We start from the raw sequence: 44,182 nt of genomic DNA on the forward strand, positions 1-44,182 counted from the left end.
CAGGACGGAGCGCTCCGGCGCGCGCGGATACTCCTCAGGACCGTAGGGCGCATAACGCCTACGGCGTTATCCGCCGTTGCCGTCAACTCCGGCGCTCGGGCCTACGGCTCTGGTTTCCCGCGTTCGCGGGAATGACGGGGTGGCGAGGTGCTTTTCGTAGGATGGGTTGAGCTTGCGATACCCATGCGGCGGTGTTGACGGGTATCGCTTCGCTCAACCCATCCTACGACGCTACTCATCCTGTAGGAGCGGGCCACGCCCGCGAATCGCGCGCATGGCGCGCTCCTACGGGGAACCCTCAGGCACACGCTTCGCGCCCTCCCCAATGCCATTCGCTGCGCCCATAAAAAAGCCCGCTCGAAAGCGGGCTTGAAGAGAGGCACGACGCTTCACGTCGCCGCACCTAACCGGAGAACCGGGAAATCAGGCGACCTGGGCTTCCTTGGTCTCGAGGGCGGACGGGCCGGCGGCCAGTTCGCGGTCGAGCTGGGCGTGGTCCAACTGCTTGCACCATTTGGCCACCACCACCGTGGCCACGCCGTTGCCCACCAGGTTGGTCAGCGCGCGGGCTTCGGACATGAAGCGGTCGATGCCGAGGATCAGCGCCAGCCCGGCGACCGGCAGATGGCCGACGGCGGAGAGGGTCGCGGCCAACACGATGAAGCCCGAGCCGGTGACGCCAGCGGCACCCTTGGAAGCGATCAGCAGCACCAGCAGCAGGGTCAGCTGGTGAGTGATGTCCATCGGGGTGTCAGTGGCCTGGGCGATGAACACGGCGGCCATGGTCAGGTAGATCGAGGTGCCGTCGAGGTTGAACGAGTAGCCGGTGGGGATCACCAGGCCGACCACGCTCTTGTCGCAGCCCAGTTTTTCCATCTTGGCGATCATGCGCGGCAGCGCCGATTCCGAGGAGGAAGTGCCGAGCACGATCAGCAGCTCTTCGCGGATGTACTTGATGAACTTCAGGATGCTGAAGCCATGGGCGCGGGCGATGCCGCCCAGGACCACGAGCACGAACAGCAGGCAGGTGATGTAGAAGCACGCCATCAGCTGGCCCAGTTGCACCAGCGAACCCACGCCGTAGGCGCCGATGGTGAAGGCCATGGCGCCGAAGGCACCGATGGGCGCGACCTTCATGATCACGTTGATGATGTTGAACATCACCTGGGTGAAGCGCTCGATGAACTGGAAGATCGGCTGGCCGTAGCTGCCCATGCGGTGCAGGGCGTAGCCGAAGAGCACGGAGAAGAACAGCACCTGGAGGATGTCACCGTTGGCGAAGGCGCCGACCACGGTGTTGGGGATGATGTTCATCAGGAAGTCGATGGTGCTCTGCTTCTCGCCGGCGGCGGCGTAGGCAGCGATCTTGCTGGTGTCCAGGGTGTTCGGGTCGACGTGCATGCCGGCGCCCGGCTGGACCACGTTGACCACCACCAGGCCGATGATCAGCGCGAGGGTCGACACCACCTCGAAATACAGCAGCGCCATGCCACCGGTCTTGCCTACCGCCTTCATGCTCTGCATGCCGGCGATGCCGGTGACCACGGTGCAGAAGATGATCGGCGCGATAGCCATCTTGATCAGTTTGACGAAACCGTCGCCCAGGGGCTTCATCAGTACGGCGGTCTGCGGGTAGTAATGGCCCAGGGCGATGCCGATGGCGATCGCGAACAGTACCTGTACGTACAGGCTCTTGTAGAAGGGTTGCTTGGTCATTGCGGCAGCGTCCTCTTGGGCTGGCGGCCCGCCTTCCTGGCGGTGGCGCGGTACCCGAAGCGTTATCTCCCTTCAGTGGGAGAATTTGTTTTCGTCCTGCCCGTCGGCAAGCCTTGCAACCCTATTGGCAAGCCTTGTGCCATCTTTCAAAAATAAAAATAAACCTTAAATTTCAATAATTTATGAATTTTTCAATTGGCAGGGCAGGCCAGCTATTGGCGGGAACCCGCCATCGACGCGGCGGGAATCCCGCCACTTGGCGGGTATCCGCCAGGGACCTTCTGCCGTAGATTGGTCCGCGCCCGGTTCGCCGCCGGGCGACGACCCACGCAGCAGAACAAGGACAACCCATGCGTGAGCGCACCATCGCCAGCCATTTCGTTCGCGCCGCCTTGCGCGGGGCACTGCAGCAAGGCCGCGACGCCCAGCCCCTGCTGCGCGCCGCCGGCATCCAGCCGGCGCTGCTCGAGGAACCGCGCGCGCGGGTTTCGCCGGAGCAGTTCGGGCGGCTGATCCAGGTGGTCTGGGAAGACCTCGACGACGAGTACATGGGTTTCGGCGAAGTCCGCAGCAAGCGCGGCACCTTCGCCATGATGTGCCACGCCATCATCCAGTGCCGCACCCTGGAGAAGGCCCTGGGCCGGGGCGCGCTCTTCTACGACCTGTTCCCCGCCGCCCCGCGCATCGAGCTGCGGCGCAGCGGCGAGCGTGCCGAACTGATCCTCGACCACAGCCAGCTGCACGACCCGGAACACTTCCTCACCGAAAGCCTGCTGGTGATCTGGCACCGCCTGGGCAGCTGGCTGATCGGCCAGCGTATCCGCCTGGAGGAAGCCAGCTTCGCCTACCCCGAGCCGGCCCACGCCGCCGAATACGACCTGCTGTTCCCCTGCCCTCGGCGCTTCGACGCCGCCAGCACCGGGCTGAGCTTCCAGGCGCGCTACCTGGACATGCCGCTGTTGCAGGACGAGCGCAGCCTCAAGCACTTCCTCAAGGACTCCCCGGCCGACCTCCTGGCGCGCCCGGATGGCGGCGACAGCCTGACCAGCCAGATCCGCCGCCTGCTCGGCCGCGACTGCCGGCGCTGGCCGGACCTGGAAAGCGTGGCGCAGCAGCTGCACATGAGCCCGCAGACCCTGCGCCGCCACCTGCGCGAGGAAGGCCCGAACTTCCAGGAACTCAAGGACCAGCTGCGCCGCGACCTGGCCATCTACCACCTGGGCCGCGACGAGCTGTCGATCCAGGACATCGCCGAGCAGCTGGGCTTCTCCGAGCCCTCGGCGTTCCACCGCGCGTTCAAGAAATGGACCGGGGTGACGCCTGGGGCGTACCGCGCGCAGCAGGGGGAATGACCCACGCGCCCCTCCGCCGGAGTGCGAACCCGTAGGGCGCATAACGCCTATGGCGTTATCCGCCGTTCGCCTCGCGCACCGAGGTTGCGGCCGGCGGCGGATAACCGTGAACGGTTATTCGCCCTACGGTTGAGCCCAACCGCAGGCCCTACCCCGGCAAGCGAATCCGGAAACAGGCGCCGCCCAGCTCGGAATCGTCCAGCTCCAGGCTGCCGCCGTAGCTGTCGATGATGTCCATCACCACCGCCGTGCCGATGCCCTGGCCCGGGTGCTGGGCGTCCAGGCGTTCGCCGCGCTGGAGGATGCGCTGGCGCTGGTCCGGGGGGACGCCCGGGCCATCGTCTTCCACGCGCACCTCGTAGCCGCCCTTGTCCAGGCGCCGGGCGCTGATGCGCACGCGGGCCAGGCACAGGCGGTAGGCGTTTTCCAGCAGGTTGCCGAGCATCTCCAGCAGCGCGCCCTGCTCCAGCGGCAGGCTGAGGCTGGCGGGGAAGTCGCGTTCGAGGATCACCCGCTTGTCGCGGTAGACCTTGTCCAGCGCGCCGCCGAGGGTGTCGAGCAGCGGCGCCAGCTGCACGCGGTGGCGCACCAGGCCGCTCTTGCGCAGGCTGGCGCGTTGCAGCTGGTAGCCGATCTGCTGGCTCATGCGTTCGATCTGGCTCTGTAGCACCTGCACCTGCTCGCGGTTGCCCGGCGCGTTGGCGAGGTTTTCGCTCACCCCCTGCAGCACCGCCAGCGGCGTCTTCAGGCTGTGTGCCAGGTCCGCCAGGGAGTTGCGGTAGCGTTCGCGCTGGTTGCGCTCGCTCTCCAGCAGGCGGTTGAGGGAATCGGTGAGGCGCAGCATCTCGCTGGGGTGCTCGTCGCTGAGGCGTTCGCGGTCGCCGGCCTCGATCTGGTCGAGCTCCTCGCGCAGCCCGCGCATCGAACGGAACCCCCAGCCCAGGCCGAGCCAGAGCAGCCCGAGCAACAACAGCAACGCGCCACCGAGCCACACGTAGAGCTGTTCGCGGAAGCCGTGAACCAGCTCGCGGAAGGCGCTCACCGGCTGCATGGTGACGATGCTGTAGGCGGCCTGCTTGCCGCCCACCAGGTCGATCTCGATGTCGTAGACGAAGAACTCGTTGCCCCTGTCGTCGCGGGTGCGGGTGAAGAGGTCCACCTGGCCATCGTAGCTGGGGACGTAAGTGACGCTTTCGTCCTGGGTCGAGGACGAGCGCCAGACCAGCTTGCCCTGGCGGTCGTAGATGTAGCCCAGCAGCTTGGACTCCGGCAGGTTGAAGTCCTCCACCGCGAGGTGCTCGGGCATGGTCAGGCGGTCGCCCTCGATGCGCGCCGAAGACACCAGGGTCGCCACGTCCGCCGCCAGGCGCTGCTGGATGGCGTTCACCAGGGCGATGCTGAAGGCCCGCTGCAACGCCGGCAGCAGCGCCAGCATGAACAGCACCGCCAGGGCCGCGGCGCCGATCATCAGGCGGAACCGCAGCGAGCGGATCATCGGCAGCGCTCGGTGAACAGGTAGCCCTGGCCGCGCACGGTGTCGATCGGGCGGAAGCCCTCGTGCGACTCCAGCTTGCGCCGCAGGCGGCCGACCAGCACTTCGATCACGTTGGGGTCGCGCTCGTCGTCGTCCGGGTAGAGCTGCTCGATCAGCCGCTCCTTGCTCACCACCTGCTGGTGGTGGCGCATGAGGTATTCGAGGATGCGGTACTCGAAGGCGGTCAGGCCCAGGGTCTCGCCGCCCACGCTGGCCTGCTTGCGGTTCAGGTCGAGCAGCAACGGGCCGGCCTCGATGGTGGCCTGGACGAAGCCACTGGAGCGCCGCAGCAGGGCGTTCAGGCGCGCCTCCAGTTCCTCGAACTGGAACGGCTTGACCACGTAGTCGTCGGCGCCGGCGGCCAGGCCTTCGACCTTGTCCTGCCAGTTGCCGCGCGCGGTGAGGATGAGGATCGGGAAGCTCTTGCCCTGGCTGCGGAACTCGCGGATCAGGTCCAGGCCGCTCATGCCCGGCAGGCCGAGGTCGATGATCGCCAGGTCGTGATGGTATTCGGCGGCCCGGTACAGGGCCTCTTCGGCGTTGCCCACGGCGTCGACCACATGGCCCTGTTCGCCGAGGCGGGTGTACAGGTGATGACGCAGCAGCGCCTCGTCCTCCACCACCAGTAATTTCATGGGATTTCCTCCTTATGCGGAAGCCGGGCTGTGCGCCCGGCTTCCCTGCCCGTCATCAGAAGCGGTAGTTGGCACCCAGGTAGATCTGCGAGCTGCTGTGCAGGTCGAGCGATCCGGCCTTGGCCCCGCCGTGCGGGCTCATCTCCGTGCTGGCGTTGGTACGCAGGTAACGATAGCCGCCTTCCAGCGATGCGTTCTGACCGATGTTCTGCAGGATACCGGCCTGGGCGCCGACGGCGTAGCCGACATCGCTGTCACGGCTGTAGCCACGGGAGTCCTGTTCCAGCTTGGTCAGGCCGACGGTGCCGCCACCGAACAGCTTGGTGCCCTGGTCGTTCAGCGGCAGGAAGGCGTCGTAGCTGCCGAGCAGGTTCTGCTGGCGCAGCTTCATGCCACGGTAGGTGTCGGAGGTGTTCTCGTAGGTGGCGTAGTAGCGGCCCGTTTCGTTCTGCTGGCCGGCACGCACGCCCCAGGTGCTGCTGTTGTTGATCACGCTGTCCAGTTTCGGGTCGTTCAGGTTGCGGTTCAGCGCATCGGATTTCTGGATGTTGTTGCTGGTTTCACCCCAGGTCAGACCGACGAAGTTTTCCGAGGCCTGGGCGACGCCGACGGAGGCGCCGATGATGGCAGTGGCGAGAGCGAGCTTCTTCAGCATGTTCATGGTGTTTCTCCGTAAGGGATGTCTGTAAGTGGTTGACGGGATGCAGGTTAAGCGCGGGCCACTGAACGCAACCTGTCGCGCCGCTGAACCTTCCCTGAACGAACCACTTGTCCGCCTGTGCGGCGGTTGCGTATCCACCTACGGCGTTATCCGCCGTTTGACCTCGGTGTATCGGCGGGTAATCGCGAACGGTTATGCGCCCTCCGGTTTCGGGAGGGCGCGGTTTCTCGCGCCTAAAAGCACTGGTTCAGTGCGCGGCTTGCAGCGCCTTGAGAACCTTCTGCCCCGCGCGCCCGTCCGCCGGCTGCAGGCCCAGGCGCTGCTGCTCGGCCTGGATCGCGCGGCGGGTGTTGTCGCCGATCAGCCCGTCCGGCTCGCCGATCGCGTGGCCGCGCGCCAGCAGCAGTTGCTGCAATTCCTTGCGCTGGGCGCGGCTCAGGCCGGGGTCGTCGGTCGGCCAGGGGGTGCGCAGGCCCGGCTGGCCGCGCAGGCGGTCGGAGAGCAGGGCGATGGCCAGCGCGTAGCTTTCCGCCGCGTTGTACGAGTAGATCGCGTCATAGTTGCGCAGCACCAGGAACGCCGGGCCGGCCTTGCCGGTGGGCAGCAGGATCGCGGCGCGGGCGTCGCCGGCCGGCAGCGCGCCGCCGTCGGCGCGGGTCACGCCCATGGCTTTCCAGTCCGCCACCGTACGGCGCTTGGTGCGCCCGGCCTGGGCCTCGGCGAAACCGGCCGGCACCTTCACTTCGTAGCCCCAGGCCGCGCCCGGCACCCAGCCGGCCTTGCGCAGGTAGTTGGCGGTGGAAGCCAGGGCGTCCGGCACGCTGTTCACCAGGTCGCGGTGGCCGTCGCCGTCGAAGTCCTCGGCGATGCGCGCGTAGGTGCTGGGCATGAACTGCGTCTGGCCGAAGGCGCCGGCCCAGGAGCCGGTGATGCCGGCATCGCGCAGGTCGCCCTGCTGCAGCAGCTTGAGGGTGGCGAAGAACTCGCCCTGGAAGAACCCCTGGCGCCGCCCGTAGCACGACAGCGTGCCCAGCGAGACCAGCAGCGGGCGCTTGCCGGTGATGCGCCCGAAATCGCTCTCCACGCCCCACACCGCCGCCACCGTGTACTTGTCCACCTGGTACTGGCGGGCCACCCGTTCGAACAGCTCGGCATGCTGCGCCAGCATCGCCTTGCCGTCGGCCACGCGCTGCTCGTCCACCAGCCCGGCGAGGTAATCCCACAGCGGGGTGACGAACTCCGGCTGGGCGTCGAGCAGCGGGAGCACGCTGAGGTCGGCCTTGAGGTCGCCAGTGTAGCGCTGGTAGCTGGCGGCGCTCACGCCCTTGGCCGCGGCCTGCGGTTGCAGGCGCGCCAGGCAGGCGGAGAACTCGTCGGCGACGGCGCCCTGACTGAGCGGAAGGCCGAGGCCGAGCAGCAGGGCCGGCAGGATGCGGGAAGGCAGCATGGAAGGGTTCCTCAACGGTGCATGATCGACAGGGCGCTGAAGGTCGCCCGCCCGCCTTCGCTGGCGGGACCGCGATTATCCTGCAGATACAGCCCGGCCTTGAAGTACAGGCCCTGGTACGCCCAGCGCGGATCGAGCTGGCGGACCAGGCGCTGGTCGTTGACCTCGATGCTCAGCACGCCGCTGCGCGACACGCCGATGCGGTAGTCGAAGCTGCGCCCCAGGGGAATGCCGTCGAGCACCGTGTAGGTGATGGCGGTGGCGTCGCCCGGCCGTTCGCGAATCTGCGCCAGCACCCGGCCCTGGTCCAGGCGCAGCTGGTAGACCAGCTTCAGCAGTGGCGCGGCGTCGCCGCTGCCGGCGCCGTCGCTGTGGATCTGGCCGATCACCATGCGCCGCATCGACGGCACCGCGTCCACCTTCAGGGTGGCGCGCAGCAGGCTGTCGACGTTGGGGTAGCGCCAGGTATAGGGCGCGCCGTCGCTGCGCGTCTCGCGCAATTCGGTGCGCGGGAATTCGCTGTTGCGCGTGTGGCTGCCGTTGACCGGCACCCAGAATTCCACGCCGTCGGCGCTGCGGTGGAAATACGGGCTCTGGTAGTCGCGTTGCAGCGCCGGGGTGGCGATGGTGGTGGCCGGGCGGCCTTCGGGGAGGGTCAGGTTCCAGGTACTGAGGTCGAACATCCGCTGTGGGTTCCGCTGGCACGACAGGCAATGCCGGCAAGGGTAGCCGATAACCCGTCGGCCCGCCCACGTGCCGCGTGCTAGAGCGCTCGGCGCCAGCCGAACGGGAGAAATCCCGGCGAGCGGCTATCTTTTCAGGTTCCCCCTACGGAGAACCTTCCCATGCGCCTGCTCGCCACCTTGCTGCTGCTCGGCCTCAGCCTCGCCGCCCAGGCCGAGATCAAGACTCAGGAAATCCCCTACCAGGCCACCGACGGCACCAAGCTGATCGGCTACTTCGCCTACGACGACGCCCAGTCCGGCATCCGCCCCGGCGTTATCGTGGTCCACGAGTTCTGGGGCCTGAACGACTACGCCAAGCGCCGCGCCCGCGACCTCGCCGCCCTCGGCTACGCCGCGCTGTCCATCGACATGTACGGCAACGGCAAGCACACCGAGCACCCCAACGAGGCCACCGCCTTCATGCAGGAGGCGCTGAAGAACGCCGACGCCGCCAAGGCGCGCTTCCAGGCCGGGCTCGACCTGCTGAAGAAACAGCCGCAGACCGACCCGAGCAAGATCGCCGCGATCGGCTACTGCTTCGGCGGCAAGGTGGTGCTGGACATGGCCCGCCAGGGCCTGCCGCTGCTCGGCGTGGCCAGCTTCCACGGCGTGCTGGCCACCGCCACCCCGGCGCAGCCGGGGGCGGTCAAGGCCAAGGTGCTGGTCGAGCACGGCGGCGCCGACAGCCTGGTGCCGGCCGACAGCGTCGCCGCCTTCAAGCAGGAAATGGACGCCGCCAAGGCCGACTACCGCTTCGTCGTGCAGCCCGGCGCGAAGCACAGCTTCACCAACCCCGACGCCGACAAGCACAAGGGCCACGGCCTGGACGTGGGCTACGACAAGACCGCCGACCAGAAATCCTGGGCCGATCTGCAAGCCTTCCTCAAGCAGATCTTCGACCTCAAGGCCGGTTGAGGCGGGCAAAAAAAACGGGAGCCCGTCGCCGGGCTCCCGCACTCAATTCAGTGAAAAAGCCGGAGCACGCGGCTCCGACAACAACCTCACCTGCGTTCCTCGGGGGAACGCAGGGCGCAGTGTGGCAACTTCCCACCCCGGCTTCCGTAGCGCTTGCGTTACCCTTTGCAAGGGAATGTAAAGGCTTTGTGACCGGCCGGACGGGACTGTGCGGTCAGCGTCCAGGCGAATCCGCTGGCGGGACGCGCGCCCGGCGGGCAGAATCCCGGCATGCTCGATATCGACGATTTCCTCACCCCGCCGCAAGCCCACTGGCCCCTGCCCCAGCCCCTGCCGGGCGCCCTGCTGCACAGCTGCCGCTTCGACCCGCAGCGCCTCGACGCCGAGGCCTTCGCTCGGCACGCCGTGGACCTGCCGCCGACCATCGGCCGTGCGGTGGCCAAGCGCCGCGCCGAATTCCTCGCCGGGCGCCTCTGCGCCCGCGCCGGCCTGCAGGCCCTGACCGGGCTCGCGCAAACGCCGGGGCTGGCGGCCGACCGCGCGCCGATCTGGCCCGGCGCCATGGCCGGCTCCATCACCCATGGCGACCACTGGGCCGCCGCCGTGGTGGCGCGCCGTGAAGACTGGCGCAGCCTCGGCCTGGACGTCGAAACCCTGCTCGACGACGCCCGCGCCAGCCGCCTGGTCGAGGAAATCCTCACCCCCGCCGAGCGCCAGCGCCTCGACCCGCACCAGCTGGCGCTGGGCGTGACCCTGACCTTCTCGCTCAAGGAAAGCCTGTTCAAGGCCCTCTACCCGCTGGTGGGCCGGCGCTTCTACTTCGAGCATGCCGAGTTGCTGGAGTGGGACGACCAGGGCCACGCGCGCCTGCGCCTGCTGCTCGACCTCTCCGCGGAATGGCACGCCGGCCGCGAGCTGGACGCCCAGTTCGCGCGCTTCGACGGGCGCCTGCTGAGCCTGGTGGCGGTGCCGGGCTGAAGCCCGCCGGCGAACTTTATTGACTTGAAAGTCAGAATCTGGCGTCATGCACGCCGTCCCGCCGCCCGGCGGTAGCCCTCCCCTTGCCTGAAGCCGCCGCTTGCCCGGCGATCAGCGCCAGGTCTATCGCTATATAGAAAAACACATAGCGATTCGACTACCCTGGCCGGCACCGCGCCGGGTCGAGGTAGCCCGGCGCCAGGACACAACAAGAACAGACCAAGGAGCACGACAACAATGAAGCGATCCACCCTCGCCCTGGCCATCGCCGCCGGCGCCCTCGCCCAGCAGGCCAACGCCGCCGGGTTCATCGAGGACAGCAAGGCCAGCCTTGGCCTGCGCAACTTCTACATCAACACCGACAACCGCAACGGCGGCTCGCCGAACAAGCAGGAGGAATGGGGCCAGGGCTTCATGTTCAACTACGCCTCCGGCTTCACCCAGGGCACCGTCGGCGTCGGCGTCGACGCCCTCGGCCTGCTCGGCCTGCGCCTGGACGGCGGCGGCAACGCCAACAAGAAAGAGCTGGACCGCCAGCCCGGCACCATCTTCCCGCTGGACAGCGACGGCACCGCGGTGAACGAATTCAGCAGCCTGGGCCTGACCGCCAAGGCCAGGGTGTCGAAGACCGAGTTCCGCTACGGGACCCTGCAGCCCAAGCTGCCGGTGGTGGTGTACAACGACGCGCGGCTGCTGCCGATGACCTACGAGGGCGGCCAGGTCACCTCCAACGAGTTCAAGGACCTGACCCTGATCGGCGGCCAGCTGACCCACACCAAGGGCCGCAACTCCACCGACTGGCGCAGCATGTCCATCGCCGGCGCCAACGGCAGCAGCGCCAGCTCCCGCGACAGCAACAAATTCTACTTCGCCGGCGCCGACTACAAGGCCGGCAAGAACCTCACCCTGCAGTACTACTACGGCGAGCTGGACAACTTCTACCAGCAGCACTTCCTCGGCCTGGTGCACAACTGGGCGATCGGCCCCGGCGTGCTGAAGAGCGACCTGCGGGTGTTCATCAGCGATTCCGACGGCAACAACGCCAGCGCCGCCGGGCGCAAGGACGGCTATGTCAGCAGCGGCTACTACGGCAACGGCGTGACCAAGGGCGAAGTCGACAACAACGTCTACAGCGGGCTGTTCACCTACAGCCTCGGCGGCCACAGCCTGGGCGCGGGCTACCAGGTGCTCACCGGCGACAGCGACTTCCCCTACCTGAACCGCGGCGACGGAGAAGGTACCAGCACCTACCTGCACTCCGACGCCCAGCTGTTGAAATTCAACCACGCCGGCGAGCGCACCTGGATCGGCCGCTACGCCTACGACTTCGCCGACCTCGGCGTGCCGGGCCTGACCTTCAGCGTGCTCTACCTGAACGCCGACGACATCAAGACCGGCCGTGGCGACCAGGGCGAATGGGAGCGCGACATCGCGCTGGGCTATGTGATTCCGCAGGGCACCTTCAAGGGCCTGGGCTTCGCCTGGAAGAACGCCACCATGCGCAGCGGGTTGCCGGTCAGCGGATCGGGAACCGCAACGCAGCGCGACCAGGACGAGAACCGTTTGATCGTCAGCTATACGTTGCCGCTGTTCTAAGGGCATTGGGCGGTCTTTCTCTTCGTAGGAGCGAGCTGCAAACCTGTAGGAGCGGCCCATGGCCGCGATTCGCGCGCATGGCGCGCTCCTACAGGTGAATCGGCTCGTCCTTCTGGACGGGACTGAAAACCCGTAGGGCGCATAACGCCTACGGCGTTATCCGCCGGTACCGTCGGTTGCGGCGCCCTACGGTTCCAGGGAAGCACGATCGTAGGAGCGGCCCATCGCCGCGATTCGCGCGCATGGCGCGCTCCTACGGATTGATTCCGACCCTACGCCAATACCGCCACGGACTTGATCTGCGCCCACAGCGTCAGGCCTTCGCGCAGGCCCAACTGGTCGGCAGAGAAGCGGGTAATGCGCGCCAGCAATGGATTGCCGGAGACTTCCAGGCGCACCAGCAGGTGTGCCGGATTGTCGGTGGTGGCTATTTCCATCACCGTCGCCGGCAGGCGGTTGAGGACGCTGCTGTGCTCCGGGCGCTCCAGCGCCAGGCTGACATCGCGGGCCTGGACCTTGATGCGCAGCGCCTTGCCCTCCGGCAGCGCCGCGTGGGCCAGGCGGATGCGCTCGGTGCCGCCGGGCAGGCCGAGGTCGAGCAGGCCGTAGCTGGCGTCGTGGCCCAGCACGCGGCCGTCGATCACCACGCCGGCGTCTTCCAGCAGCGAGGTCGGCAGGTCGGTACGCGCCAGGGTCTCGCCCACCGGGCCGCTGGCCAGCGCGCGGCCGGCTTCCAGCAGCACCAGATGATCGGCCAGGCGCGCCACCTCGTCGGGGGAGTGGCTGACATAGAGGATCGGGATGTCCAGCTCGTCGTGCAGGCGCTCCAGGTAAGGCAGGATTTCCGCCTTGCGCTTGAGGTCCAGCGCCGCCAGCGGCTCGTCCATCAGCAGCAGGCGCGGGCTGGTCAGCAGCGCGCGGGCGATGCCCACACGCTGCCGCTCGCCGCCGGACAGGTGGCGCGGCATGCGCTCCAGCAGGTGGCCGATGCCGAGCAGTTCGCAGGCCTGCTCCAGCTGTACACGGTGCTCGCTGGCCGCCACGCGCTTCATGCCGAAGCGCAGGTTGCGCCGTACGCTCAGGTGCTCGAACAGGTTGGCGTCCTGGAACACGTAGCCCAGGGCGCGCTTGTGCGGCGGCAGGAACACGCCATTGTCGCTGTCCTGCCAGGTTTCGCCGTTGACCAGCAGGCGCGCCCGGCGCGGCCGCTCCAGGCCGGCCATGCAGCGCAGCACGGTGGTCTTGCCGGAGCCGGAGTGACCGAACAGCGCGGTTACCCCGCGGCCGGGCAGGCGCAGATCGACGTCCAGGGAGAAGTCCCGGTACTCGAGGAGGAAACGCGCTTCGATGGCTGCCGGCATCTCAACTCCAGGCCGAGCGAACGCGCCGCGTGGAGTACAGCCCCAGCAGCACGAGGAAGGAGAACACCACCATGCCGCCGGCCAGCCAGTGCGCCTGGGCGTACTCCATGGCCTCGACGTGGTCGAATATCTGCACCGAGACCACGCGGGTCCGGCCGGGGATGTTGCCGCCGATCATCAGCACCACGCCGAACTCGCCGACGGTGTGGGCGAAGCCGAGGATGGCGGCGGTGACGAAGCCCGGCCGCGCCAGCGGCAGGACCACGCTGAAGAAGGTGTCCAGGGGGCCGGCGCGCAAGGTCGCGGCGGCCTCCAGGGGGCGTTCGCCGATGGCTTCGAAGGCGTTCTGCAGCGGCTGCACCACGAACGGCAGCGAGTAGAACACCGAGCCCACCACTAGCCCGGCGAAGGTGAACGGCAGGCGCCCCAGCCCCAGGCTTTCGGTGAGCTGGCCGATGAAGCCGTGGGGCCCCATGGTGATCAGCAGGTAGAAGCCGATCACCGTCGGCGGCAGCACCAGCGGCAAGGCCACCAGCGCGCCCAGCGGGCCCTTCAGCCAGGAACAGGTGCGCGCCAGCCACCAGGCGATCGGCGTGCCGAGCAACAGGAGGATAAAGGTGCTCAGGGCCGCCAGCTCGACGGTCAGGCGGATAGCCTGGAAATCCTCCTGGGTCAGGGGCATGGGCGCCGTCCCGGTTCAGATTTCGTAGCCAAAGGACTTGATCACGGCGGAGGCCTTCGGCCCCTTCAGGTACTCGACCAGGGCCTTGGCGGCGGCGCTGTCCTTGCCCTTGTCGAGGATCACCGCGTCCTGGCGGATCGGCTCATGCAGGTTGGCCGGGACGATCCAGGCCGAACCGCTGGTGACCTTGCCGTCCTTGTAGATCTGCGACAGCGCGACGAAGCCCAGCTCGGCGTTGCCGGTGGACACGAACTGGAAGGCCTGGGTGATGTTCTGGCCCTCGACGATCTTGCCGGCGACCTGGTCCTTCAGCCCCAGCTTGTCCAGCACCTGGGTGGCGGCCAGGCCGTAGGGCGCGGCTTTCGGGTTGGCGATCGACAGGTGCTGGAACTCGTTCTTCTTCAGCACCTCGCCCTTGGCGTCGACGTAGCCGGCCTTCGGCGACCACAGCGCCAGGGTGCCGATCGCGTAGGTGAAGCGCGAGCCCGGCACGATGGCCTTTTCCTGTTCCAGCTTGGCCGGGGTGCTGTCGTCGGCGGCGAGGAACACCTCGAAGGGCGCACCGTTCTTGATCTGCGCGTAGAACTGCCCGGTGGCGCCGAAGGAGGCCACCAGCTTGTGCCCGGTGTCCTTCTCGAAATCCTTGGCGATGGCCTGGATCGGCGCGGTGAAGTTGGCCGCCACGGCCACCTGGACTTCATCGGCCAGCGCCGCGTGGGCGCCCAGGGTGCAGGCCAGGGCCAGGGAAAGACGCAGGAAAGTGCTTTTCATCGATTGCTCCGGGCAGTGAGGAATTATGGGTAGAAGCCGGGTTGCGAAACGCCAGCACCGTTATATCAAAAACCACATAACGATGAACGCGACAAATCGTCGGGCGCGGCGCCATTCTGCACTTATTGACCTCAAGGTCAACTTATCGACGAAAAGCGCTCTACAACAGCAGGTACACCGACAACAGGACACCCAGTGCGGCCACCGCCAGGTTCAGCCATGGCCCGGCGTTCACCCGGTAGCCCGGGGGAATCTCCACCGGCTTCAGCCCGCGCACCACGGCGCGGTACTGCAGCGCCGAGGCGCTGGCGGCGAAGCAGCCGAGCAGGATGAACGCCAGCCCCAGCCAGAACGACAGGCGCTGCGCCGAGGCGGTCTCCAGGTCGGCGTGCATCAGCCGCAGCAGCAGGCCGGCGCGTTCCACCACGAAGCCGAAGGCGATCAGCGCCAGCGCCGTGCGGCTCCAGGCCAGCAGGGTGCGCTCGGCGGCGAAGAGCACGCGGGGGTCGTCGAGTGCGGACATGCGGCCTCAGAACTGGTCCAGGGGAATCTTCAGGTAGCTCACGCCGTTGTCCTCCGCCGGCGGGCGGCGCCCGGCGCACAGGTTGAGCTGGATCGCCGGGAGCATCAGCGCCGGCATGCCCAGGCCGGCGTCGCGGGCCTGGCGCATGGCCACGAAGGCTTCCTCGGCCACCGCCTGGCGCACGTGCACATTGTCCCGGCGCTGCTCGCCGACGCTGGTTTCGCAGCGGAACTCGTCGCGCCCCGGCGCCTTGTAATCGTGGCACATGAACAGCCGGGTGGCGTCGGGCAGCTGGAACAGGCGCTGGATGGAGCGGTACAGGGTGCGCGCGTCGCCGCCGGGGAAGTCGCAGCGGGCGGTACCGTAGTCGGGCATGAACAGGGTGTCGCCAACGAAGGCCGCGTCGCCCACCAGGTAGGTCACGCAGGCCGGGGTGTGCCCCGGCGTATGCAACACCTGGATGGTCAGCGCGCCCAGCGGCAGCTCGTCGCCCTCGCGCAGCAGGCGGTCGAACTGGCTGCCGTCGCGGCGGAAGCCCGCGTCGAAGTTGAACAGCTTGCCGAAGGTGGTCTGCACCCCGGTGATGCCGGCGCCGATGGCGGTGGTTCCGCCCAGTTGCTCCTGCAGGTAGGCCGCCGCCGACAGGTGATCAGCGTGGGCGTGGGTTTCCAGCAACCAGTCCACCCGCAGGCCCCGCTCGCGCACATGCGCCAGCAGGCGATCGGCGCCGGCATGGCCGATGCGCCCGGCCGCCGCGTCGTAGTCCAGCACCGGGTCGATGATCGCGCAGGCGCCGCTGCCGGGGTCGCTGACCACATAGCTGTAGGTGAAACTCTGCGAGTCGAAGAAAGCCTCGATGACGGCGCTCATGCCGCCCTCCCCGGCCGCCGCTGCAGCCACTCGTACACGCCCATGCCGGCGAGCATCGCCACCACGAACAGACCCGACTGCCAGTAGCCGGCGCCCAGGCCGACCAGCGCCGGCCCCGGACACACGCCGGCCAGCCCCCAGCCGGCGCCGAACACCAGGCTGCCCAGCAGCAGGCGACGGTCCGGCCCGCGCCGGGGCGGCAGCTGCATGGCGCCGCCGAGCAGGTTGCGCGAGCGCCGCTTCGCCAGGGTGAAGAACGGCAGCGCCGCGCCGATGGCGCCGAACATCACCAGCGCCAGCGACGGGTCCCAGGCGCCGCCCAGGTCGAGGAAGGCCAGCACCTTGGCCGGGTCGGCCATGCCGGCCAGCAACAGGCCGACGCCGAACAGCAGGCCGCAGAAAAAGGCGCTCAATCGGGCCATGCTCAGGCTCCCAGCAGGTGGCGGACGAAGAAGACGGTGGCGAAACCGCTGGCCATGAAGCACAGCGTAGCCGCCAGCGAGCGCGGCGACAGCCGGGCCAGCCCGCACACCCCATGGCCGCTGGTGCAGCCGGCGCCGAATCGGCTGCCCAGGCCCACCAGCAGGCCGGCCGGCAGCAGCCAGGGCCAGGCCGTGTCGAAATGCAGGGTCGGCAGTTCGCCGAAGGCCAGCCACAGCAGCGGCGCCAGCAGCAGGCCGAGGAGGAAGAAGAAACGCTCGCCCCGCCCCGCGCGGTCCTGCGTCAGCAAGCCGCCGAGCAGGCCGCTGATGCCGGCCACGCGGCCGTTGAGCATGGCGAACAGGCCGGCCGCCAGGCCGATGGCCACGCCGCCGGCCAGGGCGCTCCAGGGGGTGAAGGCAGTCCAGTCGACGCTCATGGGCAAGACTCCGCGAAAAACAATATATGAAAATATATAATGTATTTTCGCAGACTATCAACCGCCGCGCGTCACTCCGTCGGCGCCTGGCACGACTCCTTCGGCGCCTGACTCACTCTTTCGGCGCCTGACTCACTCTTTCGGCGCCTGACTCACTCTTTCGGCGCCTGACGGCGCGGCCAGGCGAGGGTGAAGCAGGCGCCGCCGAGGTTGTGGCTGCGCGACACCGAGACCCGCCCGCCGTGCCAGCGGATGATCCGCCGCACGATGGACAGCCCCAGGCCGTGCCCGCCGGTAACCCGCGTGCGGCTGTCGTCGACCCGGAAGAACGGCGTGAACAGACGCTCCCAGCGGTCCTCGGGCACGCCGGGGCCGTCGTCCTCGACGTCCACCTGGCAGCGGTCCAGGCTCACCCGGTAGCTCACCCGCACGCGCCCCTCGGCGTAGCGGATGGCGTTGCTCAGCAGGTTCTGCAGGGCGCGGTGCAGGTAGCGCGGCTCGGCCTCGATCCAGCTGCCCTGGTCGAACGGCACCAGCGCGCCGGCCTCGCAGCTGACCAGCACCTCGCGGCGCAACGGGGCGATCTCCGCCACCGCCTGCTCGACCAGCGCGCCCAGTTCCAGCGGCTGGTAGGTGAGCGCCGGCGACCCCTGCTCCAGGCGCGCGTAGGTGAGCATCTCGTCCACCAACTGGTCGAGGTCCTGGATATCGCCATCCATCCCGGCCAGGTATTTGCTGCGCGACTTGTCGTCCTCGGCCGACTCGATCATCTCCAGCCCGAAGCGCAGCCGCGCCACCGGCGTGCGCAGCTCGTGGGACACCGCGCGCACCAGCTCGCGCTGCACGCCGATCAGCCGCTGCAGCTGCTCGGCCATATGGTTGAAGGCCCCGGCCAGGCGCCCCACCGAGTCGCTGCCGGTGACCTCCACGCGGGTGTCCAGGCTGCCCCGGGCGATGCGCGAGGCGGCCGATTCCAGGCCGCGCAGGCGCTGCTCCAGGCGGCTGACCAGGAGGAACAGGGTGAGGCCGATCAGCGACAGCCCGACCGCCGCGATCAGCAGCAGCAATTGCGGCGGGTAGGGGTTCATCTGGTAGATCGGCCCCAGCTCCAGCACCCAGGGCGTGTCGACGATGCCGGCCACCACGCGGATCGAATCGCCGTTCTTGCCCAGCGCCAGCACCGTGTCGCCCTCCTCCACGCGGCGGCTCTGGTCGTCGTCGAGGTCGATCTCCTTGAGCCGCAGCAGGTGCACGTCGAAGCCGAAGCGCTTGTCGCGGACGATGCGCGCCAGGTGGTAGGGCTGCTCGGTGGCCGGGTAGCGGCGCAGCTCGTCCATCAGCATATAGATAGTGGCGCGCGCCAGCTGCTCGCTGACCTGCTCCACCTCGCCGGTGAGCACCAGGCCCTCCTGCAGGCTGGCCTGGGTATAGATGCGCACCTGGTGCGGGCCGTCGGCCTCCACCAGCACCTCTTCGTTCATCAGCCGCGCGCGCTCGCGGCCGTCCATGCCCAGGCCGTCGAGCTTGCGCAGGCTCAGCGGAATGCCCATCAGGCGGCTCCACTGCAGCAGCGCGCGCTTGCGGTCCACCTCCTCCATCGGCGCCAGCTCGTCGGCCATCAGGCGGAAGGTGCCGCGCGCCAGCTCCTCGCGGTAGCGGTCGCCGCGCACCTCGTTGACCAGGTGCAGGGTCAGCACGCCGAGGCCGGCGACCAGCACCAGGGTCAGCAGCATGCCGCCGTAGATGCGCAGGAAGATGGATTTCATCGGCGGTCCCCTGGGAGGCCGGGTTCATAGGGCGGTGTGAAGTCGCTGGGTTCCCAATAAACAGCCACCATGGCGCGCGCATGCCCAGGCATGCGAATCAGGGAAAGCCCCCTACTGCTCGCCAACGAACAGGTAGCCCTTGCTGCGCACGGTCTTGATCAGGCGCGGGTGCATCGGGTCGTCGCCGATCTTCGGGCGGATGCGCGAGATGCGCACGTCGATGGAGCGGTCCTGGCCGTCGTATTCGATGCCGCGCAGGGAGTTGAAGATTTCCTCGCGGGAGAGGATGCGCCCGGCGTTGGAGGCCAGCAGCCAGAGCAGGTCGAACTCGGCGCTGGTCAGCTCGATGGTCGCCTCGTCCAGCCAGGCTTCGCGCATGCCGTTGTCGATCACCAGCTTGCCGAAGGTCAGGCGCTTGCTGGAGGCCACCGGCGCCACCTCGCCGCCGTCGCTGCGCCGCAGCAGCGCGCGGATGCGCGCCAGCAGCAGGCGCGGGCGCACCGGCTTGCACACGTAGTCGTCGGCGCCCATCTCCAGGCCCTGGACCTGGTCCATGTCATCGGTGCGCGCGGTGAGCATCAGGATCGGGCCGTCGTAGTCCGGGCGCAGGCGCCGGCAGATCGACAGGCCGTCCTCGCCAGGCAGCATCAGGTCGAGCACCACCAGGTCCGGCCGTTCTTCCAGCACGCGGTCGACCGCGCGCGCGCCGTCGGCCTCGACGCTCACCTTCAAGCCGTTGCTTTCCAGGTAATCCTGGGTCAGCTCGGCCAACCGCTGGTCATCCTCGACAATGAGGATTCGCGCCTCTTGCTCCACACCGCCTCCCACTGCACCTGAACGGGTCCGTCACGCACCGCCGCGAGGCGGCCGCAGGGGCCGCGAAGCCCGTACGGACGTGCCGCATTGTAGCCAGTAAGCCGCGCCCCTGGCACTGGCCCGATGCGACTGGGCATAACCACAAGATATTGTGGTAGGGTGCGCCCCGTGATAGGCAGCGGCCGGCACCGAAAAAGGTTACGCACTCGTGACGAACGGTGAAATTCAGCGGCGGTGCGGCCTGGCGCGATCCCCACGCGATCACGCACACGCCACGCACAATTTATCCACAGGTTTCCCCCAGCTCGTCAGCTTGCAAAGGCCCCGGCAGCGCATTATCTTGTATCCCCGTTGCGGAGAACCCCTACATCTTGGGTCCGCAACCCAGAACCGGACACAAGAAGAATCACGAAGAAACAGGTTGTCGCGAGCCTTTTCCACGGCTCCTCCGGTTCGTTCAACAGCTGCATCCAGGCGTACTGAAGTCCAGTGCGGCGCGAGCCCGCAAGGAGTGATCGATGTCGATGGCAATGCGGTACGGGTGTTGCAACCGTTCGGTCAACACCACTAGGTATTGTGGTTCCGGCCCGTAAAGCCGGACACCCGACTTGGGCCAGGGAGGCGCTTGAGTCCCCTTCCCCTGTTCCAAACAGCTTTTTGCGCGGCCGGTTCTGCCGGGCGCTCACGCTCTTTTTGCTCTTTTTTCGGGATGGCGCCCCCGGCGTCAGCATCAGAACCCATTACGAGAACGTGGAGACAACCACCCATGCAAATCGACACCACTCGCGAGAACCCGCAGGCCGCGCCGCAAGCCGCCGAATCCGCACAGGATCTGGCCGCCACCGCGCCCGGCCAGCTGCGCGTGATCAAGCGCAACGGCACCGTAGTCGCCTACACCGATGACAAGATCACCGTAGCCATCACCAAGGCGTTCCTCGCCGTGGAAGGCGGCACCGCTGCCGCCTCGTCGCGCATCCATGAAACCGTCGCGCGCCTGACCGAACAGGTCACCGCGACCTTCAAGCGCCGCATGCCGTCCGGTGGCACCATCCACATCGAAGAGATCCAGGACCAGGTCGAACTGGCCCTGATGCGCGCCGGCGAACAGAAAGTCGCCCGCGACTACGTGATCTACCGAGAAGCCCGCGCCAACGAGCGCAAGAGCGCCGGCGCCAGCGAAGTCGCCCAGCCGCACCCGAGCATCCGCATCACCAAGGCCGACGGCAGCACCCAGCCGCTGGACATGGGCCGCCTGCAGACCATCATCCGCGAAGCCTGCGAAGGCCTGGCCGAAGTCGACGGCGGGCTGATCGAGCGCGAAACCCTGAAGAACCTGTACGACGGCGTGGCCGAGAAGGACGTCAACACCGCCCTGGTGATGACCGCCCGTACCCTGGTGGAACGCGAGCCGAACTACTCCTACGTCACCGCCCGCCTGCTGATGGACACCCTGCGCGCCGAAGCGCTGGGCTTCCTCGGCGTGGCCGACAGCGCCACCCACCACGAAATGGCCGACCTCTACGCCGCCGCCCTGCCGGCCTACGTGGAGAAAGGCGTCGAGTTCGAACTGCTCGACCCGCAACTGAAGACCTTCGACCTGGAAAAACTGGGCAAGGCCATCAACCACGAGCGCGACCAGCAGTTCACCTACCTCGGCCTGCAGACCCTGTACGACCGCTACTTCATCCACAAGGACGGCATCCGCTTCGAACTGCCGCAAGTCTTCTTCATGCGCGTGGCCATGGGCCTGGCGGTGGAAGAGAAACACAAAGAAGACCGCGCCATCGAGTTCTACAACCTGCTGTCGTCCTTCGACTACATGAGCTCGACCCCGACCCTGTTCAACGCCGGTACCCTGCGTCCGCAGCTGTCGTCCTGCTACCTGACCACCGTGCCGGACGACCTGTCGGGCATCTACAGTGCCATCCACGACAACGCCATGCTGTCGAAATTCGCCGGTGGCCTGGGCAACGACTGGACCCCGGTGCGCGCGCTGGGCTCCTACATCAAGGGCACCAACGGCAAGTCCCAGGGCGTCGTCCCCTTCCTGAAAGTGGTGAACGACACCGCCGTGGCCGTGAACCAGGGTGGCAAGCGCAAGGGCGCCGTCTGCGCGTACCTCGAAACCTGGCACATGGACATCGAAGAGTTCATCGAGCTGCGCAAGAACACCGGTGACGACCGCCGCCGCACCCACGACATGAACACCGCGAACTGGATTCCCGACCTGTTCATGAAGCGCGTGTTCGACGACGGCCAGTGGACCCTGTTCTCGCCTTCGGAAGTGCCGGACCTGCACGACCTCACCGGCAAGGCCTTCGAAGAGCGCTACGAGTACTACGAAGCCCTGACCCAGTACGGCAAGATCAAGCTGTTCAAGACCATCCAGGCCAAAGACCTGTGGCGCAAGATGCTCTCGATGCTGTTCGAGACCGGCCACCCGTGGCTGACCTTCAAGGACCCGTGCAACCTGCGCAGCCCGCAGCAGCACGTGGGCGTGGTGCACAGCTCGAACCTGTGCACCGAGATCACCCTGAACACCAACAAGGACGAGATCGCCGTGTGCAACCTGGGTTCGGTGAACCTGGTCAACCACATCGTCGATGGCAAGCTGGACACCGCCAAGCTGGAGAAAACCGTCAAGACCGCGGTACGCATGCTCGATAACGTCATCGACATCAACTACTACTCGGTTCCGCAGGCGAAGAACTCCAACCTCAAGCACCGTCCGGTGGGCCTGGGCATCATGGGCTTCCAGGACGCCCTGTACCTGCAGCACATCGCCTACGGCTCCGACGCTGCCATCGAGTTCGCCGACAAGTCCATGGAAGCGGTGAGCTACTTCGCCATCCAGGCTTCCTGCGACCTGGCCGACGAGCGCGGCGCCTACGAGACCTTCGACGGCTCGCTGTGGTCCAAGGGCATCCTGCCGCTGGACTCCCAGCAGATCCTCATCGAGGCCCGTGGCCAGAAGTACATCGACGTCGACCTGACCGAGTCCCTGGACTGGGCCCCGGTGCGCGCTCGCGTACAGAAAGGCATCCGCAACTCGAACATCATGGCCATCGCGCCGACCGCGACCATCGCCAACATCACCGGCGTATCGCAGTCCATCGAGCCGACCTACCAGAACCTCTACGTGAAGTCGAACCTCTCCGGCGAGTTCACCGTGATCAACCCCTACCTGGTGCGCGACCTCAAGGCACGCGGCCTGTGGGACCCGGTCATGGTCAACGACCTGAAGTACTACGACGGCTCCGTGCAGCAGATCGAGCGCATCCCGCAAGACCTGAAAGACCTGTACGCCACCGCCTTCGAAGTCGAGACCAAGTGGATCGTCGACGCCGCCAGCCGCCGCCAGAAGTGGATCGACCAGGCCCAGTCGCTGAACCTCTACATCGCCGGCGCCTCGGGCAAGAAGCTCGACGTGACCTACCGCATGGCTTGGTACCGTGGCCTGAAAACCACCTACTACCTCCGTGCCCTGGCCGCGACCAGCACCGAGAAGTCGACCATCAACACCGGCAAGCTGAACGCCGTGAGCTCGGGTATCGACGAAACCCTGCAAGCCGCCCCCGCCGCCGAGCCGAAACCGGCGCCGGTCCCGCAGGCCTGCAGCATCGATAACCCGGACTGCGAAGCCTGCCAGTAAGGTGATCGCGGCCCCCGGAACGGTCCGCGCGTTGTTGCCCGACAGGTCGGCCCCCATCACGTACTGAAGTACGCTCAGGGGCTCCGACCTGCCAGGCGCCTAGCGCGGCCTCGCCCCGGGAACCGCAATAGCACGAAGCACGGATATCCCCTCTCCCTTCAGGGAGAGGGCTAGGGAGAGGGGCTCTTAAAAGGGCCCACCCCCACACAGAAACAACAGCGTCTTCCGTCTCCCCGAGGCAGGAAGAAGCACCCAGGCTTTAGCGTGCACACCACGCCCCCAGACACCCAGGCCGGCACAGACCGGCCCACCAGACCAGGAGAGGAAACGATGCTCAGCTGGGACGAATTCGACAAGGAAGACCCCACCGAGGCCAAAGCCGCCCCGGCCGTAGCCCAGGCCGCCAGCCAGGCCGCCGACAAGCTCGATGACGAGGCCGCCGGCTCCGTGGAAGAGGCCCGCGCCGTTTCCGCCAGCGACTCCGACGCCGTGGCCCGCGCCAAGAAGGCCCTGGACGCCCTGGACATCCAGGAAGGCCTGGACGATCTGGAAGGCTCCGCCGCCCGCGTACAGGTCGGCGACAAGCAGATGATCAACGCCCGCGCCGACCTCAACCAGCTCGTACCCTTCAAGTACGACTGGGCCTGGCAGAAGTATCTGGATGGTTGCGCCAACCACTGGATGCCGCAGGAAGTGAACATGAACGCCGACATCGCTCTGTGGAAGAGCAAGGACGGCCTCAGCGAAGACGAGCGCCGCATCGTCATGCGCAACCTCGGCTTCTTCTCCACCGCCGACTCCCTGGTGGCGAACAACCTGGTGCTGGCCGTATACCGCCTGATCACCAACCCCGAATGCCGCCAGTACATCCTGCGCCAGGCCTTCGAGGAAGCCATCCACACCCACGCCTACCAGTACTGCATCGAGTCGCTGGGCATGGACGAGGGTGAAATCTTCAACATGTACCACGAGATCCCGAGCGTCGCGAAGAAAGCGTCCTGGGGCCTGAAGTACACCCGCTCGATTTCCGATCCGAAGTTCGAAACCGGCACCCCGGAAACCGACCGCCAGTTCCTGCGCAACCTGATCGCCTACTACTGCGTACTCGAAGGCATCTTCTTCTACTGCGGCTTCACCCAGATCCTCTCCATGGGCCGCCGCAACAAGATGACCGGCACCGCCGAGCAGTTCCAGTACATCCTGCGCGACGAATCCATGCACCTGAACTTCGGCATCGACGTGATCAACCAGATCAAGATCGAGAACCCGCACCTGTGGGATGCCCAGATGAAGGACGAAGCCACGCAGATGATCCTGCAGGGCACCCAGCTGGAAATCGAATACGCACGCGACACCATGCCGCGCGGCGTCCTGGGCATGAACGCCGCGATGATGGAGGACTACCTCAAGTTCATCGCCAACCGCCGCCTGACCCAGATCGGCCTGAAGGAAGAATACCCGGGCACCAGCAACCCGTTCCCGTGGATGAGCGAAATCATGGACCTGAAGAAGGAAAAGAACTTCTTCGAGACCCGCGTGATCGAGTACCAGACCGGCGGCGCGCTGAGCTGGGACTGACGGAAGTAGTAGCAAAGCAGCAAGTCAAGACCATTAGAAACGCTGATACTCGAAATGGAATTTTGGGGCGGTGATTAGAAAGACAAAAGCCCCGCCTAGTGCGGGGCTTTCTTCAACTGCATGGACTGAGCTAGAGCAAAGCCAAGAGAAGGACACCGAGTATGCTGAGCTGGGAAAAACTGCTGAATCCTATCCGCCGCAAAGAACTACATGAGTCCAAAGAAACTATTGGAACTGGTGCGGGAAGAACTGAGCTCGAGCGCGACTATGACAGAATCTTATTCGCGACCCCAACGCGCAGACTTGCGGACAAAACTCAAGTTTTTCCCATGGAAGAGAACGACTCCGTTAGAACCCGGCTAACCCACTCTCACGAAGTTAGTAACCTAGCACGTAGCATTGGTGTCCGACTGGCATTCGAACATGCGGAAGAGGTTTTCGGCAAAAATCACGAGGAGCTTGGTGTAAAGAGGAACGTTCCATCACTACTCGCAGCAGTAGGTCTCGCTCACGACCTTGGCAATCCGCCTTTCGGGCACCAAGGAGAGCTTGCCATGCAGCAGTGGTTTTCCGAGAAAGAAGAGTCATTCGACATTGATTTCCTTCAATTTGACGGAAATGCACAAACCTTCAGGCTTTTAACAAGACTTCAGGTTCTAAACGACCAGTACGGCCTCAATCTAACACTCAGCACTCTAGCTGCACTAATAAAATATCCCAGTATATATGGTGCTACTGACAAGGGTGGCTTCAAAAAATTCGGTATATTCCAAAGCGAGCGAGATATTGCCGCAGAAGTATGGGAGCACACGGGACTCAACTCCGGAATCCGCCACCCGCTAGCCTATATAATGGAAGCATGCGACGACATCGCATATTCAGTAATCGACGCAGAAGACACTGTAAAGAAAGGTTATGCCTCTTTCTACGACCTAATTGATCACCTCGAAAGTAACTGCGTGCAAGATGAAGTCACCCAAAGAGTAATTACCGCCTCAAAGAAGAAGAACCTAGAGTTCAAAGAGTCCAAACTCAGCTCTCGTGAGTTGAATGATATTTCCATGCAAATGTTTCGGGTCAAGGCAATTCACGAAATGATATCTGCTGCGACCAGTGTTTTCGTAGAGAAAAGCGAAGACATTATGTCCGGAAAAATAGCTCCAGGATTCGAAATAATAAAAAATTCGGCTTGCGGGGCACTATGCCACGCCACTAAGGATTTTGACTTCAAGTATGGCTTCCAACACAAGGATGTCCTAAAACTGGAACTCCAAGGCAGCAACTATATAAAAAACATGATGAGCATGCTTTGGACTGCCGTATCTAATGGAGACAACAGAATCCATCCATTCGGTCGATATGTATTTGGAGCGATCTCCGAGAACTACAGAAGAGTCTATAATGACTCATTGGAGTCCGGAAAGCTGCCCAGCTCAAACTACGCAAAGGCGCAGTTAATCTGTGATGCCCTTTCAGGGATGACGGAATCATATCTGATTAAAAAACACGACGAATTTAAATCACTTGAGAATGGCAGGCCATAAACTAAAAACGGTAGGATCGTTCGAGAACCTAAAGAGCAGAATCGAACGCCTATTTGAAATTCGCCCGAGGCGCTCAAAACTGAGCGCCCAGCTTTCTCTTGAACTAAATTCGACTACCCCCCAAAGAAAGGGGGGCTCGCACAAGTCTCCAACCGATCTTCTCAACCATATCTCCGAGACCCTACCTAACAGTGAAATATATCTGTTTGGCGGTGTAATTAGAGACCTAGCCCTATTTGGCAGGAATGGGTTTAATTCAGATATAGATATTGTAGTAGATGGAGATTGGCCAAGCTGCAAAGAATACCTTAATTCTATAGGCGCAAAACTTAACAAATTTGGCGGCTTTAGACTTGAGGTATCTGGATGGCCAATTGACATATGGAGCGCCCAAGAAACCTGGGCAATTAGAAAAGGATTAATTGAGTTTACCGGAATTTCATCCCTGACCAAAACTACCATTCTTAACTGGGATGCAGTCCTAATGAATTGGGACACCAGAAAAATAATATGCGCACCAAACTATTTGGACTCACTCAAAGAACGACAAATGGATATCGTTCTACGAGAGAACCCCAACCCACTAGGCGCAACAACTAGGGTTTTCAGGCACCTTTGCGCCAAAGACGCAAGAAGCATAACCCAAAGCACGGCTGAATTCCTTGCAAATAGCACAACCTTTTATTCTTTAAAGCAAATAAAACAATACGAACTTTCCAGCTATGGAAGCACAATAATCGAGAGCGCAATATTCTCCCTATTCAAGCGAATAAAAGAATTAGAACACCTTGAAATCAGAGAGCGCTTTGAAATTGCCAGCAGAACCTTAGAGCAAGATGGAGCAACACTTTCATTCAGGCAACTAATACTTAACTTCAACGAAGACTAACGTTTCCGAAAAAATCATCTACAAACAGGCGAAAAACAAAGCATTGACCCTTTATCGCCAACCCCCTAACCTCTTGCTCGGCGCCTAAGAAACGCCTGTCACGTAGCGGCCTGACCGCTCCCGAAAGCTAAGCGGCTTTTTTGAGCCTGCGGGATTTTCTCGTCCTCAAAAAACCTCTGCGACGTCGGGAGTGGGCTAATACAAGACCCGAAAGGGAAATACGTCCGGCCCTCTACGTGGGGTTTCTTAGCTCCCGGCACCCCAGCCCTAAGAAAGCTGGCCACATCACGTAGAGGTAATGGATATGCCTATCACCCCCAGCCTTCAGCCCGAAGGCGCTTCGCCGTACCTGCCCTCGTCCCCCTCCACCCCGGAGGCGCGCCATGTCTGAAGAGGTGCTGATCCCCACCCTGTTCACCCGCCACAAGCGCCAGCTGCGCGCCCTGCTGCTGGAAGACCAATGCTGGTTCTGCGCCCGTGACCTGGGCCGGCTGATGGGCGTGGCGAGCCTGGAAGAGCGCGTGCTGCGCAACCTGGACGACGACCAGCACCGCCGCGCCTGGCTGCGCGACGGCAACGGCGAATACGACGACGAACTGCTGCTCAGCGAATCCGCCGTGTACGCCACGCTGATCCACTTCTTCCACCCGGAAAACCGCTGCATCCGCCAATGGCTCACCCGCGAGGTGATCCCCGCCCTGCGCGACAGCCACCGCCACGACACCCGCCAACCCCGCCGCGAAACCCTCCACGGCCCCACCCAAGCGCTAACGGTGCTGCACTGGCAAGGCCTGCTCTGGGTGCCCTACCACCACTGGCCCCAGGTGAGCGCCAGCGCCAACCGCTAGGCACCGGACCTGTTCGTAGGATGGCGTTGAGCGCAGCGATACCCACGCCGCCGCGCAATCGCTCAACGCCATCCTGCGGGGCCGACCGAGGTGTTGGCGGCGACGTGCGCACGGCCGAACAGGGAACACCCGTAGGGCGAATAACGCTCCGCGTTATCCGCCGTTGGGCCCGTGCGCCACGGTTGAACCTGGCGTTGGCGTTCCGTTGGCAACGGCGGATAACCGCGAACGGTTATTCGCCCGACGCGCACCGGAAATGGCGCCTGTGCGCCCTCCCGAGTGAGCAACCCATAGTGGGAATGGTTGCGCGAAAAAACCCGTGAATATACTCCGCCACCCCTGGCCAACCGGGGTGCGCCGTCCGCTCGGCATGGCTCGCGGCGGCCCGTATCACCACCATCAATAGAAACGACAAACACTCCCTCGGCGGCTGATCGAGCTGCGCCAGCCGTGCGGAGAAACTCGTCCTCACGCCAGCGGAATAACACTCGCGCGCAGCGCTTCACCGCCACTCGCAACTGACCTGCCCAACGCATTCGAACAATAAATGAACAGGTAAAACATGCGAATTTCCCAGTCCCTGAAACACCCCTTCGGCTTCGTCGCCGCTTCCTCGCTCGCGCTCGGCTGCGCCACGTTCCAGGCGAGCGCCGTGGAGCTCTACAACGACGGCAAGAGCACCCTCAACGGCAACCTGCTCGCCGCCTTCGGCGCGCTGCGCAGCCAGCGCAACTACTACGAGCCCGATGGCGGCTCGACCTGGCGCGAGGGCTTCCTCAAGTACGGCGTCGACGGCCAGTACCGGCTGGACAACGGCTCCAGCCTCGGCGGCGCCTTCGCCTTCGTCAGTTCCGGCGTGTGGGGCGACGGCGACGCCACCGGGCTCACCGACGGCTCGGAGCGCACCACCAAGATCGAGGACGCCAACCTCGCCTGGCGCTCCGGCACGCTGTTCGAGGCGCTGGGCGAAAACGGCGTGGAGCTTTCCGGCGGGCGCCAGCGCATCGTCGTCGGCGACGGTTTCCTGATCAACGGCGACGACGTCAACGCCGGCAAGGCCTTCGCCGGCGGCGAGTTCAACCGTGGCGGGGTCTACTACATGGGCGCGCGCCACGCCTTCGACCAGACCGCCGTGCTGCGCCTGGGCGGCGCCCAGGGCTGGCGCGGCGACGCCATCTGGCTGAAGTCCGACAACCGCTTCCAGGGCAACAGCGAACTGGCCATCGGCACCCTGGAACACGTGGCGCCGGAGCAGACCCTGGGCCTGACCTACATCCACGTGCAGGACGTGGACAAGCGCTACACCGACGTCGCCAACCCGCTGGCCTCGCAGCGCGACGGCATGAACGTGTACAGCCTGCGCGGCGTGCGCGCCGGGCTGCTGGAGAACCTGACGCTAGCCTTCGAATACGCCTACGAGGATCGCCGGCGCGACAGCGAGAACGCCTGGTACGGCGAAGCCAGCTACGCCTTCGCCGACACGCCCTGGCAACCCACCCTGAGCTACCGCTACAGCCGCTTTTCCGAGGGCTACGACGCGCTGTTCTTCGGCTTCAACCGCGGCTACGGCACCTGGGTGCAGGGCGAGGTGGCCGGCAACTTCGCCGGGCCGTACAACAACAACGCGGTGATCCAGCACCTGGGCCTGAAGCTCCGCCCGCGCGAGGACCTGACCCTGGGCGCGCTGTTCTTCGACTTCAGCACCCTGCACAGGCACGGCACCTTCGACCTCGACGGCCAGGAACTGGACCTGTACGCCGACTGGGCGGCGACGAGCTACCTGCAGGTCACCCCGGTGCTCGGCCTGTACGACCCGCAGAAGAGCTTCGCCCAGGGCGGCAGCCAGGCCGAGGACAACGACCTGAACCTGTTCACCGCGCTGCAGTTCGCCGTTCACTTCTGAACCAAGCGATCCGCGCCTTGCGCCGAACTCGCCTGGAGGTGGGAGACAACCGGGGCAACGGCGGATAACCGCGAACGGTTATCCGCCCTACGCGGGGTCATTGCCCGCCGATGCGCGCGGTGTCGCCGATGGCGCCGGGCCCCGTAGGGCGAATAACGCCCCAGCGTTATCCGCCGCCAACGCCCCGCGCCGAACCCGCCTGGATGTGGGAGACAACCGGAGCAACGGCGGATAACCGCGAACGGTTATCCGCCCTACGCGGGGTCATTGCCCGCCGATGCGCGCGGTGTCGCCGATGGCGCCGGGCCCCCGTAGGGCGAATAACGCCCCAGCGTTATCCGCCGCCAACGCCCCGCGCCGAACCCGCCTGGATGTGGGGGACAACCGGGGCTACGGCGGATAACCGCGAACGGTTATCCGCCCTACGCGGGGTCATTGTGTGCCGACGCGTGCGGTGTCGCTGATGGCGTTGCAGTTGGTGGATTCTAGGCAATAGGTGATGTAGGTCGCCTGTCGGCCGCAGCCGCGCGCGCCGATGGTGTATTCGGTGCGCTGGTAGCCGAAGCGGGTGTGGGTGACCTTGCTGGTCAGGACGCTGGTATTCACCTGCTGGCAGTTGAGCTCGAACTTGGCCCGCGATTCGGTGGCGTTGAGGGCGGCCTGCTGGTTGGAAGCGAGGAACTCCTGATCGCTCATGCAGCCCGACAGCGCGGCGCCCACCGCCAGTACGGGCAAGAGTTGGGGAAGACCTTTCATGGGGAAGCTCTCCGGGGGAATCCGCAGGATACGGCTCGGACTTCCTGAGTCTAGATGCCGATCGTGGAATCGCCGGGAACGCCTGGAGATGACAGAGAACATGATGGCCTCTTACCATTAACCGCATTCAAGCGCAGGGATGGCCAGGCATGGAACAGCACGTGGAAGCGGCAGCAGAGCTCGACCCTATTGATCGCTACATCAATGGTGCCGGGCAGTACGTGAGGCAATACGCCGAACACCTGATCAAATGGCTGCCCCCGGTCGTAGGCTTCGCCATCTTCCTCGGCTATTTCTTCCGCAATCACTTCTACCCCAGTTTCGACCTGTTCCAATTCTCGTCGCTGTTGCTCTCGGCAGCGGTGATCGGTTTCGTCTTCGTTGCGTTGATGACCGCAGGTGTCGCGGCACCTGGGCTTGTTCTTGTCTCATGGTTCATCAACGACAAGCGCTACAAAGACCGCCTGAGAAATACCCAGCTTAGCGACGGGCAGCGCGACAGAAATGCATGGGCGATGTTGTGGCTTTGCTTCATCCTACCTTTCGCCATTCATTCGCTGATTACTTCAGCGGTGCTGCTTACCGTCGGTTCAGCGATTCCTGCCTGGTACTTGATGACGCCGGTGCCGGTGTCGCTGGCTTTTGGCATCGCCCTGCAAGTTCAATTCGAACTCCCCAAGTGGGCATTCCTGCATTACCTGTGGTCCAGCTACCTCGCCCTTTCGGCCGCGAATGCCGTGGCGTTGCTGGTCATGTCTTCTGCGCCGGCTCTACATTGGCTGCCCTCGGTCCTCCAGCTGCCGGCGGTCGTCCTCGTCTGCCTTCTGGTCAACGTGCTGATCGGTTTCATTTCACCGGCCGCGTTCAGCGGGCTCAAGGCTTGCCTGTGCTTTTCGATCCCCCTGGCCCTGGTGCTCGCTTTCTACAACGGCGCACTCAGCTCGATGCCCGAGCGAGTCATGAGCGGGTTGGGCCTGGGCCAGTACACAGCCAGCGAAATCGTTCTGGACGCGGACTACTGCGGGAAGAAGGCTCCGGTTGTCCTGCCACTCGACGACAACTGCACGTTCAAAGACGTGCAGGTCATCTGGTCGCTGGGAGAAACCCTGACGCTGTCCGTTGGGAAGGCAGAAACCATACGGCAAGTGCAAATCCCCTCCCGCTACGTCAAAGCCATCATCCGGAATCCCGGGTAGCCATCCACCGCTCCGGCGCTACGGCGATTGCCGCGCCAAGCCTGCTGTCACAGCCTGTTACACACCCTTCTCGACCGATCACTTTCGCTTCAGGTTCTTTTGACAGTTTCTTGCCCTTTGACCTTGTAGGGTGCGCGCGACCAGGCCCCGCTCGAATCACGCAGCGCCCAGGCCCGGCCCCCTACAAGGAACAAACATGCCTCTCTTCCGTTCGGCGCCCATGCGCTTCCTGGCGCTGGCCACGCTGCTGTGGCTCGCCGTTTTCCTGCTGACCCGCGTGGCGCTGCTGGCCGATCACCTCGCCGACCTGGGCGTCGGACACCTGGCGATGTTCTTCGTCGGCTTCCTCTACGACCTGAGTTTCCTGGCCTACGCCCTGCTGCCGCTGGGGCTGTTCCTGCTGGTGCTGCCGGCGCGGGTGTGGCGCTCGCGGACCTGGCGCTGGCTGCTGTCGGCGCTGCTGTTCGTCAGCGTCTACCTGATGCTGTTCACCGCCGTGGCGGAGTGGCTGTTCTGGGACGAGTTCGGCGTGCGCTTCAACTTCATCGCGGTGGATTACCTGGTGTACTCCGACGAGGTGCTGAACAACATTCTCGAGTCCTACCCCATCGGCCTGCTGCTGAGCATCCTCGCGGTGGCGACGCTGGCGGTCACCCTGGGCCTGCAACGCACGCTCGCACGCATTTGCGCAGCGCCCGTACCGGCGCTGCGCCATCGGCTGGCGCGGATGGTGCTGCTGCTCGGCGTGGCGCTGGTCGCGCTGCTGGCGGTGGACCAGGACCGCCCGCGCGGCCAGGGTGGCAACACCTACCTGCGCGAGCTGTCGAGCAACGGCCCCTACCAGTTCTTCGCCGCCTTCCGTAACAACGAGCTGGACTACCAGCAGTTCTACGCGACCCTGCCGGCGGAAACCGTGGCCAGGCAGATTCGCGCCGAGCTGGCCGAGCCCAACGCGCGCTTCCTCGGCAGCGACCCGATGGACATCCGCCGCGCCATCAGCAACCCCGGCGAGCCGCGCGCGCTCAACGTGGTGCTGGTGACCATCGAGAGCCTCAGCGCCAAGTACCTGGGCAGCAACGGCGACGGCCGCAACCTCACGCCGAACCTCGACGCGCTGCGCAAGAACAGCCTGTACTTCAACAATTTCTACGCCACCGGCACCCGCACCGACCGCGGCCTGGAAGCCATCACTCTGTCGATTCCGCCCACCCCGGGGCGCTCCATCGTCAAGCGCATCGGCCGCGAGAGCGGCTTCGCCAGCCTCGGCCAGCAGCTCCAGGCCAAGGGCTACGACGCCGTGTTCATGTACGGCGGGCGCGGCTACTTCGACAACATGAACGCCTTCTTCGGCGGCAACGGCTACCGCATCGTCGACCAGAGCAGCGTGAAAGAAGAAGACATCCACTTCAAGAACGCCTGGGGCATGGCCGACGAGGACCTCTACAACCAGGCCCTGCGCGTGGCCGACGAAGACTTCGGCAAGCGCCGGCCGTTCTTCCTGCAGCTGATGACCACCTCCAACCACCGCCCCTACACCTACCCCGACGGGCGCATCGACATCCCCTCGGGCAAGGGTCGCGACGGCGCGGTGAAATACACCGACTACGCCATCGGCAAGTTCCTCGAAAACGCGCGCACCAAGCCCTGGTTCGACTCCACGATTTTCGTCTTCGTCGCCGACCACACGGCCGGCAGCGCGGGCAAGGAAGACCTGCCGGTGGAGAACTACCAGATTCCGCTGTTCATCTATGCGCCCAAGCAACTGCCGGTGGGCGAGCGCGCGGAGCTGGCCAGCCAGCTCGACCTCGCCCCGACCCTGCTGGCGATGCTGAACCTGAGCTACGAGTCGACCTTCTTCGGCCGCAACCTGATGGCGGAAAACGCCCTGCCGCCGCGCGTGGTGATCGGCAACTACCAGCACCTGGGCCTATTCGACGGCACCGACCTGGCGATCCTCAGCCCGCGCCAGGGCCTGCGCCGGCACAACCAGGCGCTGGGCGCCAGCGTGGAGGTCAACGCCCCCGCCGGCGACCCGCTGATCGCCCGCGCCATCGCCTACTACCAGGCCGCCAGCCACGACTTCAAGCAGCACCTGCTGGACTGGCGCGAGCCGTCCGCCCAGTGAGCCGCGGCTGAACCGCAGAGCCCCGCCCAGCGCGGGGCTTTTTCATCCCGGCAAGTTGTCCCCTGCAGGGGACATCCGCGCCGCGCGCGGGGATTAGAGTCGAAGGCGAATCCGATCGGCATCCGCCTACAAACACAATAATCCCGGAGACGCGCTGCGATGCACTGCCCCGCCACCGAGCCCCGGCGCTCGCTGTATTTCGACTACCAGGTATTCCCCGCCTTCACCGCCGGCGTCGGCGCCAAGCCCGCCGAACGCCACGCCGTGGCCATCGTCGGCGCCGGGCCCATCGGCCTGGCCACCGCCCTGGACCTGGCCCGCTTCGGCATCCCCTCGGTGGTGCTGGAGGCCGAGCGGCAGGTCAGCGAGGGCAGCCGCGCCATCGTCTTCACCCGTCGTTCGCTGGAAATCCTCCAGCAGGTCGGCGTCGCCGAGCGGGTGGTCGAGGCCGGCCTCGGCTGGCGCTGCGGCAACTCCTTCTACCGCGGCCAGCGGGTGTTCCGCATGGAGGCGCCGCACGACGCCGACGACCGTTTCGCGCCCATGACCAACCTGCAGCAGCCGTGCCTGGAGCAGTTCCTGGTGGAGGCCGCCCAGGCCAACCCGCTGATCGAGCTGCGCTGGGGCAACCAGGTCAGCGCCATCGAGCAGGCCGGCGACCACGCGCGGCTGAGCCTGGACACCCCCGCCGGCGCCTATGCGCTGGAGGCCGAGTGGGTGATCGCCGCCGATGGCGCGCGCTCGACGTTGCGCGCTCTGCTCGGGCTGAAGCTCGAAGGCGCGGCCTACGAGGGGCGCTTCGTGATCGCCGACATCCGCATCCGCCTCGACCTGCCCACCGAACGCCTGGCCTTCTTCGACCCGCCGTGGAACCCCGGCAACACCGTGCTGATGCACCGCGAGCCGGGCGACATCTGGCGCATCGACTACCAGTTGCCGGCCGGCGAATCGGCGGAACAGGCGCTGTCGGCGGAGTCCCTGCGCGAGCGCATCGACGCGCAGCTGGCCCTGGTCGGCGCCGCTGGCCAGCCCTGGGAGCTGGACTGGTGCTCGGTGTATTCCGCCCGCGCGCTGACCTTGCCTGACTACATCGAGGGGCGGGTGATCTTCACCGGCGACGCCGCGCACCTGCTGCCGATCTTCGGCGTGCGCGGGGCCAACACCGGCTTCCAGGACGGCAACGGCCTGGCCTGGAAGCTGGCGTTGCGGCTCAAGGGCCTGGGCGGTCCGGGGCTGTTGCCGTCGTACAGCCACGAGCGGGTCGGCGCGGCACGCGAGATCATCGCCGAGGCCGGCAAGAGCACGCGCTTCATGACCCCGCCCACGGCGGGCCAGCGCCTGCTGCGCGACGCCGTGCTGTCGCTGTCGCTGAACCACGAGTTCGTGCGCCCACTGTTCCACTGGCGCACCTCGCGTCCCCACGACTACGCCGACTCGCCGCTGAACTGCGCGCACGACGACGACGCCCGCTTCACCGGTGGCCCGCGCAAGGGCGCGCCGCTGCCGAACGTGCGCCTCGGCGAGGACGACTTCCTGTTCGACCGCCTGGGCGCCAGCTTCCACCTGCTGTATTTCACCGACGCCGGCGAACTCCCCGCGCCCCTGCTGGCCCAGGCCGACGCCCTGCGCGAAAGCGGCGTGCCGCTGCGCCTCCTGACCATCGGCAGCCACTCTCCTGTGCGCGGCGCCGACCTTAGCCTCGCCGACCCCGGCGGCCACCTGCGCGAAAAGTACGCCGCGCAGGTCGGCAGCGCCTACCTGGCGCGGCCGGACCAGCACGTCTGCGCGCGCTGGCTGACGTTCGACGACCCCGCCGTGGCGCTGCGCCAGGCCATCCACACCGCCCTGGGCAACGCTTGAGGAGTCCGCCATGCCCCACCTGACCATCGCCGAACTGGAAACCCTCTACGACCACCTGGCCGACGCCCTCGACGGCGCACCGCAGGGCCAGCGCGAGCTGCTGCTGGTCAAGCTGGCGCTGCTCGCCGCCGAGGAACTGGGCGACGCCGCGCGCTTCGCCGAACTGACCGAGACGGCCCGGCGGGACCTCTGAGCCACGCCGATCCCGGTCGGCAACGTCGCCGGCCGGGGTGCTACAGTGGCCGTCCGCCGTCGAACCACCCGCCCCCGGAGGGATGTCGCGATGCACTATTGGCCCCTGCGCGCCGGCCGCGTCGAGCACAGCCTGAACATCGGCCACGCCGCCAGCCTGTTCGCCCGCGTCGGCGAGAACCGCGCGCGCCTGCTCGCCGCCGACCTGCTGCAACTGATCGGCCCCGGCGTGCCGCTGGCGCAGTGCACCATCTTCGCCTACGCGCCGCGACGCAACCCGCAGGTGTTCTCCTTCGCCGACCGCGCGCGGGAAGTGGCGCTGCCGCGCATCTCGCACAACTACGCCGAACGCTTCTACAGCCAGGACGGCAACCAGCAGGCCATGGCCCGGCGCGGCGGCGCCGAGCGGATCATGGTGCAGCGCCAGTCGATCGACGACATCACCCACCCCGAGTACCGCCGCGTCTGCTACGAGCAACCACGCATCAGCGAGCGCGTGGCGCTGCTCACCCAGTGCGAGAACGAACGCTGGCTGTCGCTGAACTTCTACCGCGGCCGCGAGCACGGCCACTTCTCGCCACGCGAGATGGACTACCTGGAAACCCTGGCGCCGCTGCTCACCCAGGCCGTGCGCTTGCACTACCAGGCCTGGCTGCAGGCCAATGAAACGCCGCTGCTGCTGGCCGAACGCGTGGCCGCCGAGCACCCCGGCCTGACCCTGCGCGAACGTACCCTGCTGCGCCTGATGCTGACCGGCGCCGACAGCGCCGCCCTGGCCGAACAACTGGGTGTGCAACCCTCCAGCGCGGCCACCTACGTCAAGCGCCTGTACCGCAAGCTGGGCATCGGCGGGCTGCGCGAACTGCTCGGCCTGGCGACCGAGGCACGCTGGCGCTGAGGCGCCACTGAAACCTCCCGAAACGCTTGAGCGGCGCTTGCGCAGGGTTTTCCGGAAACCTGCCTGACCTATGGCAAGGGTTGGCCCGAGTGGCTTCGATTGTCATGGAAGGCTGGCCGCGAGGCCGGGAGAATTCTGAACGAACCCACCGTTTCATGAGCTTTTGGCGGGAGGATTCAGATGCTCAATCCCACTCGGTTCTTCGTGGTCATGATGCTGCTGGCCTTCGGCGTTTCGCTGATCGCCGGCTGGCAGCTGCTGACCATGCGCCGCGACGCCCTGGACATCGCCAACGCCAGCGGCAACAACATCCTGCTGCTGGTCGAGCGCGAGTTCCACCGCGACCTGGACGTGCACGCGCAGACCCTGCAGACCATTTCCAACGTGATCGCCACGCCGGTCGGCGCCGGCATGAGCGGGCCGCTGCTCGGCGCCCTGGTGTACGGCCACGCGGCCGGCTCGCCGGACATGGGCAACCTCATCATCACCGACGCCCGGGGCCACCTGCTCGCCGACCTCAACCACGAGGGCGAAAGCCAGAGCGACCTGTCCATGCGCGAGTACTTCCGCGTGCACGCCCAGGGCGATTACGGCCTGCACCTGAGCCATCCGTTCATGCCGTCCTACGGCAACGCCGGGCTCAGCATCGCGCTCAGCCGCAGCCTGCTGGACAAGGACGGGCACTTCGTCGGCGTGGTCGCGGCGATCAAGGACCTGCGCCGGCTCAACGATTTCGTCCAGGGCCTGGACATGGCCGAGGGCGACGTGGTGTCGGTGCGCCTGCTGGACGGCACGCCGCTGGCGCAATGGCCCAACACCCCGCGCCCGCGCACCGAAGGCGAGCGCCAGGCGTTCAAGGCGTTCGTCGCCAGCGGCCAGGGCCAGTACGTGCACGACGCCACCCAGCACATGCAGCCCTACTGGCATGGCTACCGGCGCGTCGGCGACTACCCGGCGGTGGTGAGCGTGGAGCGCGCGCGCAAGACAGTGTTCCAGGCCTGGCTGGCGCGCAGCACGGTCACCAGCACGATGCTGATCCTCTTCAACCTCGCCACCGTGGTGCTGGCCTACCGCCTGCGCAACCAGCTGCGTTCGCGCGACGACGCGGAAAGCCTGCTGCGCACCGAGGCCAGCACCGACGCCCTGACCGGCCTGCGCAACCGCCGCTGGTTCGACGAGAAGGCCCGCCAGGAGTGGAGCCGCCACGTGCGCGGCGGCGGCGAGCTGGCAGTGCTGATGCTGGATATCGACCAGTTCAAGGCCTACAACGACCACTACGGCCACCCCATGGGCGACACCGCCCTGGCTGCCGTCGCCCGGCAGATAGGCCTGGGCTGCCGGCGCGAGGAAGACGGCGCGGCGCGCTACGGCGGCGAGGAGTTCGTGGTGCTCCTGCCCAACTGCGACCTGGCCGGCGCGCGCACGGTGGCGGAGAACATCCGCCGCAACGTCGAGGCCACCGCCCTGCCTCACGAGCGCAGCCTGCGCGGGGTGGTGACGGTGAGCATCGGCGTGGCGAGCACCTCCGCGCACACCGTGGAGAACGTCGAGGCGCTGCTCAAGGTGGCGGATGGGAACCTGTACCGGGCCAAGGAAGGGGGGCGGAACCGGGTGGAAGGTTGAGCCTGCCACGAGCGACAACGGCGGATAACCGCGAACGGTTATTCGCCCTACGTCAAGGTTGGGTTTCGTGTAGGGCGAATAACGCGCAGCGTTATCCGCCGTTTGCGCCCCATCCGTCCGAACCTGCAAGTTCGGCGTAGTGGCGACCTGCGGCGGATAACCGCGAACGGTTATTCGCCCTACGCCAGGGCTGAGTTTTGTGTAGGGCGAATAACGCGCAGCGTTATCCGCCGGCCTGGGCAGTTACCCTGTCGGTCGATCGAGCACAGGGAGCGTTTTCGATGCCCAACTACCGACGTGCCTGGATACCCGGCGGTACCTATTTCTTCACCGTCACGCTGCGTGATCGCCATTCCGACCTGCTGGTCCGCGAAATCGAACTGCTGCGTCGGGTCGTCGCCAGAACCGGGCGCCGACATCCCTTCCGGATCGATGCCTGGGTCGTGCTGCCTGAGCACATGCACTGCCTGCTGACCCTGCCGGCTGGCGACGCCGACTACGCCACGCGCTGGAAGGTCATCAAGGCCGGGTTCGCCCGTCACATTCCGCCAGGAGAGCCTCTCTCCACGGCGCAACGCCAGCGCGGCCAGCGTGGAATCTGGCAGGCGCGCTACTGGGAACACCTGATTCGCAACGACACCGACTATCAGCGGCACTTCGACTACATCCACGTCAATCCGTTGAAGCATGGGCTGGTCAGGGCAGTCAGGGATTGGCCGTACTCCACGTTTCACCGGGCGGTTGCCGAAGGCATCTATCCAGCGGACTGGGCCGGGGACCCGGCGTTGGAAGTACAGGCAGCCGAACGACGGTGAGGCCGGCGGCGGATAACCGCGAACGGTTATTCGCCCTACGCCAGGGCCGGGTTTCGTGTAGGGCGAATAACGCGCAGCGTTATCCGCCGTTTGCGCCCCATACTGTCGGAACGGGGAGTTCAGAGTGGCGACAACCTGCGGCGGATAACCGCGAACGGTTATTCGCCCTACGCCAAGGTCGGGTTTCGTGTAGGGCGAATAACGCGCAGCGTTATCCGCCGTGGCGAAGGCCAGCCAAACGAAAACGCCCGTGGATCACTCCACGGGCGTTTTCGTTGCGGCGCTGACGATCACCACCGGGGGGGCATGCGTCCCCCCCGGCGGCAGCGCTGTCAGTCCGGCAGCGCGAAGGCCATCACGTAGTCGCCCTGGCGGGTGCCGAGGGAGCCGTGGCCGCCGGCCATGACCAGCACGTACTGCTTGCCGTCCTTGCCGGTGTAGGTCATCGGCGTGGTCTGGGCGCCGGCCGGCAGGCGGCCTTCCCAGAGGACCTTGCCGTCGCGCAGGTCGTAGGCGCGCAGGTACTGGTCCAGGGTGCCGCTGAGGAAGCCCAGGCCGCTGGCGGTGGTGATGCTGCCGCCGAGGCTGGGTACGCCCATGGTCAGCGGCAGCGGGACCGGCGAGCTGTCCCGCACGGTGCCGTTCTTGTGCTTCCAGATCACCTTGTGGGTGGTCAGGTCGACCGCCGCCACGTAGCCCCAGGCCGGGGCCTGGCAGGGCAGGCCGATGGCCGACAGGAAGGGCGCCATGATCACACCGTAGGGCGCGCCGGCGTTGGGCTGCACGCCTTCGGTCTCGCTCTTGCGGGCCGGGCCGCCGGCGACCGCTTCACGGGGTACCAGGGTGGATTTGAAGGCCATGTAGTCGGGGTTGACGAACAGGATCTGGCGCACCGGGTCGACCGACACGCCGCCCCAGTCGAACACCCCGAAGTTGCCCGGGAACACCAGCGAGCCCTGCACCGACGGCGGGGTGTAGATGCCGTCGTAGCGCAGCGACTTGAAGTCCAGGCGGCAGAGCATCTGGTCGAACGGCGTCACGCCCCACATGTCCTTCTCGCGCAGGGTGGTGGGCATGAAGTTGAGTTCGGACATCGGCTGGGTCGGCGCGGTGTGGTCGCCTTCCACCGCGCCTTGCGGCACCGGGGTCTCGTGGATCGGCACGATGGCCTCGCCGTTGCGACGGTCGAGCACGTAGATGCTGCCCTGCTTGGTCGAGGCCAGCAGCGCCGGCTTGATGCCGTCGGCGGTGTTCAGGTCGACCAGGGTCGGCTGGCCGCCGACGTCCATGTCCCACAGGTCATGGTGGGTGAACTGGTGGGTCCAGCGCACCTTGCCGGTGGCGAGGTCGAGCGCGGTGACGCCGGCGCTGAACTTCTCGGCCTCGGGGGTGCGGTTGCCGCCCCACTGGTCGGGCATCTGGTTGCCCATGGGCAGGTAGACCAGGCCGAGCTTCTCGTCGACGCTGGCCACCGACCACATGTTCGGCGAGTTGCGGGTGTAGTGCTGGTCGGCGGCGATCGGCGCGGTGGCGTCGGGCTTGCCGCTGTCCCAGTTCCACACCAGGTGGCCGTCGCGCACGTCGTAGGCGCGGACCACGCCGGAGGGCTCGTCGGTGGAGACGTTGTCGGTGACGTGGCCGCCGATGATCACCAGGTCGCGGGTCACGGCCGGCGGCGAGGTGGAGTAGTAGCCACCGGCGGTGAAGCTGCCGATGTTGGCGCGCAGGTCGATCTCGCCCTTGTTGCCGAAGCCTTCGCAGACCTTGCCGGTGTCGGCGTCGAGGGCGATCAGGCGGGTGTCGGCGGTGGGCACGAACAGGCGTTTCGGGCAGCTGCCGGCGGCCGGCGCCGGGCTGGCGACGGGGGTGCCGTCGGCGGCCTTGGCGGCGTAGGCGGCCTCGTCATGGTAGGCCACGCCACGGCAGGTCATGTGCGCCCAGCCCTTGAAATTGGCCGCGTTCTGCGTGCTCAGCTTGGGATCGAAGCGCCAGATTTCCTTGCCGGTGTCCGGGTCGACGGCAATCACCTGGCTGTGCGGGGTGCACACGTAGAGCATGCCGTTGACCTTCAGCGGGGTGTTTTCCGCGGTGGTCTCGCCCGGGTCGTTCGGGCCGGGGATGTCGCCGGTGCGGAAGGTCCAGGCCAGCTTCAGCTGGTGGACGTTGTCCGGGTTGATCTGGCTGAGCGGCGAGTAGCGGTCGCCGAAGGCGGTGCGCCCGTAGTGCTGCCAGTCGCCATCCGGTTGCGCCGGGGCAGCGTTGGGCACGCCGGCGCTGGCGCGGTCGAGGCGCCCGTCGATGCGTCCGGGGTTGGTGAACTGCGAAGCCAGGGCGGTGCCGCCGGCCAGCACCACGGCCAGGCCCAGCAGCGCGGTGGCCTTGGGCGCGGGGCCGGCGCTCAGCAGCGGGCGACGCAGCCAGGGCAGCAGCAGGGCCAGGCCGATGACGAACCACAGCGCCAGGCGCGGCACCAGTTGCCACCAGTCCAGGCCCACTTCGTACCAGGCCCACAGGGTGCTGCCCAGCAGGAACAGGGCGTAGAGGCCGATGGCGGCGGCGCGGCCGAGCAGCAGCAGCGCGCCGGTGGCGAGCAGCACGACGCCGGCCACCAGGTAGTAGAGCGAGCCGCCCAGGCTCAGCAGCTTGATGCCGCCGGCCAGCAGGGCCAGGCCCATCAGCAGCAGCAAGACGCCGAGCAGGCTCGGCAGCAGGCGTGACCTGCCAAACGCACCTTCAGTGCTCATAGAGGTTCTCCTTCGGTATTTCAGTGAGCGGGTACTGCATGGGTTCAGAACTGGTATTCGAGGCCGGCGCCGGTGTACCAGGAACGCCCTGGCGCGGCTTCGTAATAGCGGCCGTTACTGTCGCCGACGATGACCGAGCCGACGTACTGGCGGTCCAGCAGGTTGTCCAGGCGCACCAGTTGGTGGAAGGTCCAGGGGCCGTAGTGCTGTTCGAAGCGCGTGCGCCAGTTGAATACGGCGTAGCTGGGCGCCGGCTTGGCCTCGTTGCTGTCTTCAACATAGACCTTGCTGCGGTACTGCCCTTCGAAGCCCATGCTGATGTCCTGGCGCGGCTTCCACACCAGCTCGCCGTAGAGGCTGCTGCCGGGCACGCCGGGCAGGTGGTTGCCCTTGTCGATGGTGCTGCCGCTCTCGACGAAGTCCTCGTCGTAGGTAGCCTCCAGGCGGGTGTAGGCGAGGGTCGCGTCCCACTGTTCGTTGAGCTGGCTCTGCACGCCCAGCTCGAAGCCGCGACGCAGGGTCTTGCCGGCGTTCTGGTAGCTGGTGCGGCCATCGGTGGAGCTGGCGACGACGATCTCGTCGTCGGTGCGAATCTCGAAGACCGCCGCGTTGATCCGCGTGCTGCCGCCGACCTTGGCCTTCAGGCCCAGTTCGTACTGGGTGCTGGTGGCCGGGTCGAGGCCGAAGTTGAAGCTTTCCACCAGGCCCGGCGCGTAGGCCATCTCGGCCTGGGTCGGGGTCTCGAAGCCCTTGCCGGCGCTGACGTAGCCGTGCAGCTCGGGGGTGAAGGCGTACATCACCGACAGCGACGGGGTGGTCTGCTGGTATTTCTTCGAGCCGCTGGAGTCGCCGTTGGCCAGGTAGTGGTCGTCCACTTCCATCTTCATGCTGCTGTGGCGCAGGCCGGCGTCGAAGGTCCAGTCGCCCAGTTCCCAGCGCGCCTGCACGTAGGGGTCGAGGCTGGTGGCGATGTCGTCCTCGTCGCGGCGCAGTTCGCCCTTCACGCCCAGCTGGTCGCCGCTGTAGTTCTGGTAGCCGTGGCGGTCGTCGCGGCTCTGGTCGTAGTCCACCCCGGTGGTGATGGTCAGCTCGCCGGGCACGCCCTGCACCGGCTGGATCCAGCGCAGGGTGCCGCCGTGGAATTCGCGGTCGAAGTCCACCACGCCGCCGCCGCGCTGGGTGTTGGAGACCACGCCCTTGGGGATCGACAGGTACTGGATGACGCTGCGCTGGCCGGCGTACAGGTTGAACTGCAAGGTGGCGTCGCCGAAGTAGCGCTCGTAGTTCATGCCCACCTGCTGGTGGTCGATGCTCTTGCGCGTGTCGTAGGTCTCGGCCGCCGGCGCCACCGAGCGCGGGTCGTGCTTATAGGCGGCCCAGGTCTGGCCCAGCGGGTCCTGGGTGTCGTTCTGTTCCAGGCTGCTGAAGATCAGCGCCAGGCGGCTGTCGTCGTCGGGCTTGAGGTTGAGCTTGGCGAAGGTCTGATCGCGGCGCGCGGCGCTGTGGTCGCGGTAGCCGTCGGTGTCCAGGCGCGAGGCATCGAGGAGGAAGCCGGCCTTGTCGTTGCCGCCCTCGGCGTAGAGGTGGTTCTTGTTGAAGCCGTCGCTGCCGAAGGTGGTTTCCGCGCCCACTTTCGGCGGGCCCGCGCCGTCGCGGCTGAACATCTGGATGACCCCGCCGGCGTTGCTGCCGTAGAGGGTCGAGGCCGGGCCGCGCAGGACTTCGATGCGCTCGGCCACGTCGAGGTTGAGGGTCGCCGCCTGGCCCTGGCCGTCCGGGGTGCTGGCCGGGATGCCGTCGCTGAGCAGCTTCAGCCCGCGAATCCCGAAAGCCGAGCGCGCGCCGTAGCCGCGCGAGGATATCTGCAGGTCCTGGGCGTAGTTCTGGCGGTTCTGCACCACCAGGCCGGGTACCCGCGGCAGCACCTCGGAGAGGTTCACGCCGAGCTGGCCGTCGCTGATCTGCGGTTGCTGCACGGTGTCGATGGAGAACGGCAGGTCGAAGCTGGACACCGGCGCGTAGGTGCCGGTGACCACCAAGGGCGCGAAGACTTCATCGGCGGGCACGGCGCTGTCTTCACCGAAAACCAGGGGGGCGACGCCCAGGCCCCAGAGCAGCAACGGCGGCTGCAAGGTCAGGGCGAGGCTGAGCGGGCGAAAACGCAAGGGCATGCTGGGGTTCCTGCTCCCTGCCCCGGGACCTGGCCGGGGCTTTTATTCTATGGCTGGATGGCTGGCCGGCTCAGAAGCTGGACTGGACCTTCAGGCCGGCGACCAGGGCGTTGTCCACCTCGTAGACCCCGCCGGGATGCTTCACGTATTGCAGGTTCGGGCGCACGGTCAGCCAGTGGGT

36 protein-coding genes are annotated in these 44,182 nt (G+C 66.0%); 17 read left to right on the forward strand and 19 right to left on the reverse strand.

Going from position 1 to position 44,182, the window contains the following annotated elements:
- Positions 1-423: 423 nt before the first annotated feature.
- Positions 424-1,716, reverse strand: a complete 1,293-nt coding sequence (locus tag P3W75_RS07005) for a dicarboxylate/amino acid:cation symporter (protein ID WP_276226643.1) — start codon at positions 1,714-1,716, stop codon at positions 424-426.
- 350 nt (positions 1,717-2,066) lie between these two features.
- On the opposite strand from P3W75_RS07005, the gene P3W75_RS07010 reads away from it, so the two are divergent.
- On the forward strand, positions 2,067-3,068 hold the full coding sequence (locus P3W75_RS07010; protein WP_276226644.1) for an AraC family transcriptional regulator: 1,002 nt from the start codon (positions 2,067-2,069) through the stop codon (positions 3,066-3,068).
- A 148-nt stretch (positions 3,069-3,216) separates the two neighbouring features.
- Here P3W75_RS07010 and P3W75_RS07015 read toward each other — a convergent pair whose 3' ends face one another.
- The 5 genes from P3W75_RS07015 to P3W75_RS07035 all read right to left on the reverse strand — a co-directional run bounded on the left by P3W75_RS07015 (position 3,217) and on the right by P3W75_RS07035 (position 8,028).
- The gene (locus P3W75_RS07015) at positions 3,217-4,563 is read right to left on the reverse strand and encodes an ATP-binding protein (protein ID WP_276226645.1); all 1,347 of its coding nucleotides are present in this window, start codon (positions 4,561-4,563) and stop codon (positions 3,217-3,219) included.
- A complete protein-coding gene (locus P3W75_RS07020) occupies positions 4,560-5,237 on the reverse strand; it encodes a response regulator (RefSeq protein WP_276226646.1) in 678 nt (225 codons plus the stop codon). Before P3W75_RS07020 ends, P3W75_RS07015 begins: the two co-directional genes overlap by 4 nt.
- 55 nt (positions 5,238-5,292) lie before the next feature.
- Complete coding sequence (locus P3W75_RS07025) at positions 5,293-5,898, reverse strand: outer membrane protein (RefSeq protein WP_276226647.1); 606 nt, start codon at positions 5,896-5,898, stop codon at positions 5,293-5,295.
- 247 nt (positions 5,899-6,145) lie between these two features.
- On the reverse strand, positions 6,146-7,342 hold the full coding sequence (locus tag P3W75_RS07030; RefSeq protein WP_276226677.1) for a lytic murein transglycosylase: 1,197 nt from the start codon (positions 7,340-7,342) through the stop codon (positions 6,146-6,148).
- A gap of 14 nt (positions 7,343-7,356) precedes the next feature.
- Entirely contained in the window at positions 7,357-8,028 is a 672-nt protein-coding gene (locus P3W75_RS07035; protein ID WP_276226648.1) for a polysaccharide lyase family 7 protein, read from the reverse strand.
- A gap of 162 nt (positions 8,029-8,190) precedes the next feature.
- On the opposite strand from P3W75_RS07035, the gene P3W75_RS07040 reads away from it, so the two are divergent.
- The 3 genes from P3W75_RS07040 (at position 8,191) to P3W75_RS07050 (ending at position 11,559) form a co-directional block, all read left to right on the forward strand.
- Positions 8,191-8,985, forward strand: a complete 795-nt coding sequence (locus tag P3W75_RS07040) for a dienelactone hydrolase family protein (RefSeq protein ID WP_276226649.1) — start codon at positions 8,191-8,193, stop codon at positions 8,983-8,985.
- A 270-nt stretch (positions 8,986-9,255) separates the two neighbouring features.
- Complete coding sequence (locus P3W75_RS07045; protein ID WP_276226650.1) at positions 9,256-9,963, forward strand: 4'-phosphopantetheinyl transferase family protein; 708 nt, start codon at positions 9,256-9,258, stop codon at positions 9,961-9,963.
- A gap of 237 nt (positions 9,964-10,200) precedes the next feature.
- Entirely contained in the window at positions 10,201-11,559 is a 1,359-nt protein-coding gene (locus P3W75_RS07050) for an OprD family porin (RefSeq protein ID WP_276226651.1), read from the forward strand.
- A 272-nt stretch (positions 11,560-11,831) separates the two neighbouring features.
- Here P3W75_RS07050 and modC read toward each other — a convergent pair whose 3' ends face one another.
- The 9 genes from modC to P3W75_RS07095 all read right to left on the reverse strand — a co-directional run bounded on the left by modC (position 11,832) and on the right by P3W75_RS07095 (position 19,207).
- Positions 11,832-12,920: a molybdenum ABC transporter ATP-binding protein gene (gene modC, locus P3W75_RS07055; protein WP_276226652.1), complete on the reverse strand. Its 1,089-nt coding sequence runs from the start codon at positions 12,918-12,920 to the stop codon at positions 11,832-11,834.
- Between the two features lies 1 nt (position 12,921).
- Positions 12,922-13,602 carry a molybdate ABC transporter permease subunit gene (gene modB / locus P3W75_RS07060; protein ID WP_276226653.1) on the reverse strand — a complete coding sequence of 227 codons (681 nt, stop codon included), beginning with the start codon at positions 13,600-13,602 and terminating at the stop codon, positions 12,922-12,924.
- A 15-nt stretch (positions 13,603-13,617) separates the two neighbouring features.
- Entirely contained in the window at positions 13,618-14,373 is a 756-nt protein-coding gene (gene modA, locus P3W75_RS07065) for a molybdate ABC transporter substrate-binding protein (RefSeq protein ID WP_276226654.1), read from the reverse strand.
- 160 nt (positions 14,374-14,533) lie between these two features.
- Positions 14,534-14,896 carry a YidH family protein gene (locus P3W75_RS07070; RefSeq protein WP_276226655.1) on the reverse strand — a complete coding sequence of 121 codons (363 nt, stop codon included), beginning with the start codon at positions 14,894-14,896 and terminating at the stop codon, positions 14,534-14,536.
- A gap of 6 nt (positions 14,897-14,902) precedes the next feature.
- On the reverse strand, positions 14,903-15,766 hold the full coding sequence (locus P3W75_RS07075; protein WP_276226656.1) for an MBL fold metallo-hydrolase: 864 nt from the start codon (positions 15,764-15,766) through the stop codon (positions 14,903-14,905).
- Complete coding sequence (locus P3W75_RS07080; protein ID WP_276226657.1) at positions 15,763-16,188, reverse strand: DUF6691 family protein; 426 nt, start codon at positions 16,186-16,188, stop codon at positions 15,763-15,765. Before P3W75_RS07080 ends, P3W75_RS07075 begins: the two co-directional genes overlap by 4 nt.
- Positions 16,189-16,190: 2 nt before the next feature.
- Positions 16,191-16,625, reverse strand: a complete 435-nt coding sequence (locus P3W75_RS07085; RefSeq protein WP_276226658.1) for a YeeE/YedE family protein — start codon at positions 16,623-16,625, stop codon at positions 16,191-16,193.
- Between the two features lie 152 nt (positions 16,626-16,777).
- Complete coding sequence (locus P3W75_RS07090) at positions 16,778-18,391, reverse strand: ATP-binding protein (RefSeq protein ID WP_276226659.1); 1,614 nt, start codon at positions 18,389-18,391, stop codon at positions 16,778-16,780.
- Between the two features lie 111 nt (positions 18,392-18,502).
- A complete protein-coding gene (locus P3W75_RS07095) occupies positions 18,503-19,207 on the reverse strand; it encodes a response regulator (RefSeq protein WP_276226660.1) in 705 nt (234 codons plus the stop codon).
- A gap of 766 nt (positions 19,208-19,973) precedes the next feature.
- On the opposite strand from P3W75_RS07095, the gene P3W75_RS07100 reads away from it, so the two are divergent.
- The 6 genes from P3W75_RS07100 (at position 19,974) to P3W75_RS07125 (ending at position 29,621) form a co-directional block, all read left to right on the forward strand.
- Complete coding sequence (locus tag P3W75_RS07100) at positions 19,974-22,859, forward strand: ribonucleoside-diphosphate reductase subunit alpha (protein ID WP_276226661.1); 2,886 nt, start codon at positions 19,974-19,976, stop codon at positions 22,857-22,859.
- A gap of 330 nt (positions 22,860-23,189) precedes the next feature.
- A complete protein-coding gene (locus P3W75_RS07105; RefSeq protein ID WP_276226662.1) occupies positions 23,190-24,437 on the forward strand; it encodes a ribonucleotide-diphosphate reductase subunit beta in 1,248 nt (415 codons plus the stop codon).
- A 161-nt stretch (positions 24,438-24,598) separates the two neighbouring features.
- Positions 24,599-25,981, forward strand: coding sequence for a deoxyguanosinetriphosphate triphosphohydrolase family protein (locus P3W75_RS07110; protein ID WP_276226663.1), 1,383 nt, complete (start codon positions 24,599-24,601; stop codon positions 25,979-25,981).
- A complete protein-coding gene (locus tag P3W75_RS07115) occupies positions 25,968-26,870 on the forward strand; it encodes a hypothetical protein (RefSeq protein WP_276226664.1) in 903 nt (300 codons plus the stop codon). The genes P3W75_RS07110 and P3W75_RS07115 overlap by 14 nt, the downstream gene beginning before the upstream one ends.
- Positions 26,871-27,253: 383 nt before the next feature.
- Positions 27,254-27,718 (forward strand): BRO-N domain-containing protein, encoded by a 465-nt coding sequence (locus P3W75_RS07120; RefSeq protein ID WP_276226665.1) that lies wholly within the window; start codon positions 27,254-27,256, stop codon positions 27,716-27,718.
- A gap of 562 nt (positions 27,719-28,280) precedes the next feature.
- A complete protein-coding gene (locus P3W75_RS07125; protein ID WP_276226666.1) occupies positions 28,281-29,621 on the forward strand; it encodes a hypothetical protein in 1,341 nt (446 codons plus the stop codon).
- A 432-nt stretch (positions 29,622-30,053) separates the two neighbouring features.
- On the opposite strand, the gene P3W75_RS07130 is transcribed toward P3W75_RS07125, so the two are convergent.
- Positions 30,054-30,377, reverse strand: coding sequence for a hypothetical protein (locus tag P3W75_RS07130; RefSeq protein ID WP_276226667.1), 324 nt, complete (start codon positions 30,375-30,377; stop codon positions 30,054-30,056).
- Positions 30,378-30,526: 149 nt separating this feature from the next.
- Here P3W75_RS07130 and P3W75_RS07135 point away from each other — a divergent pair, with 149 nt between their 5' ends.
- The 7 genes from P3W75_RS07135 (at position 30,527) to P3W75_RS07165 (ending at position 39,086) form a co-directional block, all read left to right on the forward strand.
- Entirely contained in the window at positions 30,527-31,573 is a 1,047-nt protein-coding gene (locus P3W75_RS07135) for a hypothetical protein (RefSeq protein WP_276226668.1), read from the forward strand.
- A 196-nt stretch (positions 31,574-31,769) separates the two neighbouring features.
- Positions 31,770-33,698, forward strand: a complete 1,929-nt coding sequence (locus tag P3W75_RS07140; RefSeq protein WP_276226669.1) for an LTA synthase family protein — start codon at positions 31,770-31,772, stop codon at positions 33,696-33,698.
- A 159-nt stretch (positions 33,699-33,857) separates the two neighbouring features.
- Positions 33,858-35,558, forward strand: coding sequence for an FAD-dependent monooxygenase (locus P3W75_RS07145; protein WP_276226670.1), 1,701 nt, complete (start codon positions 33,858-33,860; stop codon positions 35,556-35,558).
- A gap of 10 nt (positions 35,559-35,568) precedes the next feature.
- The gene (locus tag P3W75_RS07150) at positions 35,569-35,751 is read left to right on the forward strand and encodes a DUF2783 domain-containing protein (protein WP_276226671.1); all 183 of its coding nucleotides are present in this window, start codon (positions 35,569-35,571) and stop codon (positions 35,749-35,751) included.
- Between the two features lie 90 nt (positions 35,752-35,841).
- Complete coding sequence (locus P3W75_RS07155; RefSeq protein ID WP_276226672.1) at positions 35,842-36,648, forward strand: helix-turn-helix transcriptional regulator; 807 nt, start codon at positions 35,842-35,844, stop codon at positions 36,646-36,648.
- 180 nt (positions 36,649-36,828) lie between these two features.
- Entirely contained in the window at positions 36,829-38,271 is a 1,443-nt protein-coding gene (locus tag P3W75_RS07160) for a GGDEF domain-containing protein (protein WP_276226673.1), read from the forward strand.
- Between the two features lie 281 nt (positions 38,272-38,552).
- Positions 38,553-39,086, forward strand: coding sequence for an REP-associated tyrosine transposase (locus P3W75_RS07165; protein ID WP_276226674.1), 534 nt, complete (start codon positions 38,553-38,555; stop codon positions 39,084-39,086).
- Between the two features lie 332 nt (positions 39,087-39,418).
- Here P3W75_RS07165 and P3W75_RS07170 read toward each other — a convergent pair whose 3' ends face one another.
- The 3 genes from P3W75_RS07170 to P3W75_RS07180 form a co-directional block, all read right to left on the reverse strand.
- Entirely contained in the window at positions 39,419-41,830 is a 2,412-nt protein-coding gene (locus P3W75_RS07170; RefSeq protein ID WP_276226675.1) for a glucose/quinate/shikimate family membrane-bound PQQ-dependent dehydrogenase, read from the reverse strand.
- Positions 41,831-41,874: 44 nt separating this feature from the next.
- Entirely contained in the window at positions 41,875-44,001 is a 2,127-nt protein-coding gene (locus P3W75_RS07175) for a TonB-dependent receptor family protein (protein ID WP_276226676.1), read from the reverse strand.
- A 70-nt stretch (positions 44,002-44,071) separates the two neighbouring features.
- Positions 44,072-44,182 (reverse strand): carbohydrate porin (locus tag P3W75_RS07180; protein WP_276226678.1); only part of this gene is annotated, 111 nt, incomplete at its 5' end.

The sequence above is a fragment of the Pseudomonas citronellolis genome (genome assembly GCF_029335315.1).
Classification (GTDB): Bacteria; Pseudomonadota; Gammaproteobacteria; order Pseudomonadales; family Pseudomonadaceae; genus Pseudomonas; species Pseudomonas citronellolis_A.

What these genes read in the sequence shown, in the direction of transcription:
- P3W75_RS07005 (WP_276226643.1), bottom strand. Translation starts at nt 1,716, where the DNA reads ATGACCAAGCAACCCTTCTACAAGAGCCTGTACGTACAGGTACTGTTC.
- P3W75_RS07010 (WP_276226644.1), top strand. Translation starts at nt 2,067, where the DNA reads ATGCGTGAGCGCACCATCGCCAGCCATTTCGTTCGCGCCGCCTTGCGC.
- P3W75_RS07015 (WP_276226645.1), bottom strand. Translation starts at nt 4,563, where the DNA reads ATGATCCGCTCGCTGCGGTTCCGCCTGATGATCGGCGCCGCGGCCCTG.
- P3W75_RS07020 (WP_276226646.1), bottom strand. Translation starts at nt 5,237, where the DNA reads ATGAAATTACTGGTGGTGGAGGACGAGGCGCTGCTGCGTCATCACCTG.
- P3W75_RS07025 (WP_276226647.1), bottom strand. Translation starts at nt 5,898, where the DNA reads ATGAACATGCTGAAGAAGCTCGCTCTCGCCACTGCCATCATCGGCGCC.
- P3W75_RS07035 (WP_276226648.1), bottom strand. Translation starts at nt 8,028, where the DNA reads ATGTTCGACCTCAGTACCTGGAACCTGACCCTCCCCGAAGGCCGCCCG.
- P3W75_RS07040 (WP_276226649.1), top strand. Translation starts at nt 8,191, where the DNA reads ATGCGCCTGCTCGCCACCTTGCTGCTGCTCGGCCTCAGCCTCGCCGCC.
- P3W75_RS07045 (WP_276226650.1), top strand. Translation starts at nt 9,256, where the DNA reads ATGCTCGATATCGACGATTTCCTCACCCCGCCGCAAGCCCACTGGCCC.
- P3W75_RS07050 (WP_276226651.1), top strand. Translation starts at nt 10,201, where the DNA reads ATGAAGCGATCCACCCTCGCCCTGGCCATCGCCGCCGGCGCCCTCGCC.
- modC (WP_276226652.1), bottom strand. Translation starts at nt 12,920, where the DNA reads ATGCCGGCAGCCATCGAAGCGCGTTTCCTCCTCGAGTACCGGGACTTC.
- modB (WP_276226653.1), bottom strand. Translation starts at nt 13,602, where the DNA reads ATGCCCCTGACCCAGGAGGATTTCCAGGCTATCCGCCTGACCGTCGAG.
- modA (WP_276226654.1), bottom strand. Translation starts at nt 14,373, where the DNA reads ATGAAAAGCACTTTCCTGCGTCTTTCCCTGGCCCTGGCCTGCACCCTG.
- P3W75_RS07070 (WP_276226655.1), bottom strand. Translation starts at nt 14,896, where the DNA reads ATGTCCGCACTCGACGACCCCCGCGTGCTCTTCGCCGCCGAGCGCACC.
- P3W75_RS07075 (WP_276226656.1), bottom strand. Translation starts at nt 15,766, where the DNA reads ATGAGCGCCGTCATCGAGGCTTTCTTCGACTCGCAGAGTTTCACCTAC.
- P3W75_RS07080 (WP_276226657.1), bottom strand. Translation starts at nt 16,188, where the DNA reads ATGGCCCGATTGAGCGCCTTTTTCTGCGGCCTGCTGTTCGGCGTCGGC.
- P3W75_RS07085 (WP_276226658.1), bottom strand. Translation starts at nt 16,625, where the DNA reads ATGAGCGTCGACTGGACTGCCTTCACCCCCTGGAGCGCCCTGGCCGGC.
- P3W75_RS07090 (WP_276226659.1), bottom strand. Translation starts at nt 18,391, where the DNA reads ATGAAATCCATCTTCCTGCGCATCTACGGCGGCATGCTGCTGACCCTG.
- P3W75_RS07100 (WP_276226661.1), top strand. Translation starts at nt 19,974, where the DNA reads ATGCAAATCGACACCACTCGCGAGAACCCGCAGGCCGCGCCGCAAGCC.
- P3W75_RS07105 (WP_276226662.1), top strand. Translation starts at nt 23,190, where the DNA reads ATGCTCAGCTGGGACGAATTCGACAAGGAAGACCCCACCGAGGCCAAA.
- P3W75_RS07110 (WP_276226663.1), top strand. Translation starts at nt 24,599, where the DNA reads ATGCTGAGCTGGGAAAAACTGCTGAATCCTATCCGCCGCAAAGAACTA.
- P3W75_RS07115 (WP_276226664.1), top strand. Translation starts at nt 25,968, where the DNA reads ATGGCAGGCCATAAACTAAAAACGGTAGGATCGTTCGAGAACCTAAAG.
- P3W75_RS07120 (WP_276226665.1), top strand. Translation starts at nt 27,254, where the DNA reads ATGTCTGAAGAGGTGCTGATCCCCACCCTGTTCACCCGCCACAAGCGC.
- P3W75_RS07125 (WP_276226666.1), top strand. Translation starts at nt 28,281, where the DNA reads ATGCGAATTTCCCAGTCCCTGAAACACCCCTTCGGCTTCGTCGCCGCT.
- P3W75_RS07130 (WP_276226667.1), bottom strand. Translation starts at nt 30,377, where the DNA reads ATGAAAGGTCTTCCCCAACTCTTGCCCGTACTGGCGGTGGGCGCCGCG.
- P3W75_RS07135 (WP_276226668.1), top strand. Translation starts at nt 30,527, where the DNA reads ATGGAACAGCACGTGGAAGCGGCAGCAGAGCTCGACCCTATTGATCGC.
- P3W75_RS07140 (WP_276226669.1), top strand. Translation starts at nt 31,770, where the DNA reads ATGCCTCTCTTCCGTTCGGCGCCCATGCGCTTCCTGGCGCTGGCCACG.
- P3W75_RS07145 (WP_276226670.1), top strand. Translation starts at nt 33,858, where the DNA reads ATGCACTGCCCCGCCACCGAGCCCCGGCGCTCGCTGTATTTCGACTAC.
- P3W75_RS07150 (WP_276226671.1), top strand. Translation starts at nt 35,569, where the DNA reads ATGCCCCACCTGACCATCGCCGAACTGGAAACCCTCTACGACCACCTG.
- P3W75_RS07155 (WP_276226672.1), top strand. Translation starts at nt 35,842, where the DNA reads ATGCACTATTGGCCCCTGCGCGCCGGCCGCGTCGAGCACAGCCTGAAC.
- P3W75_RS07160 (WP_276226673.1), top strand. Translation starts at nt 36,829, where the DNA reads ATGCTCAATCCCACTCGGTTCTTCGTGGTCATGATGCTGCTGGCCTTC.
- P3W75_RS07165 (WP_276226674.1), top strand. Translation starts at nt 38,553, where the DNA reads ATGCCCAACTACCGACGTGCCTGGATACCCGGCGGTACCTATTTCTTC.
- P3W75_RS07170 (WP_276226675.1), bottom strand. Translation starts at nt 41,830, where the DNA reads ATGAGCACTGAAGGTGCGTTTGGCAGGTCACGCCTGCTGCCGAGCCTG.
- P3W75_RS07175 (WP_276226676.1), bottom strand. Translation starts at nt 44,001, where the DNA reads ATGCCCTTGCGTTTTCGCCCGCTCAGCCTCGCCCTGACCTTGCAGCCG.